Source organism: Fusicatenibacter faecihominis (assembly GCF_020686945.1).
GTDB lineage: Bacteria > Bacillota > Clostridia > Lachnospirales > Lachnospiraceae > Limivivens > Limivivens faecihominis.
Window position 1 is genome coordinate 1 of record NZ_JAJEPR010000019.1, and the last position, 57,671, is coordinate 57,671.

Sequence of the window (57,671 nt, forward strand, 5' to 3'; positions counted from 1 at the left end):
TGTTTGGCGGGTCCCAAGTTCAAAAGCCTTATCGTGCAAGCACGAACGGCTTTTTGAGCTTTTGACCCTGGCATCATTATATTTAAAAATAAAAAAATCTTGACAGAATTCATTCACTGCTGTATAGTTTAAGCGTATGTGATATGAGTTTCTGACAGAGTATCCATGCAAATATTTTCTCTGACCACCCAGTTGGGTTAAGGCCATACGGACAGCCGGGTCAACTGCCGAAGGGCGATTTTATCGCCATTATTGATTTTTGATAATGGAAAGCATAGCTTTCTGTTGTTGGGTGAAAAACTCAATTTTATGAGTTGTTTTATTTTCTGTGCGTGATGCGCATCAACTTGTAAATCAGTCAATAAGAGTAGTAAAAGTAAGTATTTGCTATATAGACTCTGACGAAGAACTCATTTTTTATTGGGGATTTTCTGCATGCGCGGGAAAATCCGGGAAAAACAGATAAAGTGAGTATATTTACAGGCAGTATGTCATCAAAGGCATGCTGCCTGTATTTTTGTAACTATTCAGAGTCAAGCAGATTTTCAGGAAAACACAACGAAATGAAGCGCAGCGAAATCGAGGTGTGGCTCTGAATAGTTACATATCTTATACAACCGGAGGAAATCATGGGGGAGAAATTGAAACTATACGGGTTTAATAACCTGACCAAAGCCCTGAGCTTTAACATTTATGATGTCTGTTATGCCAAGACGGCACGAGAGCAGAAAGACTATATTGATTATATAGACGAACAGTATAATGCGGAACGTCTTACAGGGATTCTTACGACCCTGACGGATATGATCGGAGCAACGGTTCTGAATATTGCCCGCCAGGATTATGAGCCTCAGGGGGCTTCTGTTACGCTTCTGATCGCGGAGGATTCCATGCTGCCGAGAAGCCAGACACAGCTGGCCCATCTGGATAAAAGTCATGTGACGGTACATACCTATCCGGAATACCATCCGGAGACCTGCATTGCTACCTTCCGGGTGGATATCGACGTGGCGACCTGCGGGGAGATCACGCCGCTTTCCACACTGGATTATCTCATCGGTTCCTTTGACTCGGATATCATTACGATGGATTACCGGGTGAGAGGCTTTACCAGGGATGTCAATGGAAAAAAACTCTTCCTGGATCATCCGGTCACATCCATTCAGGATTATATCAATCCGGAGATTCTAAGGCGCTATGACGCAGTGGATATCAATGTCTATGCGGCCAGCCTTTTCCACACCCGGATGATGATCAAAGAGCCGGATCTTCAGAACTATCTTTTCAAGACGGATATTTATGAGCTTCCGCCGCTGACCCGGCTGGAGATCATGAACAACCTCCGCCGGGAAATGATCGAGATTTTCAACGGCAGAAACATTTATTAGGAGGCAAAAGAGTGAAAGAGTTATCTCAGGAAAGAGCTCCGATCTATGAAGCTCTGGAACGTTTTAATAAGATGCGGGTGGTTCCTTTTGACGTACCTGGCCATAAAAGAGGAAGGGGAAATCCAGAGCTGACCCGGCTTCTGGGGGAGAGCTGCATCCGGCTGGATGTGAATTCCATGAAACCACTGGACAATCTCTGTCATCCGGTTTCGGTGATCCGGGAAGCGGAAGATCTGGCGGCGGAGGCTTTTCATGCATCCCATGCCTTTCTGATGGTGGGAGGGACGACCTCCGCAGTGCAGAGCATGATCCTTTCCGCCACGCGAAGAGGGGAAAAAATCATCCTTCCGAGAAATGTACACCGAAGCGTTATGGGAGCCATGGTACTGAACGGAGCAATTCCCGTTTATGTAAATCCGGAAGGAAATGAGCGGCTGGGCATCCCTCTTGGTATGAGTGTGGAAGCGGTAAAAAAAGCCATTCAGGAAAATCCGGATGCAAAAGCTGTTTTTGTCAACAATCCGACCTATTATGGCATCTGTTCGGATCTCAGAGCCATTGTGGAGCTGGCCCATGCCAATCATATGCTCTGTCTGGTGGATGAGGCCCACGGAACTCATTTCTATTTCAGCGATAAACTGCCGCTGTCAGCTATGGATGCAGGAGCCGATATGGCTGCGGTTTCCATGCATAAATCCGGCGGAAGCCTGACCCAGAGCTCCCTTCTTCTGACCGGTCCTGCCATGCAGGAGGGCCATGTCCGCCAGATCATTAATCTGACCCAGACCACCAGCGGTTCCTACCTGCTGCTTTCCAGCCTGGATATTTCCCGAAGAAATCTGGCTCTTCGGGGAAAGGAAGCTTTTGAGCGGGTGATTGAACTGGCGGAATATGCCAGAAAAGAGATCAATCAGATCGGCGGTTATTATGCCTATTCCCGGGAACTGATCAACGGGGACAGCATTTATGATTTTGACGTGACCAAGCTTTCTGTGAATACCCTGGATGTGGGACTGGCGGGCATCGAAGTCTATGATCTTCTCCGGGATGAATACGATATCCAGATCGAATTTGGAGATCTGGGAAATATTCTGGCTTATCTTTCCATCGGAGACCGGTCACGGGAGATCGAGCGTCTGGTCAGTGCTCTTTCTGAGATCCGGCGGCGCTTCGGCAGGGAAAAGGGCGGCTTGATGAAGCAGGAATATATCGATCCCAGAGTTGCCGTTTCTCCCCAGGATGCTTTTTATGCGGAAAAGGAATCCCTTCCGCTGATGGAGACGGCCGGGCGGATCTGCAGCGAGTTCGTCATGTGCTATCCGCCGGGAATCCCGATTCTGGCGCCGGGAGAGGAGATTACAGAAGATATCCTGCATTATATCGTTTATGCCAAGGAAAAAGGCTGCTCCATGACCGGACCGGAGGATGCGGCCATCGAACGGCTGAACGTGCTGAAAGGAGTTTAAAAAATGGAATTATGGTTTACCGAGTCTCATACCCCCAATGTGAAATTCTCCATACGGGTGGATAGACAGCTTTATTCCTCGCAGAGTGAATTCCAGAGGATTGATGTCTTTGAATCGCCGGAATTTGGCCGGATTCTTGTCCTTGACGGATATCTTATGATGACGGAAAAAGACGAGTTCATCTATCATGAAATGATCACCCATGTTCCCATGGCAGTGCATCCAAACGTAAAAAGCGTGCTGGTCATCGGAGCCGGAGATGGCGGCGTGATCCGGGAACTGACCCGTTATCCGGAGATCGAGCATATCGATATGGTGGAAATTGATGAAGAGGTTGTTGAAGTTTCAAAGAAATATCTGCCTCAGACGGCCTGTGCCTTTGACGATCCGCGGCTTCATATTTTCTATGAGGACGGACTGAAATATATCCGCTCTGCTCATGACAAATATGACCTCATCATTGTGGATTCCACGGATCCCTTCGGGCCCGGTGAGGGATTGTTTACCAGAGAATTTTACGGGAACTGCTATAAAGCTCTTCATGAAGATGGAATCCTGATCAATCAGCATGAAAGTCCTTTTTATGAGGAGGATGCCATGGCCTGCCAGCGGGCACACAAACGGATCGTGGAATCTTTCCCCTTAAGCCGGGTTTATCAGGTGCATATTCCAACCTATCCGTCCGGTCACTGGCTTTTTGGCTTTTCATCCAAGAAATATCATCCTCTGAAAGATCTTGACGAGGCCCGCTGGAATGCCAGAGGACTGAAATGCCGTTACTATACAACTACGCTTCACCGGGGCTCCTTCTATGTCCCGGCTTATGTGGAGGAATTGCTGGAAGATGTTGAGTAAAAATGTAGAGACTTTTTTGGAATGTGATAAGACTTATGAGGAGGCGGATACTGTCCTTTTTGGAGCTCCTTTTGACTCCACCACGTCTTTTCGTCCGGGAACCCGCTTTGGAAGTGGTGCGATCCGTCATGAATCTTTCGGACTGGAGAGCTACAGCCCCTACCAGGACAGGGATCTTCGGGACGCCCGGATCATGGACAGCGGTGATCTGGAACTTCCTTTTGGAAATACGGAGGAAGTGCTTCGTGAGATCGAGGAGCGGGCAGCAGAAATCCTCAGCGATGGAAAACGCCCCTTTCTTCTGGGCGGGGAGCATCTGGTTACCCTGGGTGCTTTTCGGGCAGCACTGAAAAAATATCCAGAGCTCTGCATGATCCATTTTGATGCCCATACGGATCTTCGTGAGGACTATCTGGGCGTGAAGTTATCTCATGCCTGTGTGATCCGAAGATGCTGGGAGCTGGCCGGTGAGGGCCGGATTCATCAGTTTGGCATCCGTTCCGGGGAACGGGAAGAATTCCTTTTTGGAAAAGAACATACAGATCTTCATGCTTTTACTTTTGACGGGCTTGCAGAGGTCCTGGATTCACTAAAAGATGCTCCGGTCTATTTTACCGTGGATCTGGATGTCATGGATCCCTCTGTTTTTCCAGGGACAGGAACGCCGGAACCCGGCGGAGTCAGCTTCGATGAGCTAAGAAAGGCAGTGACTCTGGTCTGCCAGAGAGCGAATGTTGTCGCCCTGGATGCTAACGAACTGTCTCCGCATTATGATGCCAGCGGGGCGTCCACGGCTGTGGCAGCCAAGATCGTCCGGGAAATGCTTCTGGCGCTGATGCAGTAAAATTTTGAAAATTCGGGCCGGGTGTTTTCCGGTTCAAAGTGCTCATTCATGAGGCAGTGAGGGGCACTTTGAGCTGGAAATCCCCATGGCTCTGAAAGGATTATACGATATCAATAAAAACGGGAGGAATTGTTTTATGGGAAAAGTACTGATCATCGGTTGCGGCGGAGTTGCCTCTGTTGCCATCCACAAATGCTGCCAGAACAGCGAGGTATTCAGCGAGGTATGTATCGCCAGCCGGACAAAATCCAAATGTGATGCACTGAAAGAGAAACTGGAAGGAACCACAAAAACAAAGATCACCACAGCGCAGGTGAATGCAGATAACGTAGACGAGCTCATTGCACTGATCGAAAAGGAAAAGCCCCAGGTGGTTTTAAATCTGGCCCTTCCCTATCAGGATCTGACTATTATGGATGCCTGCCTGGCTACGAAGACTCATTATGTGGATACCGCTAACTATGAGCCGGAAGATACGGCAAAATTTGAGTACAGCTGGCAGTGGGCTTACCGGGAACGGTTTGAAAAAGCAGGAATCACTGCTCTTCTGGGAAGCGGTTTTGACCCGGGTGTCACCAGCGTATTTTCTGCCTATGCCCTGAAACATCAGTTTGACGAGATCAACTATATTGATATTCTCGACTGCAACGGCGGCGACCATGGATATCCTTTTGCCACAAACTTTAATCCGGAAATTAATATCCGTGAGGTTTCTGCCAAAGGTTCCTACTGGGAAGACGGCCATTGGGTGGAGACCGAGCCCATGGAGATCAAAAGGGTTTATAACTTTGATCAGGTAGGAGAGAAGGATATGTACCTTCTTCACCATGAAGAGATCGAAAGCCTGGCGTTAAATATGCCGGGAATCAAGAGAATCCGTTTCTTCATGACCTTCGGCCAGAGTTATCTGACACACCTTCGCTGTCTGGAAAATGTGGGTATGACCTCGATCGAACCGATCATGTATGAAGGAAAAGAGATCGTTCCTCTGCAGTTCTTAAAAGCAGTCCTTCCGGATCCGGCTTCCCTTGGCCCACGCACAAAGGGAAAAACCAACATCGGCTGTATTTTCCAGGGAAAGAAAGACGGCAAAGACAAGACCTATTATCTCTACAATGTATGTGATCATCAGGAATGTTATAAAGAGGTGGGATCTCAGGCAGTTTCCTATACCACCGGTGTTCCGGCCATGATCGGTGCCATGATGCTGATGACCGGAACCTGGAACAAGCCCGGCGTCCATAACATCGAAGAGTTTGATCCGGATCCCTTCATGGAAGCATTGAATAAATGGGGCCTTCCCTGGACGGAAGATTTCCATCCGGTACTGGTAGACTGATGAGCGGTCAGATCCGTACTCCGTATTTCCTGGTGGATGAAAAACGGTTGATTCAGAATCTGGAGCTGTTAAAAAAAGTAGAAGAGGAGGGTCCCTGCCGGATCCTCCTGGCGCAGAAAGCCTTTTCCATGTTTTCTGTTTATCCGCTGATCCGGAAGTATCTGGTCGGTTCCACAGCCAGCGGTCTCTACGAGGCAAGGCTTGGAAAAGAAGAATTTGGCGGGGAGACGCATGTGTTCTCTCCGGCTTACCGGGAAGACGAATTTGAGGAACTTCTGACCTATGCCGATCATCTGGTATTCAATTCTCCTTCCCAGCTTCGAAAATACAGCCCCCGGGCCCGGGCGCTGGGAAAAGAGACCGGCCTTCGGATCAATCCTGAATGCTCCACCCAGGAAGGCCATGCCATCTATGATCCCTGTGCTCCGGGTTCCCGCCTGGGGACTACACTGGAACAGTTTGAGGAAGAACTGCTGCCTCTTCTGGATGGCCTGCATTTTCATACGCTCTGCGAACAGGATTCTGATGATTTAGAGACCACGGCAGAGGTATTTGAGAAGAAATTTGGAAAATATCTTTATCAGATGAAATGGGTCAATTTTGGCGGAGGCCATCATATTACAAGAAAGGATTATGATGTGGAACGACTTCTTCGTATTGTCCGTCATTTTCATGAGACCTATGGTGTGACGGTCTATCTGGAGCCTGGGGAAGCCGTGGTTCTGAACGCAGGTTATCTCGTGACTTCTGTTCTGGAAACGCTTTATAATGGAATGGATCTTGCAATTCTGGATACCTCCGCAGCCTGCCACATGCCGGATGTTCTGGAAATGCCCTATCGTCCGCCTCTTAAAAACAGCGGAGAACCGGGGGAGAAATCATATACTTATCGCCTGGGTGGACCAACCTGCCTGGCCGGAGATGTGATTGGAGACTATTCCTTTGATATGCCTTTAAAAGAAGGTGACCGTCTGGTTTTCGAAGATATGGCACTTTATACTATGGTAAAAACAAATACATTCAACGGAATGCCGCTTCCATCCATTGCGCTCCGGCATGTGGACGGAAGCAAGGAAGTGATCCGAAGCTTTGGCTATGAAGACTTTAAAAAAAGGTTGTCCTGAGATTTTTCAGGACAGCCTTTTTAAAGCGAAACTTACATTTTTTTCATGCGGATCATATTCCAGCTGTGCTTGGTGAGATAACCGGAAAGCTCTCCATCTTTCAAACTTACGGTATTTCCCTTGGCGGGAGCCACGGTATCCGGCTGCGCCTCGGTATTGACAGCCTTGAGATCATCATTGGTCAGAACGAGATGCTCGGTGATGGTATAACCGGCGAACTGGCGGAGGTCACAGTGGATCTCCATATCTTCCTCGAGATCTTTGTTCACAGCGAAAAGGGTCAGCTCCTCGTTTTCTTCCTTCCATACGAGTACAGCATCCAGGTAGGGAGCGTCGCCGTAGGTCTTACTGTCGTAGACAGGACCTTTTACCAGAGTGTTGAGGACGGTTCCGCGGCCATAGGTGCTGGTGTAGGCGAAGGGATAGAAGATAGTCTGTCTCCAGGCTCCGGTATCGGAGGTCATGATCGGAGCGATGACGTTGACCAGCTGGGCCAGGCAGGCGATCTTGACACGGTCTGCGTGGCGAAGAAGGGTGATGAGAAGGCTTCCCACGAGAAGGGCATCCTCAAAGTTGTAGATATCCTCCAGCTGGTGCGGCGCTTTGCCCCATTTCTCCAGCTTTTCATCGGCTTCATGGGAGTGGTACCAGACGTTCCATTCGTCAAATGAGAGGTTGATCTTTTTCTTGCCGCGTTTCTTTGCCTTGACGCTGTCCAGAATGGAGACAACGGAGGAGATGAACTCATCCATGCCTACGCTGCCGGCCAGGAAATCCGGTGTGTCGTTGGCGGCGTTGGAGTAATACTGGTGAAGGGACATGTAGTCTACCTGATCATAACAGGTGCTAAGTACCTCATCTTCCCAGGCACCGAAGGTCGGCATCGTGGGGCCGGAGCTTCCGCAGACCACGGTCTCGATGGTCGGATCGAGCATCTTCATGAGGCGGCCGGTTTCTTCAGCGGTACGGCCGTACTCGTGAGCGGTCTTGTGGCCCATCTGCCAGGGACCGTCCATCTCATTTCCCAGGCACCAGAGCTTGATATCGTGGGGCTTCTCGTAGCCGTGTTTTTTTCTCAGGTCACTGTAGTAGGTGCCTCCGGGGAAGTTGCAGTATTCCAGAAGATTTCTGGCTTCTTCCGGTCCGCGGGTGCCTAAGTTGACAGCCATCATGACATTGGTGTCGGCTTTTTTTGCCCAGGAAGCAAACTCATTGAGACCGAAGGCGTTGGTTTCGATGACCTGCCAGGCCAGTTCTGCGCGGGCGGGGCGCTCTTCTCTGGGACCCACGCTGTCCTCCCAGCGGAAGCCGGATACGAAGTTGCCGCCGGGATAGCGGACTACGGGAACCTTCATTTCCCGGACAAGATCGATCACATCTTTACGGAATCCTTCTTCATCTGCAAAAGGACTTCCCGGCTGGTAAATGCCCTCGTAAACAGCCCGGCCCAGCTGCTCGATGAAGGAACCGTAGAGTCTCGGGTCTACCTCGTCGATGAGATAATGTTTGTCTGCGATGATTTCTGCTTTTTTCATTTGCGTACCTCCTGTTTCGCATATTCTTAAAATGATTCTACCGCCCAATATCCTTCCTGACCACATTTTTTCTTCCGGAAAACTTGACTTTTCTTCCGGTCTTATACTAGGATAGTCTGTAGGAGGAAAATGTCATGTTTCAGATCGATTACTGCGAATACAACCGTACCAACGTGGATTATGACCGGATTTACCGGCCGGGGGGAAGCGGAGATTACCTTCTGCTCCTCTTAAAGACGCCGATGAAGTGCCATTTGAAGGGAAAATTAGAGATTTCCGGGGAAAATGCCTGCCTTCTCTATGCCCCCCAGGAATGTCAGGACTACCAGGCGGTGCAGAAATTCCGGAACAGCTATGTTCATTTTTCTACGGATCTTCCGTTTGCAGACGAATATGGAATCCCGACCTCAATTCTTCTCTATCCGGAAAATTTCATGGAACTGGACGAATACATCCGCCTGATTCAGCAGGAATACCTTACCAGGCCGCCCTTCTTCCAAGAGCGCTGCAGGCTTTTGATGGAGGAGCTTTTTCTCCTTCTTTCCAGAAGTTTTGCCCGAAAGGGGGAAAGGGTGGACCAGGAGGCCTCGGAGCTTAAGGAAGAGTTTCAGCGCCTCCGCCTTACCATGCTCTCCAGCTGTGAGGAGGACTGGAGTGTGGAACGGCTCTGCCGGGAGAGCAGTCTTTCCAAGAGTCAGTTTTTTGCCTATTACAAACGTTTCTTTGAGAACAGCCCCAAGGCGGAGCTTTTGCAGGCCCGGATGGAGAAGGCCAGAACCCTTCTCAGTAATGAAGCGCTCCAGGTTCAGCAGGCGGCCAGACAGTGCGGTTTTACCAATATGCAGCATTTTTCCAGATATTTCAAAGCCTGGTATCACTGCTCCCCGAGGGAATATAAAGAGCGTCTTCGGAAAACGGGAATTGACGGAATTTCTTCCTTATTATAATAGGGTTAAAAGGAAACCGTTTTCCAGACTTTCAGACTTGTGTAAAATTTCAGAAAATAGAAGAATAATCCGTCGCCTGCATACATAATTAAAAGGTTTGTCTTTAACTGTCTTTTAGTGCAATAAAAAAGTGCAAATTGACAAGGCGTCTCGCATTGACGAAACTCCGTTTGAAAGGTATACTTAATTCAACAGAAAATTTGAAGGGGGATATTTAGAAATGGTTTCTATTACCTGCAAAGGCATCAAAGTAACGCTTGACGACGAAACCCTGTGCTATGAATTTTCAAAAGATTCAACTGTGTGGCGCTGGAGAGAGAAGTACCGTCCGAGAATCGAGTGTGAGGATGGTATCGTATATTTCTCTGATGCAAAGAATATCTGGCATAAGCAGATCCGCAGCGGAGTAGGAGAGGGCATCTTAAGTCATTATGAGAATTTTACTCTGGCAGACGGTAAGACAGCTTCCTACGCATTTGAAACTCTGGTATGGGTAGAGTCCACCACAGGTCACGTTTACTGTGAATGGATGCCGGTAAAAGAAGAGGGACTGAAGATTAAAGCAGTCCGCTGGCCGGGAGAGATGGCGTTCGACGAGCCGAAGAAGACCTGGTACACACTGATCAATGAGGGACAGGGTCTTCTGATCCCCAACACCTGGAAGAATGAGCTTGGCTCCATCGCTTTTGACGGAACCTTCGGCACAGAGGGAAGCTACATGCCCTGGTACGCACAGGTGAAAGACAGAAGCGGTTATCTTCTGATTGCCGTGACTCCCTGGAATGCAGGCTGGAAAGCAGAGCATCCGGCAGGAGGTCCTTACACCCACATCGGTGTACATATGGAGCCCAGCCTTGGAAAGATGGATTACCGCAGAGTTTTCCGTTATACGTTCCTTGAGGACTGCGACTACAACGATATCTGTAAAGAGTACCGTCATTATGCAAAAGAAAAAGGTCTCTTAAAGACTCTGGCTGAGAAAGCAGCCAAGAACCCGACGATCCACGATCTTATCGGATGTTCCGTTATGCATACCGGCATCAAGAAGAGCGTGCAGCCGGAATCCCGCTTCTATGATAAAGCGCATCCGGAAAACAACGAGTCTCTGAACACCTTCGCGGAGCGCGAGAAAGAAGCGAGGACCCTCCACGAGCTGGGAGTGAAGAAACTCTACATGCATCTGGACGGCTGGGGACAACCCGGATACGACAACCAGCATCCGGATTACACACCGGCCTGCAAGGAAGCCGGCGGCTGGGAAGGCATGAAATCTCTGGTGGATGCGATGCATGAGATGGGATATCTTTTCGGTATCCATGACCAGTACCGTGACTACTACTTCGCAGCGAAGACCTTTGACCGCGAGTATGCGCTTCAGCTTCCTGATGGAACGATGCCGCAGCATCATATGTGGGCAGGCGGAGAGCAGACTTACCTCTGTGCGACTCAGGCTCCCTACTATGTAAAGAGAAACTTCACGATCCTGAAGGATCACGGCATTGATCTGGACTGTGCTTACCTGGATGTATTTACCTGTAACGAAGGTGATGAGTGCGACAATCCGCATCACCGCATGACCAGAAAAGAATGTTATGCGTACAGAAATGAATGCTTTGAGTATCTTCTGACCAACAACATCCTTCCGAGTTCAGAAGAGGCAAACGACTGGAGTATGCCGAGCCTGGTATTTTGCCATTACGCTCCCTACAACTTCATGCTCAAAGCCCCGGGTACACCGAAATACGGTATTCCGGTACCGCTTTTCAACCTGGTATTCCATGACTGTCTGATCATCCCCTGGCTGATGGAGAAAGTCAGCGACAATGAAGATTATATGCTCTATGCTCTGATCAACGGCGGTATCCCCTATCTGCTCAGAGACGGCGCTTATCCGGGAATGGATGGAGCGTTCTCCGAGAACCAGAGAGAAAAACTGATCGAGGATATCAATCGTTCCAAAGTTGTAGCAGAGCTTCACGAGAGGATCGCTATGCAGGAACTGAGCCACCACGAGATCCTCGATGACGAGGGCCTGGTTCAGAAGAGCTCGTTTGCAGACGGCACCACGGTAACAGTCGACTTCACAAAGAATACTTACGAGATCATCGCCGACTGACGTACGGCTGTGTGTTGCACGGAAACATTGGCAGATGATGCTAATTGTGTAAATAAAACACACAATCGTGACACAAAAGCAAAATGTGGTGTTTTTAGACAAAATAGTAGTTGTAATTGTGAAAATATTGTGCTAAAATAACTACAATGCAAAGGAGCAGAGGGCTGTATATGGGCAGACTCGATTGCTCCTTTTCCATAAGCTGATAGAGGAGCAGAGTTATGGAGGATGAACGCCCGGTGCAGCCAAAGCGTTCAAATAAAACCAAGGAGATGATGTAATGCAGATGACAAAAGAAGCAAAAGCGTATCAAAAATCAGCCTGGATAATCCGTCTGGTATTCCTGCTGGCTGGCCTGATGATCGCAGGCGGAGGAATTTGGTACGTTGCGATCACTGGTATCATTGGAAGAAAGAGTTGGGATTTTGGTAAATATGGACTGCCGCCGGCAATCCTGGCAGCAGCAGGAGGAGTTGTTCTCCTGGCCGCAATCATTGCATATTTCAAAATGCCCTGCTTCAGTTACAAAGCAGCGCCCCTCATGAGAGACTTAAAGAGAACCAAAGGTAAATACCTGATGATTCTCCCGGGCCTGATCTTCGTTTTCGTTTTCAGTTACATGCCCATGTATGGTATCGTACTTGCTTTCAAAACCTACAAAGTAAAGAGCGGTATCCTCTTCTCCGCATGGTGCGGCATGGAAAACTTCACCCGTTTCTTCAGCCGTGACATCGCATGGGACGTAATCGGAAATACCTTATTCATTGGTGTAACCCAGCTGATCATCACTTTCCCGATTCCGATCATCCTGGCACTCCTTCTGAACGAGCTTCATCATAAGAAATTCAAAAAGACCGTTCAGTCCATTATTTACCTTCCGCACTTCGTGAGCTGGATCATCATGTACTCCCTGATGTTCTCCCTGTTCTCCATCACCGGCGGTGCGGTAAACAAACTCCTGATCTCCATGGGTCTGAATCCTGTCAACCTGATGTCCAATCCGGACAGCTTCTATGGAATGCTTTACGGAACCAGCATCTGGAAAGAGGCAGGTTGGGGAACCATCATCTACATAGCAGCTATCACCGGTGTAGACGCTGAGCTTTACGAGGCTGCAAGAATGGACGGAGCGAACCGTCTGCAGCAGTGCTTCTATATTACACTGCCCTGTATCGCCTTCTCCATCACCACCATGCTGATCCTGAATGTAGGTTCCGTCATGGGTGCGAACTTCGACCAGATCATGAACCTGCGTACTGACGCAACTGCAAGTACCGTTGCTCAGGTTATCGATACTTACGTTTATGACATGGGTGTATCGAAAGGACAGTATGACCTGTCCACAGCCATTGGTCTTTTCCAGCAGGCTGTAAACTGTGTTCTGCTGTTTGGCAGTAACTTTGTTGTAAAGAAGATGTCCGGCGAGGGATTCTTCTAAAAACAGGTTGAAAAAAACTGCTATTTTTCTGAAACAGCAGAATTGACTAGGAGGTAATTTACATGGCTGGAAAGCATAAAAATTCAAAAATCAGCGCCGCAGGATCCCACGGCGGAAATGCAATCAAGCAGTCAATGGGTTCCCGTATCTTTGATGTTTTCAACATCTGCCTGTTCATTTTACTGGCGATCGTTATCCTGTTCCCCTTCTGGAACATCATTGCGATCTCCCTGACAGGTAATGCGGAGTACATGGCAAGCTCCTTCATCCTTTTCCCGAAGAAGCCGACACTGGAGGCCTATAAGTACATCTTCTCCACAGCCCTGTTCATCCGTGCATTTGGTGTGACTTTCCTGATCACCATCACCGGAACCGCCCTTTCCGTTCTGGTAACTTCCATGCTGGCTTACGGTCTGAAAAAACCGAACCTTCACGGATACAAATTTTTCATGATTTATCTTCTGATTACGATGTTCTTCTCAGGCGGACTGATCCCCACCTACTATAACATCACCAAGACTCTGCACTTAAGCAACAACATCCTGGCTCTGATCCTGCCGGGTGCAGTAAACGTCTTCAACTTCGTAATCATGCGTTCCTTCTTCGTTCAGCTTCCGGACTCTCTGGAGGAGGCAGCAAGAATCGACGGAGCAAACGAGTACACGATCCTGTTCCGCATCATCTACCCGCTGTCCATTCCGATGCTGGCAACCATCGCTATGTTCGTAGCCGTTGGTCTGTGGAACAGCTGGTTCTCCGCACAGTTGTACATGCGTGATGAGAACTGGTATCCTCTGCAGCTGATCATTCGTAACTACATCGTACGAAATTCCAAACCGGCAGACATGCAGCTGATGGAAGGTCTTCGTGACGCAGCTGGTAACAGACTGTACCTGAACGAGACCGGTATCAAGATGGCCTGCGCCGTTGTATCCACCATTCCGATGCTTCTGATCTATCCGTTCATCCAGAAATACTTCGAGAGCGGTGTTACCATCGGTGCCGTAAAAGGCTGATGTGTGTTCTCTGTTGATTGTAAAGCTACGGCTTTTCAATAAAAAATTCATATCATAAGGAGGTTTTTTATGAAAAGAAGAAAGTTAGTTTTAGCAGCCATGATCGCGGCCATGGCAGTACCGTCCCTCAGCGCAATGGCTTATGATGGTGACATCCTTACCATCACAGCCGACAGTGATGGCGATCCCTTTAGCTGGGATACTTCCACTGACAAGCTGGCAGCTATGATCGAGGACAAGTTCGGAATCGACTTCCAGCAGAGCGAGACCAACTACTACAACAACGACTTCACCGTAACACAGCTGGCTGCTGTAGACGGAACTCTGCCGGATGTATTCTGTGCAGATATTCTGTACTACACCCAGGAGATCACTCAGTTCATCCCCGAGGAGCTGGTAGCAGAGATTCCGGAAGAGCTTCTGGACAAATATCCGCTGACCAAACAGCTTCTGGAGAATGACGCTGTATCTCAGGTTGTTAAGAGCATGTACGACGGTTACTACTTCCTGCCGAAGCCGGACTCTGCTGACCCGAACATCTACAAGGCAGAGAGAAAAGGTATCTTCATTCGTAAAGACTGGCTGGAGAATGTAGGCATGGAGATGCCGACCACCTGGGAAGATCTTTACAATGTAGCTCACGCTTTCACTTATGACGATCCGGATGGAAACGGTGTAAAAGATACCTACGGCCTGACTGGTGACGGTATGGGAACTCTCCGTTACTTCTTCTCCAGCACCGGCGTAAGCAACCGTTACTGGGGCAAAGATGAGGATGGAAACTGGTCCTACGGCGCTCTGGATGACAAGAACATCGAGCCGCTGGAGTGGCTGAGAAAAATGTACGAAGACGGCTCCATCGATCCGGACTTCGGTGCATCCACATGGGAGACTGGTCTTCAGAAATTCTCCTCCAACACCTTTGGTATGTGTGTAAGAAATGCTGACGCAGACTGGATCAATGGCGTAGCTGTTAAATACTACGGCGCTGCTAACCCGGACTGCAACCCGTTTGATCGTATCGACGTGATCCCGGCTCTGGCTGAGGCTGAGGGCGAGACCCCGCGTATGGATGGTTATGTATCCTGTATGGTAGCTACCATGTTCTCCGGCGAGATCGACGAGGAGAAGATGGATCGTTTCCTGGCATACTATGAGTACCTCCTGTCTGACGAAGGTAAAATGCTTCGTATGGGTCTGGAAGGCGAAGACTGGCAGAAGAACGATGACGGTACCATCTCTCTGATCCGTGACGAGAACGGTAACGCTTCTGTACTTGCAACCAAATATCCGTGTATCCCGGTTACCCATTGGCCCAGCTGGGGATTCGAAATGTCTGCAGATCCCGACATCGAGTTCTTTGATGAGTACGATGCTGAGACCAAAGCACTGAACAAAACTGCTTGCGATATCCGTAACCAGGATCCGGTATATCCGGAAGTTGGTCCTCTGCTGCTGGATGATACCACAGTAACCGACGCTCAGGCATTCAACATCAGCTCTGAGTACTGGACCATCATCACCGGAACTGAGCCGGTAGCTGATATGTTCGCTGATATGAAGGAAAGAGCTCTTTCCAGCGGATACGCTGATGCAACTGAGGTTGTACAGGAGAAAGCAGAGGAGCTTGGCTGGTAGTAGTTCGCCGAAAAGTTTTCTGTAAGTAAAATGTAAGCTTCAAAAGCCCTGCAGGAAAGCCTGCAGGGCTTTTTTTCTACACAAAACACTTTCTGTAAGTGGCAAATATTATAATTGGGAGGCATCTGTACTTATGAAACCGGAACTTCGTTTTGAGACAAAAAAAATGATGAGCTCTGATCTGGGACCTCAGGCCTGTGTTCCTGATCTGATCGGCGAGCACATCCTGCAGAATGACACGAAATTTGATCTGGGTGAGCATGATGAAATTTATGAAGGCTTTGGCCGCAAGAGAAGCGCTTATCCTTACCGGCAGTACAACAGCTATACGAGAGAGCTGAAAGAGAAGGATATTAAGATCGCAGTCCTGGAAAATGACTACCTGAAGGCAGTTTTCCTGCCGGAGTACGGCGGCCGTCTCTGGGAACTCTGGGACAAGACCACAGGAAAAAATCTCCTTTACACCAATGACGTTCTGCGTTTCAGTAACCTGGCTGTCCGCAATGCCTGGTTCAGCGGTGGCGTGGAGTGGAACATCGGTATCATCGGCCATCATGCCTTTACCACCCAGCCTATGTACACAGCGGAAACGGAGACAGAGGACGGTCTTCCGGTTCTCCGCTTCTATGAGTATGAGAGAATCCGCCAGGTGCCTTATCAGATCGATTTCTGGCTGGAGGAGGACGGCCGTTTCCTGAACTGCCGTATGCGGATCGTCAACGAGAGCAGTGAAGTGATTCCGATGTACTGGTGGAGCAATATGGCCGTTCCGGAGTATGAGAATGGAAGAGTGGTTGTTCCGGCAGAGCAGGCTTTTACCGGCAGAAAAGGCATGATCGTGAAGGTGGATATTCCCATGGTGGATGGCGTGGAAGTCACCGATTACAAGAAGATCCCGAATTCTGTGGACTATTTCTTCGCAATCCAGGAGGAAAAGCCGAAATTCATCGCAAACCTGGATCAGGACGGTTACGGTCTTCTTCAGATCTCCACGAAACGTCTCCAGGGCAGAAAGCTCTTCTCCTGGGGCAAACGTCCGGGCTCTGATCACTGGCAGGAGTTCCTGACAGATAAGGCCGGAAGATATGTGGAGATTCAGGCAGGCCTCGGAAAGACCCAGTACGGCTGCATACCGATGGCACCGCACACCTCCTGGGAGTGGCTGGAGCAGTACGGAGCCGTACAGGCAACCCCGGGCCATCTTGACAAGACCCATAAGGAGAGAGCCGACGAGCTGACTTCCTATGTTCTCGAGGCCGGTATTCCCGGCAAGCTGGAAGAAAAGCTGAAAGCGACGGCTTCCATGGCCAAAAAAGAGGCGAAGGTCGTCATCACAGGAAGCGGCTACGGTTCCATGAAAGATCACAGCCGTCTGGAGGGCCATCTGAAATACGAGACCACAGAGTCCCTGAAAAAATGGGAGAAATTCTTTGAGACGGGTCTTCTTCACGAGCCGGCTCCGGAAGAGATCCCGGATGAATTCCTGATCAATGAGGACAATCTCGATTTCCTTCTTGCTACGCTGGATAAGCAGAACAAGGACAACTGGTACGCGCATTATCAGGCAGGCGTCGGCTACTTCACGAGAGAAGACTATACCAGCGCTGAGAAAGAGCTGAAGACTTCCTGGTACTTAAGGAAGAGCGCCTGGGCTGCTCACGCTCTGGCTTCTGCAGCGGTGCTTTCCGGCCATGATACGGAGACCGTGCAGTGGATCGGCGAGGGCCTCAAACTGGAGCACAAGAACCTTTCCTATCTCAAGGACGCTCTGAAACTCCTTTCCTACTGCAAGGCCTGGGAGGAGATCATCCGCTGGTACGAGGCCTTCGACGAAGAAGAAAAGAAGGCAGGAAAACTGAGATATTATTATATTTCCGCCCTCTACCATACAGGCAAAGCGAAGGAGGCTCTGGAGCTTCTGGAGGAGAACGGAGGCCTTGAGATTCCGGATATCCGCGAAGGTGAGGATTCCATTGCCCAGCTGTATCTGGATATCCAGAAGACCCTCACCGGTAAGGACGTTCCGCTGCCCTTCAAGTACGATTTCCGGGCAGGCTTCTGATAAGTCAGAATATTTTCTTTTGTTGACAATACTTCCTCTGGGCATTACAATAAATGAGTGAGTAATTTACTCCAGAGGAGGTGTCTTCATGGCAAAATACAGCTTTATGCTGGGTGAATATACAGAAGATGACCAGGTATACCATTTCGGCTGCCGGGGAAAATGCTATTATATCACTTTAAAAGATAAGGAAGGCGTAGAACAGAGCGTCTACGAGTCCAGTAATATGTATGAAGCCTATGATAAATGGAAGAATCTGAAAGGGTCAAAGCAGCCCGCCAAGGCAAATACACGCCCGTCCCGGTCGCAGAACCGCCGGGAAGCGAAAAAAGACTGAAAAAAACGGAGGATCACGCGAGATCAAATCAGATCGCGGATCCTCCATTTTTTTATTCTTCCCAGCCTTCCATGAATTTGATGGTCACCTGGATATTTCTTACAATGTCGCCTTCTTTCAGCTCAAGATCGGATACTTCGGATACCGGGGGAAGATTTACCTCGTCCTCGGAAAGCTCCAGGTTGATCCAGTCAAGAGCTGCCTCGTTGGCATTTTCTACTGCCTCGTCCAGAGTCTCGCCCTTTGCCTCGCAGCAGGCCAGGTCCGGGAAATAACCCTCGTAGCCGCCCTTTTCACTTTTATGAAAAACCGCAGGGTATACAAATTTCATACTGTTCGCCTCCTGAATCATAATAATACAACAGTACTCAGTATACAATAGTCTTGCGGAATTTTCAACTGTTCAGCGCCTTCTCCATCCAGGGGATGCAGATTTCCGTCTTGTAATAATGATGCTCCGGCACCACGTTGGCATAGCGGAAATATTCCTCGTTCGTGATGCCTTCCGGGATGGGCTGGTAGTCCAGCTTCCGGTTGGCAGGATCCTGAAATTCCGGATAGTGGACGTACTGATAATTGTCGGGAGCTCCGGCAAGCGCGTAGGCCTTTCCGATGCGTTCCAGATCCTCCTGGACGCCGCCCTCGGAGAGAAGCATGGGTTTTGGAGCAAAGGCCGCGATGAGATCCGGGAAGGAGAACCATTTATGCATGGAGGGCACGATATGGATGTGGCCTCCGAACATGAACTCTTCCGGCGGGAAGCAGGAGATGATGCGCTGCTCGTTATCACTCATGAAATCGTTGTGGGAGACGGCCTTGACTCTGGGCTCCAGAAGGGCCAGAAACATCGAAGTTTCCGTTCCGAGAGAATGGGCGGCCAGTCCCATACGGTTCTCGTCTACATAATCCTGCTCGGCCAGCCAGTTGAACATGGCCCAGCGGCAGAAGACCGAGAGGCCTACATAGTTTCTGCCCTTGAAGATCATTTTCAGGGCGAACTGCTGACGGTCGTAGAGGCCTTCCTGTTCGCAGGTGCCCATGTTATCGCAGGCCAGAGCTACCATACCTTTACGGACGTAACGGAGGGCCATAGCGTTGGAAAAAGGATAGCTGATTCCGGAGACGGGCTCCCCGTAACCGAGATTCATGGATTCCTCCCCGCAGAGCATTTCTTTCGGCACATCCCAGCCGGGGAAACAGAGAACGCCGGGGGCTTTGTTTTTCGTGGAAACGGTGTCAGGCACCAGCAGAAGAAACGGTATCCAGAGCTCGGGTTCCGGGCTGATCTCGTATTTTTCCACGCGGTAGCCGTCCCTTTGTCTGGAAAAAAGAAAGCGGACCTCCGGTTTCTCATAAGCATCCTCGGGAAACTGCATGAGCTCGTAGGCTTTTTCCCGTACCTGCTCCTTCCAGGCGTCAAATTCTTCCTTTGTCCGGATTTTCTCGGGATCGAAGCGGAGCTTTCCCGGCTGATCCTTGTAGAGATGCTGGACAAAAAGGTCTGTGCGATATCTGTCGTTCATCATAAATCCCCCTGTTTTTCTGTCAGATTTTCAGCGGTCATCTGTTTTGCCGCATTGGATTTATCATATCATATATGGTAAAGTTCTACCACCATGAATAATTATTCGCCCACTGAGAAAGCTTCTCACTAAGGTTCTTGACAAAAACCAAGGAATCAAGTATTATGACGATAGTTAGTTAAACCTAATTTTAATTAGATTCTTCTAACTTACAGAGCAGAGAGACAGGAGGATTTTTCTCATGGCGTTTGAAAAATATCTGGTTGACTATTGTTCGCCCACACTGGCATCTGTAAAGACAGCCAACCTTTTCAACTGGTTTTATGAATCCAGTACCGAGTTATGGGAGCAGGTTTCCTACTGGAATCTTCTGATGAACCCCAAGGGCGTTTACCTTTATGTTTTAAAGGAGCATCCGAAAAAAGCGCTGATCTATGTCTGCCGCAAGAGCCGTCTGGCGGAGAATTTAAGCCGACCCGGCGTGGCTGCTTTTCTGGCAGGATACGGATACGGAGAGCTTGATGTAGATGCAGCCATTGAAAGACTGAAAAGCCGTTTTGACAAGGGAGAGGATTTTCCTCACGAGATCGGCGTCTTTCTCGACTATCCCCTGGGAGATGTGATTGGTTTTATTGAAAACAGCGGCCACAACTACAAGTGTTCCGGCTGCTGGAAGGTTTACTGTGACGAGTGTGAGTCACGCAGACTTTTCGCCATGTACCAGAAGTGCCGCGATATTTACACACGGCTCTACGAACAGGGCAGGAGTGTTTTTCAGCTCACTGTAGCTGCTTAACATATTAAAATTGAAGAAGAAAGAGGTATAGGATAATGAGCAAAGTAGCAGTAGTTTACTGGAGTGGAACGGGTAACACCGAGATGATGGCAAATGAGGTTGCAGAGGGAGCTAAAGCTGCTGGAGCTGAAGTTTCCGTATTCACACCGGATACCTTCTCCGCAGATAAAATGGATGAGTTTGACGCAGTAGCATTCGGCTGCCCGGCTATGGGAGCTGAGGAGCTTGAGGATACCGAGTTCGAGCCGATGTTCAATGACTGCCGTGCAAAACTTTCCGGCAAAAAGATCGCTCTTTTCGGTTCTTACGGCTGGGGAGACGGCGAGTGGATGCAGACCTGGGAAGGTTCCTGCAAAGACGACGGAGCAGAGCTGGCTTGTGACAGCGTAATCTGCACCGAGGAGCCGGACGACGACGCAAAGGCTGCCTGCCAGGCACTGGGCAAAGCCCTCGCATAAATATCAGAGCTTTTTAAGGGGACCGCTTTAAGCGGCCCTCTTTTTTATTTGCAATTTCTTCATTGACACTGACCTGGGATTCTTTTACAATAAAAGTAAGTATACGAAAGCAATTTCAGGAGGAAATGATTATGAGCTACCAGCTTTATACAGATGCAACCGCTGATTTTTGCCCGGAAATGGCGGCACCGTATGCGGAGATCAAAGTGATTCCCATGGAGCTGACAGTGGGAGAGGAGCCTCACACCTACGGCCCGGGAGGAGATCTCACGGTGAAAGATTTCTATGAAGCCCTCCGGGGAGGCAAGTTCGCCAGCACCTCCCAGATCAATCCTGTGGTCTATGAGGAAGCCTTCCGGAAAACTCTGGAGGAGGGAAAAGATATCCTTTATCTCTGCTTTTCATCGGGACTCTCCAGCACCTACCAGTCGGTACAGATCGCGGTAAAAGACCTGGAGGAGGAATTTCCGGAGAGGAAGATCGTCTGCATCGATACCCTCTGTGCTTCCGTAGGCGAGGGCTTTCTGGTGAGAGAGGCAGCCCGTCTTCAGAGCGAAGGTCTTTCCATGGAAGAACTGGCGGACTGGGTGATGGCCCACCGTCTGGATATCTGCCACTGGTTCACCGTGGATATGTTCGATCATCTGCGCCATGGAGGAAGAGTCTCCGCCGCGGCCGCAGCCATCGGAACCGTGCTTCAGATCAAACCCATGCTGCACGTTTCCAATGACGGAAAACTGGAGGTGGTGGAGAAGCCCCGCGGCCAGAAAAAAGCTATGGCCATGCAGCTGGATTACATGAAAAAAGGCTGGAATCCGGGAATCAGTCCGCTGGTTCTCATCGGCCATGGAGACTGTCCGGAGAAGGCAGAGCTTTTAAAATCCATGGTTCAGAAGGAATTTCCCAATGCGGAGATTTTTACCACCCCCATCGGGCCGATCATCGGTTCCCACACCGGTCCGGGCATGCTGGCATTGATTTACTGGGGAACCAATCGTTAAGGAGTTTAAAAAATGAATTGTGAACCTTTAAAAAAACACATCATCGATACGGTGAAAGAGTGGCAGATGAAAATCGGCTACCGCGCCGAGTCCATGAAGCTTTATTACCCTGCGGCTTCCTTGGCGGAGCTTCTGGAGCTTCCGGAGGATGCAGATAAGGATCAGCTGAATACGGCGCTTCTGATTTTTGCCAAAGAAGAGGAAAGTTCTCTGGGAGACCTTACTTTTTCAGAAAAGGACGGCCGCTGGAATCTGACGGTTCCACCGGAGGGCTGCACCTGGATCCATGAGAATTTCCAGGACCCACCTTTTCTTAAGGATTTCATCCAGACCATCACGACGCCGGGAAATACGCTTACCGAGGTGCGGGCCTGCTTCGACCGCCATGCCTTGCCGGAGCATCCGGTGCAGGAGGCGGATCATGTCCATGACGGTGTGGGCCGGGTATTTTTCTACGAGGGCGGAGCGCCGGACGAGTATGTTTACTGCGTGGAATCCGACGATTTCGGTCTGACCTATCACCGCTTTACCATGGAAGATTACAGAAAATTGCTGTAATGAATATATTTTATGATACCAGTGTCAAAAGGTCAAAAAGCTGTTCGTGCTTGCACGATAAGGCTTTTGAACTTGGGACACGCCAAATATGAGGTGCAGAACATCCAGTGGATGTTCGTTTTGCACCGACCGAAGCGGAGCGTAGACAGTAGCGATTTACGCAGTAAATCAGCGGATTTCGAATATTTTATGATTTTAGGAGGAAAACAAACCATGAGTGAAAGAACTCACGAGATGAACGTATTTTTGCAGGAGATCAAGGAGAAATTAAAGGACGAGCCGAAGCTCTACTCCCTGTTTGAGACCTGTTTTACCAATACCCTGGAGCGGACCATCCGCCGCTATGAGGATGGCACCAGCTTTGTTATCACCGGAGATATCCCGGCTATGTGGCTTCGGGATTCCGCGGCCCAGGTGCGCCCCTACCTCTATCTTGCAGCCAGAGATTCAGAGCTGGCAGATATGATCGAAGGCCTGGTAAAGAGACAGTTTTCCTGCATTCTGATCGATCCTTACGCCAACGCTTTCAATGAGAAGCCCGACGGTTCCTGCTGGGAAAAAGATTTCGAGGATCAGGATCCCGGCGTCTGGGAGAGAAAATACGAGATCGATTCTCTCTGCTACCCGATTCAACTGGCTTATTTCCTGTGGAAGCTCACAGGCCGTACGGCTCATTTTGACGAGACCTTCCGCAAGGGCGTGAATGCGATCCTGAAAGTTTTCCGCACCGAGCAGTACCATGAGGAGAAATCCTCTTATCACTTTACCCGTCATTCTCTCTACAGTGAGAGCTTGAGCCGTGGCGGAAAGGGCGCTCTGGTAAATGACGGCTGCGGCCTCATCTGGTCCGGCTTCCGTCCGAGCGATGATGCCTGCGATCTGGGTTATCTGATCCCCTCCAACATGTTTGCTTCCGTTGTTCTCGGTTATCTCTCTGAGATTGCCAGGGAAGTGCTTCATGATGAGGAGCTTGCCAAGGAGGCAGCTGCCTTCTCCAAAGAGGTTCATGACGCCATCGAGGCGAACGCTGTGGCTTCCCTTCAGGGCTTTGGCCGGGTTTACGCTTACGAGACCGATGGCTTTGGCCAGTGCCGTTTCATGGATGATGCCAATGTGCCGAGCCTTCTCGCCCAGACCTATCTTGGCTATGAGGGAGATCCGGAGGTGACAGCCAACACCCGTCGTTTCCTTTTAAGCGAGGCCAATCCTTATTATTATGAAGGAACCGCTGCATCCGGTATCGGAAGCCCGCATACGCCGACCTCCTACATCTGGCATATCGCTCTGGCCGTACAGGGAATGACAGAGACCTCCAAAGAGGAGAAATACCGAATCTTAAAGCTTATGGCAGCCACCGATGACAACAAGGGCATGATGCACGAGGGCTTCGACAAGAACGATCCTTCTCACTATACGAGAGAGTGGTTCTCCTGGGCAAACGCCATGTATGCGGAGATGGTTCTGAATTATCTCGGATACGGCCTTGACGTATAAAACCGGCGAAAACGAAAGGAGGAATCTGGATGGTACAGCCTGACGGAACCAGCCGGATTTCAAAAATTGATACTTATTTAAATGTAGCGGAAGCTTTTGCCTATCGGAGCACCTGCCTGAAACGTAAATACGGGGCAGTCATTGTAAAAGACGATGTGGTGGTCTCCACAGGCTACAATGGCTCCCCCAGAGGTTATACGAACTGCTGCGATATCGGCACCTGCCCCCGGATCGAACGGGATCTTCATCAGGGGCAGGGCTACGAGCTCTGCCGGGCCATCCATGCGGAGCAGAATGCGCTTTTGAACTGCTCCCGTGAACAGACTCTGGGGGCGGATCTTTATCTTGCGGGGGTGAATCCCGGCGATAATTCCATCCACCGGGCCAGGCCCTGCCCCTTATGCGCCCGGCTGATCATTCAGGCCGGCATCAAAAATGTCATCCTGCGTATCGGTCCCAACGCCGGCGATTACGAGATCGTTCCGGCCAAAGGATTAGTCTGGCACTTTTGACACCAGTTCAGAGCAGCAGCAAAATGAAGAGACAGACTATGCAAACTCGTTTGCAATAGGCTGGATTTTCATTTTGTGATGGGTGGAACGCCCAGTAAGCCTCAGACAGAAGCTGCGTTAGCAGCGATAGTGCGAAGCACGGGGTGATGAGTCCCAGTGGGACTCGGTTATCACCGACCGAAGCGGAGCGAAGAACTGTGGCCTGTTGTTTTGAACATATGCAAAGAATGGAGTATATATTCATGAGTCCTGCATTTGAAAAATTTAAAGCTTATCTTGATAAGCTGAATCACTACAGCCGGGTCATCAACCTGCTGAGCTGGGATATGTACACGACAACCCCAAAACTCGGTTTTGACGGGATGGCCGCTACGGACACTTATTTTTCCACGGAGTATTTCGCTCTCTATACTTCCGATGAATTTTATGAGCTGGTGAAGACTTTAAACGAGCCGGAAGAATACGAACAACTGACTCCCGGCTATCAGTTCACGGTTCGCAAATACAAAAAGAACCTGGAAAAAGACAGGAAGATTCCGAAAGACTTCTACGAGCGTTTTACTGCCGCCAGAAACGAGTCTCAGAGAGCCTGGACCGAGGCGAAAAACGCGGCTGATTTTTCCATTTTTGCTCCCCATCTGGAGAAGATGATCGAGTATACGAAGCAGCAGCTCGCTTACACCGATCCCGGAAAAGACGTCTACGATACTCTGCTGGGTCTTTACGAGGAGGGCATGGACAGCACCACCATCGACAAGGTCTTCGAGGAACTGAAGGAAGGTCTTCTTCCCCTGACCAGAAAAATCCTCAGTGCGCCCCAGCCGGACAGCAGTATTTTCAAAGGCTACTATGATCCGGATGCCCAGAAAAAAGTGGAGAAGCTCCTGCTTTCCTACATGGGCTTTTCCTTTGATGCCGGAGTAACTGCGGAGAGCGAGCATCCCTTCACCGACGGCTTTTCCCGGTATGATGTCCGTGTGACGAATCATTTTTACGAGGATAATCCCTTCTCCTCCATGTTTTCTGCGATCCACGAGGGTGGCCATGCCATTTTCGAGCAGAATGTGGACCCGGCCCTCACGGGTACGGCGGCGGACGACTGCTGCTACATGGGCGTTCATGAGAGTCAGTCCCGCTTCTACGAAAATATCCTGGGAAGAAACCGGAATTTCTGGATTCCCATTTACAACAAGGTCCAGGAGCTTCTTCCGGAGCTGAAACGCTTCTCCCTGGATGAATTTATTCGGGAGTGTAACCACATTCAGGCAAGCTTTATCCGTACCGAAGCGGATGAAGTGACTTACTGTATGCACATTCTGATCCGCTACGAGATCGAGCAGGCCATTTTCCGGGATCATGTGCCGGCCTCTGAGCTGCCAGCTCTCTGGAATCAGAAATACCAGGAATATCTTGGCATCACTCCGGCCAACGACGCCGAGGGCATTCTTCAGGATATGCACTGGTCTGACGGCTCCTTTGGCTATTTCCCGACTTACCTTCTGGGAAGCATTTACGACGGCATGTTCCTCGAGGCCCTGGAAAAAGATCTGGGAAGCGTGGATGACATCCTGGCTGCCGGGGAGATCAGGAAAATCACCAGATGGCTCAATGAGAACATCCACTGGTATGGTTCCTTACGCCTCCCGAAGGAGGTTATTGAGAAGGTGTGTCAGAAAGAACTCTCAGCCAAGCCCCTTCTCAACTATTTTGAGGATAAATACAGTAAGATTTATCAGTTATGACTTTTCGGGTTGAAAAAAAGTCTGAAATAGCATAGAATAAGGGCATGAAAAAAAGGAGGAGCCATAGAGATGGACAAAAAAGAATTTGCTCTGAAGCAGCACGAAGAGTGGCAGGGTAAACTGGAAATTGCCTGCCGCGCAAAAGTAAAAACTCCCGAGGATCTGGCTGTTGCCTATACTCCGGGCGTTGCAGAACCCTGCCTGAAGATTTCCGAGGATACGGATCTCTCCTATAAATATACCCGCCGTGGAAACATGGTAGCTGTTGTTACTGACGGAACCGCTGTTCTTGGTCTTGGTGATATCGGACCGGAAGCGGGTATGCCGGTTATGGAAGGAAAATGTGTTCTCTTCAAAGAGTTCGGCGGTGTTGATGCATTTCCTTTATGCATACGCAGCAAAAACGTGGATGATATCGTAAACACCGTAGCCCTTCTGGCCGGAAGCTTTGGCGGAGTAAACCTGGAAGATATTTCCGCTCCCCGCTGCTTTGAGATCGAGCGCAAACTGAAAGAGCGCTGCGATATCCCCATTTTCCACGATGATCAGCACGGAACCGCTGTCGTTACCGCAGCAGCTATGCTGAACGCTCTGAAATTCACCGGAAGAAAGCTTTCCGATGTGAAGGTTGTCACCAGCGGAGCAGGTGCAGCAGGTATCGCAATCATCAAACTTCTGGTAAAACTTGGTCTTAAGACTGTTATCATGTGTGACCGCCACGGCGCAATCTACGAAGGCCGCGACAATCTGAACCCGGAGAAGGAGGAGATGGCTAAGATCTCCAACCGTGGTTTCGAGAAAGGCAGCCTGGCAGATGTAATCAAGGGCGCTGACGTATTCATCGGCGTTTCAGCTCCGGGCACTGTCACCGAGGAGATGGTGAAAACCATGGCTCCGAACCCGATTCTCTTCCCCATGGCAAACCCCGTTCCGGAGATCATGCCGGATCTGGCAAAAGAGGCTGGCGCAGCTGTTGTTGGTACCGGCCGCAGCGATTTCCCGAACCAGATCAACAATGTTCTGGCTTTCCCGGGTATTTTCCGCGGAGCTCTGGATGTACGCGCATCTGATATCAATGACGAGATGAAAGTGGCTGCTGCCTACGCCATCGCAGATCTGATCCCGGATAACGAGATCACCGCTGACTACATCATCCCGAATCCCTTCGATGAGAGAGTCGCAAAAGCTGTGGCAAAAGCAGTAGCTGAGGCTGCAAGAAAGACCGGAGTCGCAAGAATCTAAGTCTTTCCACAATAAGAAGAACAGGACCGGCAGTTTGGTGAAAACAGACTGCCGGTTTTTTGAGAAAAAGAGGATAGACACCATATGGCGGAACAAGCTACAAGAACGAATAAAACTTCCAAAATTAAGGCATTATTGTTTTTTCTGGCCCTTGCAGGAATTGATGCAGGGATGCTTTTGTTTGCCGGGAGTTCAAAAGTTGGATTTTTTACGGAAATAGGTCTGAAGAAAGGGCTCTTTTTACTGGGAGCAAATGTTGTAATTGTTGTATTAATTGTTTTTCAGAATAAAATACGGGAAAAAGTCTGTAATACACGGTGGATAAAAGTCTGTAATATGGCAGTGCTTTTTGTAACTCCGGTAATCATTTTGCTGTTGGTTCAGATGATCATCAACGCCGGAGTATATGAGATGCAGACCGAGTATTTTTCCAAAAATATAATTTTCTATTATATCCTTTATGTAATATTTTTGATGATTTTTCGGAAAGTTTCTGTTTCTGCTTCTCTTTATACTATATTCCTGACGGTATTAGCGCTGGTAGATTATTTTGTTACGGTATTTCGCGGCAATGCCTTATATTCACAGTTTACAGAAAAATACGAAAAAAGGCTATTTGTATGTTCCGGTATTCGGAGGCGGGACGTCAGATACGGAATATGAGGTTCTGACTGGAAACTCGAAGCAGTTTCTTCCGAATGGCGGAATTGCTTACCAGCTGTATTGCGGTGAAAATGAATACGGCCTTGCCAATACGATGGAGCAGGAAGGGTACGCTTCCACAGCGATGCATCCCGGCAAGGCGACGGCCTGGAATCGGTCAGGCGTTTATTCATGGATGAACTTTGAACAATTTATCAATTTGAAAAACTGGGGAAGAAGACCGAAATATTACAGATATTATGCAAGCGATTCTTCTGCATATAGGAAAATACGAGATCTGTACAGAAGTAAAGAAACGGAAAACCAGTTTATCTTTTGCGTGACGATCCAGAATCATGGCGGTTATAGTAATTCTTCCGGAACTGAAAATTTTACCCCGGACGTAACCTTATCCTATGAGAATGACTATCCGGATGCGGAGACTTATTTATCACTCGCAAAAGAATCAGATGCCGCATTTATACAATTACTGAGTTTCTTTAAATATGTTGATGAGCCAACTATGATTGTTATGTTCGGAGACCATTGGCCAAGTTTAGACTGGGGATTTTTCAGCGAATTAGTGGGACAGGATTTTGGAACGCTGGATTTATTTCAGGTACAGGAAACCTATAAAACACCGTACATTATCTGGACCAATTATCCTTCAGAATCCACACAGGAAAACATGAGTACCAACTATCTGGGCAGTTATATTCTTGAGCAGGCGGGCCTTGAAATGACGGTTTATAATAAGTTCCTTTTGCAGCTTAAGGAAAAATTACCGATTATCGGAATCGGCGCAGTGTGTGATTCCGAGGGCAACTGGTATTCTATGGATTCACTGCCAGAAGAATATGCAGAACTGATTGAAGAATATAAAGTATTGCAGTATAACAATGTGGTTGACCGAAAACATCGGGTGGATAGTATCTTTGAACTGGAAAGCTGATTGATATGAACGGGAGTGAAATAAAAGTGGATATACAACAGGAACTTTTTGCCCTGCAGGACCTTTCCTACCGGGATTTTCATGCGAAGCTGATGCCTACGGTGGACAAGGCAAGGGTCATTGGTGTACGGACACCGAAACTTCGGGCCTTTGCAAAAGAGTTTGGAAAAACCGAAGAAGCGAAGGAATTTTTAAAAGTACTTCCCCATCAGTATTATGAGGAAAATAACCTCCACGGACTTCTGATTGAGCAGATTAAAGATTATCCGACGCTGATCAGAGAGCTGAACCGTTTTCTGCCCTGTATCGACAACTGGGCTACCTGCGATCTTCTGACGGTTCGGGTGGTAAAGAAGCATCTTGATACTTTTACAGAAGAGGTCGAGCGCTGGCTGGCCTCGGATCACACCTATACGATCCGTTTTGGCATCGGGATGCTGATGCGCTACTACCTGGAGGAACATTTTTCACTGGAATATCCGGAAAAAGTGGCAAAAATCCGTTCGGAGGAATACTATGTGAACATGATGCGGGCCTGGTATTTTGCCACGGCTCTGGCGAAGCAGTATGAAGCGATTTTTCCTTTTCTGGAGGAGAAGAGGCTGGATGCCTGGACGCATAACAAAACGATCCAGAAGGCCATTGAGAGCTACCGGATCACTCAGGAGCAGAAAGTATATTTAAGGACACTGAGAATAAAGTAAAACTTACCTTATAAACGAAAGAGAGGTAAAATGATGCAGAATTATTCAGGAGAAAAGGATCTTCAGTATCATCTCCAGATCCGACCGGGGGATGTGGGCCGCTATGTGATCCTGCCAGGGGATCCCAAGAGATGTGCGAAGATCGCAAAGCATTTTGACGATGCGAAACTCATTGCGGACAGCAGAGAATTTGTCACCTACACGGGTTATCTGGACGGAGAAAAGGTCAGCGTGACTTCAACGGGCATTGGCGGTCCTTCCGCCTCAATTGCGATGGAAGAGCTGGTGCTCTGTGGAGCGGATACCTTTATTCGTGTGGGCACCTGCGGCGGCATCGAGCTGGATGTAAAGGGCGGCGACATTGTGGTAGCCACCGGCGCTGTCCGGATGGAGGGCACCAGCCGGGAATATGCCCCCATCGAATATCCGGCTGTCGCAGATTTTGATGTGGCAAACGCCCTGGTAGCTGCCTGTAAGGAGCTGGGACATACCTACCACACTGGTGTGGTTCAGTGCAAGGATGCTTTTTATGGCCAGCATGAGCCTCAGAGAATGCCGGTGAGCTATGAGTTGTTGAATAAATGGGAAGCCTGGAAACGGATGGGCTGTAAGGCTTCCGAGATGGAATCCGCGGCGCTGTTTATTGTGGCCCAGCATTTAAGAGTCCGCTGTGGTTCCACCTTCCTGGTTATGGGAAATCAGGAACGGAACGCTCTCGGCATGGATAATCCCATTGTCCACGACACGGAAGCGGCCATCACCGTGGGCGTGGAGGCCATCCGGAAACTTATTAAGGAAGATCGCGAAAGGAAGGCAAAATGAAAAAATATCAGCGTATTTTTACAATCGTTCTGGATTCTCTTGGCGTGGGTGCCATGCCGGATGCCGCAGAGTACGGAGACGCAGGCTGTGACACCTTAGGGCATATCGCAGCGCGGACAGAGAATTTCAAGATTCCGAACCTTCAGAAGCTGGGTATGGCAAATCTTCATCAGCTTCAGGGTGTAGCGCCAGTGGAAGCGCCCCTGGCCCGCTATGGAAAACTGAGAGAAGCCAGCCGCGGAAAAGATACCATGACCGGCCACTGGGAGATGATGGGACTGCATATCACGACCCCGTTTAAGACCTTTACGGAGCACGGTTTCCCACCCGAACTCATTGAGGAGCTGGAGAAGCGTACAGGCCATAAAGTGATCGGCAACAAGAGCGCCAGCGGAACCGAGATTCTGGATGAGCTGGGAGAAGAAGAGATCGCGACGGGGCATATGATCGTTTACACCTCTGCCGATTCCGTACTCCAGATCTGCGGAAACGAGGAGACCTTCGGCCTGGATGAGCTCTATCGCTGTTGTGAGATTGCCAGAGAGCTGACGATGAAGGACGAGTGGAAGGTCGGCCGTGTCATCGCAAGACCCTATGTGGGCAGGAAAAAAGGAGAGTTCAAGCGCACCAGCAACCGTCACGACTATGCGCTGAAGCCCTTCGGAAGAACAGCTCTCAACGTGTTGAAGGATGCGGGGCTGGATGTGATCTCTGTAGGAAAAATCTATGATATTTTCGACGGGGAAGGACTGACCGAGTCCAACAAGTCCAAGAGTTCCGTTCACGGCATGGAGCAGACCATCGAGATCGCGAAGAGAGATTTCCAGGGCCTCTGCTTTGTGAATCTGGTGGATTTTGACGCCCTCTGGGGACACCGGAGAAACGTGGCGGGCTATGCGGCAGAGCTGGAGCGGTTTGATGTGAAATTAGGCGAGCTTCTGAAAGAACTGAAAGGAGATGATCTTCTGATTCTGACTGCGGATCATGGAAACGACCCCACCCATACGGGAACCGACCACACCAGAGAAAAAGTGCCCTTCCTGGCTTATTCCCCCTCCATGAAAAACGGGGCGCAGCTGGAAGAGACCGACACCTTTGCCATTATCGGAGCGACGATCACGGATAACTTCGGCCTGAAAATGCCCGAAGGAACGATCGGCACTTCCATCTTAGAAAAACTTACCGACTGAAAAAGGAGAAAAGAATGAATACAAGTGATGTTTTAAAAATCGTAGACCACACCCTGCTGACTCAGACTGCCACCTGGGCAGAGATCAAAGAGATTCTGGATGACGCCATGAAATTTGGCACCGCTTCCGCCTGTATTCCGGCAGCCTATGTAAAACAGGCCGCGGAGTATGTAGACGGAAAACTTCCGATCTGCACCGTTATCGGTTTCCCCAACGGCTACAGCACCACGGCAACAAAAGTTTTTGAGACAAAGGACGCCATTGCAAACGGAGCCAGAGAGATTGATATGGTCATCAACATCGGTTTCTTAAAGGACGGCAGATATGATGAGGTGGAAAATGAAATCTGCCAGATCCATGAAGCCTGCAATGGAAAGATCCTGAAAGTCATTATCGAGACCTGTCTTCTTACCGAGGAAGAGAAAATTAAAATGTGCGAGATCGTCACCAAGTCCGGAGCCGAATTTATCAAGACTTCCACCGGTTTCTCCAAAGCCGGAGCAACCTTCGAGGATGTGAAGCTCATGAAAGAGCATGTGGGAGAAGGCGTGAAGGTAAAAGCAGCCGGCGGCATCTCTTCTTTTGCTGACGCAGAAGAGTTCATGCGCCTTGGCGCAGACCGCCTGGGAACCAGCCGTCTCGTGAAGATTATGAAGCAGACAGATAACGGGGCTGGATATTGATAACAGCAGAAAGGCAGATCAAAGATTTCGTATAGAACTTTGATCTAAAAATCGGGAAGAAGTCTGGCAGAACCAGATTTTCTTCCCGATTTTTTTAAACCAGCTGTTCCGCGCCTGTGGTGCTCCCACAGCTGTCGACTGCATTTGTAATCCTACTTACTCATACGGTCTAGTGTACTGTCTCATTGACTTTCAGTTAAATAACGCAGAATGTTTTTTCATCGACAAGGCGACTGAACGAGGCGATGCGGTGGCATCGTTGAGTGAAGTCAACGCAGTTCGATGGGAAAACAGGCAAGTTATTTAGCGAAATGTCAATGATACAGCACACTAGTCTGTCCGATATCCATGAATTCGCTCATGCAGGCATGGCTCATTCATGGCTACCGTCCGGGACTTTCATAGTAAATTACTCCGCCCAAGTTCCGTTAACGAAGATATCCGTCTCGCTTCCATCCTCGCGGATTCCCACAATATGGAGGTCGTCAGAACCGATCATGAAATCCATATGAATGATGGAATCGTTAATTCCTTTCGCGTAGATTTCCTCATCGGTCATATCCATGAAACCTTCGATCACTTCAGAGAAACCTCGGCCGGCAGCAACGTGGCAGCAGGCATTCTCATCAAAAAGGGTGTTGAAGAACATGAGACCGGACTGGTTGATGGGGGATTCCTTGGGAACCAGTGCAACCTCGCCCAGCATGGAAGCACCCTCGTCCATGGAGAACATTTTCTTCAGGACTTCTTCTCCTTCTTCTGCGTGACAGTCCACGACTCTTCCGTCTTTGAAATCAACGGTAAAGTTGTTGATAACCTGACCGGAACGGCTTAACGGCTTGGTGGAAACCAGACGGCCCTCACATTTGCCTCTCATAGGGCTGGTGAAAACCTCCTCAGTGGGCATATTCGGAACGAAGAAAGCGCTGTTTACATGGTTGATGTCACCTGCGCTGCCCCATTTGGCGCCCGGAATCAGCTCTACGGTAAAGTCTGTACCGTTGCTGCTGGTGTAATGAAGAGATTTGAAGTTCTGCTCGGTGAGCCAGTTGGCCTTCTGGGTCATGCGGTCGTTGTGTGCCTGCCAGATCTTCTCGGCATCCTCGCCGTCTTTTAAGTAAACGCAGTCAAAAATCGCATCCCACAGCTTCTCAACAGCTATTTCCTCAGTCTCGTTCGGGAAGATTTTTTTCGCCCACTTCGGGGAAGCTGCAGCGACGATGAGCCACTGGTGTTTGCCGTCAATCTGATCGCGGTATTTTTTGAGAACTTTCTGACGCATCTGGCTGACGGTGGAGATGAGATCCGGGGAAATACCAGCCAGCTCATCCGGATCAGAGGAATCAATAAAGATACGAACCGGAAGCTGCTCTACCATCTGTTTTGTGCGTTCTTCCTCCCAGACGGGAACCTCGCCGAGAACTTCAGCGGAAGCGTACTGGTAATCCAGTTTGTTGATCTCTCCACAGGACCAGAAAAGCTCTACGCGGCTTGCGCCTGCTTTATAGCACTCCTCAGTTACCATTTTTGCAAGGGGAACCTGATCTACGCCAACCTGCAGACGGACAACCTGTCCTTTCTGCACATTCGCACCGATTTTTACGATCAGTTTCGCGTATTCTCTTAATTTAATTTCATTCATAATACCAATCTCCAGTCATTTGTAATTTGTCCGTTGACAGCAGACAGTATGAGTATACTCGTTTTTTTTCGGGGGTGCAAGGTTTTCAGACCAGTTTATACAGCACTTTTTTCATCTGTCCGCAACATCACCTTCGCCTCAAATTTCCCATCCTCATAAGTAAAGCTGCTTCCTCCGCCATTCTTCTCCGCGATATGCCGTACAGACTGGATGCCGATGCCGTTCCCGGGGCGTTTGGAGGACTGGAAAACGGCGTTTTTCTGCTCGATGTTTCCGTCGAAGGCGTTCGTAACCTGAATGAGAAGAAGCCGGGTATGGTGAAGGCAGATCATTACGTCGATTTTCCGCCGGGCAACATTCGTCTTCTGGCTGGCTTCCAGAGCATTTTCCAGAAGGTTGGAGAGGACGAGGCAAAGATCGATCTCGTCGATGGCAAGCCGGGGCGGCAGATCGATTTTGGCCTGGAAGGGAATATTTTCCCGCTTTGTCAGGGCGGAATAGTAGCCGAGTACACTGTCCACTGCCTGATTTTCACAGAAATGAAGATCCGAGTTGGGAATTTTGCTGGCTGCGTGGGAAAGGTATTCCTTGATCTTTTCCAGATCGCCGTTTTCTGCCAGGACAGACAGCTGAAGAAAATGGTGGCGGATATCGTGCCGTGCCTGACGGGCTTCCTCAATGGCGGCGCGGAGGTTATCGTAACGGGCCTGCTGGAGAGAAAGAAAGTGATTTTCCTGCTGAAGCCTTGCGTTTCGGTTTAGGCTGTCTGCCATGAGAAGAAACATGGCATAAAAAAGTACCAGAATTGCCAGAAGTACAAGACTGATGACGATATATCCATGTAGGATCCGGCCGGTATACAGTGTGTTGCGGTATCTGGGAACCATGAAAAGATTGAGTCCGATAAAGGTCAGCGGCAGAATCCAGAAGATATACCAAGTCCGGGCAAAATTTTCATCGTCGATCATATTTTTTGCCGCATGGGAGGCAGGATACCAGGTAGCCAGAGCGAAGCTTAAACAGATTGCGTTGTAAAAGAGGCCGGATTTGGTCTGAAACCACAGTTCGTTTTCTGTCAGATTGAGGTTGGCAGTTGTAATGGCATTTACCGCCCGGGAAAGGCTGTTGAGGCAGGCAAAAACCGCGCAGACAGCCAGAAAAATACTGCCGGACTTCCAGATGGAGATCCGAAGCGTCTTGTGATAGAGAAACAGGAGCAGTGGCAGTAGAAGAAAAAGAACGGGTAGCGTTGAAATTTGAAAGAAACAGGACAGAAAACCGCCCGAAATACAGAGCCCCAGAAGCAGGGGAAAAAGCCAGGCTGTCAGTTTCAGAGGTTTCTGCCGCAGATAACTGCTTACCGGAAGATAAGCGAGGAACATTCCCGGAAGGATCACGGTGAGTTCCAGAAATGGGCGCAGAAACTGGTTCATGGCTGTGTCCCCCTTTGGAAAAGATAATCCATAAAAGTCTGCCGGGCATCTTTGATGAGCTTCCGGCTGACAGGAATCCGGGTTTCATCGTTCAGAAGGAATTCCTTTCCGTCAAAATCAACGGCGTGTTCCAGATTGATGACAATGCCGCGGTTGCAGAGATAGAAACGGGGATCCACTTTTAAAAGCGAAGTAAAGGCTTCAAAGGACTGACGCGTGAGCACTTCCTTTTTCCGGGTGGTGTGAATATGGATCATATGGGAAAAATGCTCTGCAAATACGATTTTCTGGAAAGGAATCTGGACGTTACTCCCGTTCACTTTGACATCGAGATATTTTCCCGAAGATGGAATCCGGGAGAGGATCTCGTCAGTCAGCCCGGAAAGCTCTTTCTCCTCATAGGGCTTCACGAGGTAATGCATGGCTCGGACCCGGAAACCTTCCAGCGCATGATCAGTAGAGGTGGTGGTAAAGACAAGGAGGCAGTCGGAATCGAAGCTTCGAAGCTCTTTTGCCGTTTCGATTCCGTTTGCTCCCGTCATGTAAATATCCAAAAATACGACCGTAAAAGGCCGTTCTTTTGCTCCTGCAAGAAAGCTTTCTCCATTTTCATATTCAAATAAATCTGCGTGAACGCCGCGCCGGGCAAACTGTTCCGTCAGCCTGCTGCACAAAAGCTTCCGTTCACTGGCGATATCATCGACAACTGCAATTCTCATAGTTATTCTTCCTTTATTTAAATCTGGAAACAGTATAGCACAGAATCATAAAAACGGCTATCTCTCGTTACAATTCGTGCTGTTTTTTGACAGTTCGTGACAGATGGATTGAAAAAAATTCCAGCTTTTTTATAATAAAAGCAATAAAACAGGAAGGAGAACGACCATGAAAAAAAGAACGATGATTCTTGCGATGATCGCATTGATGTTTACAACTGGAACTGGAAAAGTACAGGCAGCAGAGGAGACTTCCGGCCTGACAATAAAACCGCTTACAGAAAAATCGGTGGATGCAAATCCTTATATGGTAAAAAATGACGCCAATATCCATCACGACTGCTACAACACAGATACAACGGATGAAGTGCTGCCGCTGGCTATTTACCCGGAGATTCATGTTTCCTATGAAAAAGTGAATGCCAACGCTTCTCCGGCGATCTTTTTTGACTCCTACGGCCATGCGGTGGTGCCGTTCTTAGGAGGCCTCGCGATCCGTGACATCAATGCGGATGAGACGACAACTATCGGCTATTTTTCGCCCAAGCAGCAGGACGGAGGCGGCTATATGATTCAGAGCTCGTATTCCTTTGTGGATGAGAGCAACCGGCTGGTATGCCCGACGAGCAACAACCATGTGCTTATGCTGAAAACGATGGATGAAGAGGAAAATGTGCTTCCGGAGTTTGAAAAAGTGCTGGACATTGATATCAAAGCCGTAGCGGAGGCAGCTCTCGGAAAGACTTTGGATCAGAATTTACTCTCGGTTGTCTTTGATTATGACGGAAATCTCTGGTTTGCCACCGGCGGCTTCCGCATTTATCCGGACCGGCAGCAGCAGGGAACCTTGGGATATATTTCCCGGACAGCCATCAATGCCATTTTAAATGGAGAAGAGACCGATCTATCAGAGGCAGTATTCGTATATGAGCTGACTCCCGGGGAAGGCGCAGAAAATGGAATTGCGGCCTCCAAAGACGGAGCTGTGATCCTGACCAACCAGAACTGTTATCTGATGCAGGCGGATAACGGGGTAAAAAAGGTCTGGGAGACGCCTTATGAGAGCGTCGGAGCAAAAGACAGTGCAGAAGGTGATGCGACTACCGGCGGCGGACTGGCCTGGGGCAGCGGCTGTTCTCCTTCTCTGACCAAAGATCTGGTGATGTTTACCGATAATCAGAATCCGGTAAATCTTCTTGCGCTGGATATGAAGACGGGGGAAGTGGTAGCCAGCCTTCCCGTGATCGATGAACTTCCGGAGGGAACACAGGTTTCTGTGGAAAATTCTGCCATCGTATACGATGACGGAGCGGGAACCGTGAGCACCATCGTCTGCAACTGGTTTGGAGCGGGCAGTGCCAAACTTGCGGAGGCAGACAACGATTCTTCCGTACAGAGCTATGAAAATATTTACGATGTGAACTGGCTGAGACAGGGAAACAAAATGATTATGCCGGGTGTGGAGCGCGTCGATACGGTAAAAACAGAGGATGGCTATGAGATGAAGAGCATCTGGTGCAGAAGTGATCTGGCGGACACTTCCATCTTGAAGCTTTCTACGGCAACAGGTTATGTTTACGGCTATGTTCAGGATCTGGAAACCGGTATGTGGCAGTATATCATCCTGGATTTTGAGACCGGCGAGACGGTATTTACCATGGATGTCGCCAATAAGCCCGGCTATAACAATATGGCGATCGGTATGTATGCGGGAAACAGCGGAAACGCCCTTTATTGTCCGACGGGGTATCTGGAGCTCTTAAGACTTCAGGATCGTTTCGTTTATCTGCCGGAAATGCCATACCGTGAAGTGGATCTCGATCAGGCCATGCGGAATGTGCTGAGCCAGGAAACGTTTGAAGCGGACGGCGGAGAAGGAACGGTTGCCAGCTGGCTGAATACGGTGACGGTGGAAAATGTCCATCCGAATACGACAGTGGCTCTTCGGATGAAGGGACTTTCCGGAAGCGAGGATGCAATGAAACTCTATGCATATAATACAGAGGGTACATTAGCGGAAGTTCCGGCTGATCTGTGGCACATTCAGACAGAGAGCGGAGAGACTCCGGAGACCCTTTCCGAGGATGTGCTCTATGAAGTACATGTTACCGTAGAGGATGGCGGCGCCTTCGATCTCAGCGAAACGGAAAAAGAGATCAAGGTATCAGCTGTTCTCGGAAATTAAAGTAAAAACCACACGAAACCCCAGCCCTGCCGCTACATATATTATTATGGAAGGATTTATTAAAGAAAGCGGGGGTATGACGGTGAAGGCGATGGACACATACAATGCTCTTATGGGCGGTGTCGTGGCTGTTCTGACCTACGTTTTTGGGAAACATTGGATGCTTTTCGCGTTGTTTCTGGCCTTTAATGTGGCGGACTGGGTGACCGGGTGGATGAAGAGCCGTATCGCCCACAAGGAAAATTCGGAAGCCGGCTGGAAAGGTGTTCTGAAAAAACTGGGGTACTGGCTGATGATTGCGGTAGCTTTCGGCGCAGGAGCCGTATTTATCGAGATCGGAAAAACGATTCATGTGGACCTGGGGATGACCACGCTGCTGGGCTGGTTTGTGCTGGCATCCCTTCTGGTAAATGAAATCCGCTCGATCTGCGAGAACTTCGTGGAAGCGGGCTTTCAGGTGCCGGAGATTCTGGTAAAAGGATTGGAAGTAGCAAGAAAAAAGGTAAATAAGACCAGCGATACAGAGGACGAGTGATCGTCCTCTTTCAATTTATATAAGAAAGGATTGTTCAGAATGGGAAATTTGACTGTCAAAAAGAATTATCTCACAAATAATCGCTGCTACCAGCGGGGAGAAACCTGCGAGAAAATCGGTATCCAGATCCACACGATCGGCACCGGACAGGGGACGGCCGCAAGTGTGGCGGCTTACTGGAATCAGCCTGCGGTATCGGCCTGCGTTCACTATGTCTGCGACGCGGATGTTCCCGGATATGTGCTGCAGCTTCTGCCGGAAACGTACCGCTCCTGGGCGGACGCCGCCTGGGGAAACAATAACCTGATTTCCATTGAGATCTGCGAGTCGGACCATATTTCGTATACCGGAGGCGCCAACTATATCATTAAAAATGAAGCCGGATTCAAAGCAGATATTCTGCGCGGCTATCACACAACGGTTCAGCTCTGTGCAAAAATCTGCAAAGAACGAGGCTGGAATCCACTGACGAAACTTGGTAACGGAATGCCTCTGATTTCCTCTCACAATGAAGGCCGCCTGGCAGGCCTCTCCTCCGGCCATGTGGACCCGGACCATGTCTGGTCCCGTCTCGGTCTGACGATGGATGGTTTCCGAAAAGATGTAAAAGCAGCGATGCTTCCGGAAAGCCGCCCGACCTTTAAACAGGGAAAAAGGTACCGCATGACCACAACGATGGCCCTTCGAACGGAACCCAAAGCCTCCGCTCCGCTGGTCCAATACGACACGATTCCGGAAGAGAAGCGGCGTTACTTCTGACGTGGCTCTTCCGGCGAAGCCCTGATCCAAAAAGGCACGGTCGATAAATGCCTTGGCGAACAGGCAATCAGCAGCAGAGGTGTTTATATGAAAATCACCCGCGGCTGGATTCTGGCCCGGTATCGCGGGAAAAACAGAGTGAAAAAAGTTTAGGAAAAGTTTAACCCTCCCCTATAGATTTCTTCCCTCCCATATACTACAATAAAAATACCCCGGCAATCGGCCGGCGGACAGTGAGGAGGGAGCTTATGAAAAAGCACACGGTTCGGAAACGGATTTTTATTTCACATGCCATGATGATCCTGGTGACGATATTTTTTATGTTTTTGGTAAATCTTGGGATTGTGAAGATATATTGGGAGAGAATGGAACAGGAGTGGCAGTTTTCCATGGAAACTATGGCAGATACCGCCAGTGTGGAGGAGCTTTTGAAGGAATGGACTCTTCATCAGAGGTCTTTCTATATGCTTCTGGCGGCGGATGTTCTGATCTGCATCGGCGTGCTGATTCTGGTCAGTCTGTTTTTCTCCAGAGAGCTGGTCAGCTATATTATGAAACCGATGGAAGCGCTGGAAAAAGGCGTGCGGCGGATTCAGGATAACGTGCTGACGGAGGAGATTGTCTATGAGGGGGATGCGGAATTTGAGGAGATCTGTGATACCTTCAATGAGATGCAGGCTCATATTCTGGCGGAGCAGGAGAAGAACCGGAAATATGAAAAAGCCCGGACGGAGATGGTGGCCGGGCTTTCCCACGATCTTAGAACGCCCCTTACGGCGGTGCGCGGAACCGTGAAAGCTCTGATGGACGGCATCGTAAAGGTGCCGGAGCAGCAGGAAAAATTTCTTCGGACCGCTTACCGGCGGACCGGGGATATGGACGTATTGCTGAACCAGCTTTTTTACCTGTCGAAGCTGGAGACCGGAAATATGCCCCTGCATCTAAAAAACATCGATTTGGCCCATTTTATCCGAAGTTATGGGGAAGGCAAGAGAGAAAGTCTCGATCCGGAAAAAATAAAGCTTTCTGTTTCCGTGGAAAATGCAGAAGGCCAGGTGGAAGCCGACCCGGAACAGCTCCACAGTTATGGTCCACATCAACCGCATCCGCGAGAAAATCGAGGATGACAGCAGAAATCCGAAGATTCTGGAGACCGTCTGGGGCGCCGGGTATCGGCTTAACAAATAAAGTATTTAAAATCTGTTTAGAAAATCACCTCCTGTTTGTTTAATGCGGACTGCTATGCTTTCTGTAGAAAATGAACAGGAGGTTTTTCATATGTTAAGAGAAGGATTCAATGGATTTTGTATGGCGCTGGCGGACAGTGTTCCGGGGGTATCCGGAGGAACGGTAGCCTTTATCCTGGGCTTTTATGACCGCTTCATCGGTTCCATCCACAATGTGGTGTTTGGTAAACGAAAGGATAAAATGACGGTTCTTCGTTATCTCGTGAAGCTGGGAGTCGGCTGGGCAGTCGGAATGGTTCTGGCGGTGTTGATTTTATCTTCCCTGTTTGACAGCCACATCTATACCGTCAGTTCCCTGTTTATCGGCTTTATCGCCGGTTCCATTCCGCTGATTATTTTAGAAGAAAAGGAAAGCTTTCGTCCCTTTGTAAAAGGCCTTCCTTTCTGTCTGGCAGGAATCCTTGTGGTAGCAGGAATCACCTGGCTGAACGGCAGAATCGGAAACGCAGCCATGGATCTGGGGCAGTTTTCTTTTGGTCTTGGAATCCGGCTGTTTTTCATCGGAATGTTTGCGATCTCAGCGATGTTTCTTCCGGGAATTTCCGGTTCCACCCTGCTTTTGATCTTCGGAGCTTATATTCCGGTAATCACTGCGGTAAAAGGTTTTCTGGGACTACATTTTGTTTATTTTCCGAGTCTGATGTTTTTCGGCCTGGGTGTTCTCACAGGAGCAGCCACGGTGGTAAAAGGAATCAAGGTCTGCCTGGAAAAGTTCCGCACCCAGTCGGTGTATGCGATTCTTGGAATGATGATCGGTTCTTTTTATTCCATCGTTCAGGGGCCGACCACTCTGGATGTTCCTCAGAAGGCGATGAATCATAATCTTTTTAATCCCATCGCCCTTGTCATCGGCCTGGCTCTGGTTCTGGGACTCCAGAAAATGAAAATGAGAAAATAGCTGTCCTTTTCCCCGGAAATAAGGTATGATAGAAAAAAAGCAGACGAAGGGGATCGGATATGGATTTGAGAGTATTGCGCTATTTTTTGACCGTGGCCAGGGAGCAGAGTTTTACAAAAGCGGCAGAACAGCTGAATATCACCCAGCCTACGCTCTCGAGGCAGCTGGCGGCTCTGGAGGACGAGCTGGGAGCGAAGCTTTTTGACAGGGGCGGGCGCTCCATCACCCTCACCAACGAGGGGGTGCTGCTGAAAAGACGGGCCCTGGAGATCGTCGATCTGGAAGATAAGATCGTCAGCGAGTTCAAGGGAAACAGCGAATCCATAGAGGGCAAAATTGCGATCGGCTGCGGGGAATTTATGGCAGTGGAGACTCTGGCGAAGATCTGCAAAAGATACAGGGAAAAATATCCGCTGGTCCAGTTTGCCCTCCATACGGGAACGGCGGATGCGATCCTGGACCGGATGAACAAAGGTTTGATTGACATCGGGCTTTTTCTGGAGCCCGTGAGCACGGAGGGAATGGACTATATCCGGATACAGGGGAGCGACCATTGGGTAGTGACCATGCGGGCGGACGATCCTCTGGCAGCAAAGGAATTTATCACGAAGAAAGACCTTTTAGGGCTGCCCCTCATCCTGCCGGAGCGCACCAACGTGCAGAGTGAGCTGGCCAACTGGTTCGGAAAAGATTTCAGCAGGCTGAATATTGTTTTTACCAGTAATCTTGGCACCAACGCTGGAATTATGGCGGTGAATGGCCTGGGCTATCCGGTCTCCATCGAAGGAGCGGAGAGATACTGGCGGGAAGATCTGGTAGTCCAGCGGCGGCTTTCACCCAAGATCGAGACCAGCACGGTCATTGCCTGGAAACGAAATCTCCCCTATTCGCCGGCTGTTAATCGCTTTATTGAGGAGATAAATGCCTGGGAAGCATAGAACGCTTTGCAATATAAGTATTAGACATAAGCAGCAGGGCGTTTTATAATACTTATAAGAAAAATTTTTGGAGGTGTTATCTGTGAAAAAAAGACTGGTAGCATATTTCAGCGCGAGCGGCGTGACACGAAAAGCAGCTGAGAACATTGCCGAAGCAGGCGGTTATGACCTTTATGAGATCACACCGAAGGCAGCTTACACAAAGGCAGATCTGAACTGGATGGATAAGAAATCCAGAAGCAGCGTGGAGATGAATGATAAGAGCATTCGTCCGGAAATCGCCGGAGCAGAGCTTGACGTGGCTTCTTATGATGAGATCCTTCTCGGTTTCCCCATCTGGTGGTATGTGGCTCCGACTATCGTCAACACATTCCTGGAAAAATATAATCTTTCCGGCAAAAAGATCATCCTCTTCGCCACTTCCGGCGGCAGCGGCTTTGGCAACACTGTGAAAGAGCTTGAGCCTTCCGCTCCCGGAGCTGTGATTGAGGAAGGAAAAATCCTCAACCGGATGACGAAACAGGAGATCAGCGACTGGGTAAAAGAGTTATAAGGAGTGTAAAAACATGGCAAAAATCGTACAGACAGCAGGAAGAAATGCTCTCGGAGAGTTTGCTCCGGAGTTCGCACATTTTAATGACGATGTGCTTTTTGGAGAAAACTGGAACAACGAAGACATCGACCTGAAAACGAGAAGCATCATCACGGTGGTTGCCCTGATGGCCTCCGGTATTACCGATTCTTCTCTGAAATTTCACTTACAGAACGCAAAGGCTCATGGCGTGACTCAGAAAGAGATCGCCGCTATCATCACCCACGTTGCCTTCTATGCAGGCTGGCCCAAGGGCTGGGCGGTATTTAACCTTGCAAAAGAGGTCTGGGATGTAAACGAGTAAAGAATTTCCTGTGGCGCAGGTCGTCACAGGATTTTTTATGTCACAGGAACGGTGGCAGGATTTTCAGATGAGTGTTATAATCAGAGAAAAAGCGACAGGAGAAAAGGGACAAAATGACAGAAGACCTCATTATTCACAGAAAAACCATCCCCGCCCGGGAGCCGGAGTATGCCGATTTTCCAGAGAAACTGCATCCGGATATTGTGAAATTTTTAAAGAATCATGGAATCGAAAAGCTCTATATTCACCAGACGGAAGCTTATGAGCAGGCGGCGGAGGGCAAAAACCTCGTGATCACGACTCCCACAGCCAGCGGAAAATCCCTTTGTTTTTATCTTCCCGTCATCGATGCGATTCTGAAGGAGCCGCTGACCAGGGCGCTTTTTGTCTATCCCACGAAGGCTCTGGCGGCGGATCAGTATCGAGCTCTGCTTCCCTGGATTGAATTTTTCAGAAGGGAGCGGCTGGACGCGGGAGTCTACGACGGCGATACTTCACCGAAGGAGAGAAGCCGCATCCGCAAACAGGCCAACATCATTCTAACCAATCCGGAGATGCTGAACGGCGCGATGATGCCGAATCACAGCAAATATGGGTTTGATTTCATTTTTTCTAATGTAAAATATGTGATCCTGGATGAGCTTCATGTGTACCGGGGCGCTTTCGGCTCCCATCTTGCCAATGCGTTCCGGCGCTTTTCAAGAATCTGTCGCTATTATCACTCAGCGCCGCAGTTTCTCTGCAGTTCCGCTACGATTGCCAATCCCGTGGAGCTGGCGGAAAAGATCTGTGGAGCGCATTTTTCTTGTATCGATCGAAATGGGGCCGGGGCGGAGGAGCGGGAATACTGCTTGGTGCAGCCTCCGAAGATCACGGGAAAGGATAAAAGCTACTATGGTCAGAAATCCGTGGTCGATACGACAGTGGAGCTTCTGCCTGAGATCCTGAATGAGGGAAAAAGTTTCATTGCCTTTGCAAAATCCAGAAAAAATGTGGAGATTATTTTAAAAGAAACCCGGGACAGGCTGGAGGGTGCGGGCTTTCTCGGAACCGGAAACAAGGACCAGATCTCCGGCTACCGGGGCGGCTATACGCCGGAGGAGAGAAAAGCCATCGAAGGAAAAATGATCTCCGGTGAACTCAAAGGCCTGATTTCCACAAATGCCCTGGAGCTCGGAATCGATATCGGTTCTGTCGCCGTCACGGTGCTGGCGGGCTATCCCGGAACAAGAGCCGCTTTCTGGCAGCAGACCGGCCGGGCGGGAAGGAGGGGAAAGGCGGTAAACTATCTGATCCTGGACCAGCAGTCTATGGATCAGTATATCGCGCTGGAACCGGAGTGGCTTTTCTCAGGCAGCAGCGAGAATGCGGTGGTGGACCCGGATAACCTTCTCATCGAGCTGGCTCATATCCGGGCGGCCGCGGCGGAGCTTCCTTTGTCGCTGGATGACGGAGCGCTTTTTCCGGATCTTGGCGAGGCTATCCCGGTACTTCTCAAAATGCAGGAGGTACGGAGCCAGAGCGGGTGTTTTGCCTGGTGCGGCGGCCAGTACCCTGCCGGGGAATTTTCCATGCGGAACATCGATCAGAACAAATATCAGCTGATCAACAAGGAGACTGGAGCGAATATCACCGAGATGGACGAGGAACAGGCTTTCCATGAGATCCATCCCGGGGCTGTTTACATGCATGATGGGGATTTCTACCAGGTTGTAGAGATGAATCTGGAAACCAAGATGGTTTATGCCCTGCCTTTTAACGGCAATTATTATACAGTTCCCGGAAGCGAGAGCAATATCCGGGTGATCCATTGTCATAAGGAAAAGACCTGGGGCAGGACCGAGCTTCACTTTGGAGATGTCAATGTCGCGGATTTTGTCTATATGTACAAAAAACTGCAGTTTCATAACCACCAGAATCTGGGCTTTGAGCAGCTGAAACGGCCGCTGACGAAGAATTACGATACGGAAGCTGCCTGGATTAAGATTCCATCAGAGGTCGTGCGGGTGTACAGGAATCTTCTCCAGCCCGACCGGGAAGGACGCTATGTCCGGAACAATCATTTCGACGGTCTCGTCTATGCCCTGAAAAATGCGGCGCTTATGGTCACGATGACAGAGAAGGAAGATATCGGCGTGGCCGTTTCCACGAATGCCCTGGAGCTTTCAGGCTTTGACGCGGGGGAGGTTTCCATCTATTTTTATGACCATTATGTAGGAGGCCTTGGGATTGCAGAAAAGATTTATGATCTCATTCCGCAGGTGGTGGAGCATGCGATCCGCCTGGTGGAGGGCTGCCGGTGCGAGGATGGCTGCGCGGTATGCGTGGGTGATTTAAGACTTGACCGAAAGATCGTTCTCTGGGGATTGAAGAGTTTTCTGGAAGAGCGCACTGTTCCGGAGAATACGAAGGTTGTCAGATGGGCAGAGACGAAATGGGTTCAGAAAGAGTTTCGTTTAAAGGAGCTGCCGGAGCGCTGGGAGGCTTTTTGCCGGAAAGCTGCTTCCAACGGAGAGAGTCTGACGGGCTTTTTCCGTACTGTGCAGAAAGTGGAAGTACATGACGGCGGGTTGCTCTTGTTTCTGAAGGATGAGCTCTATGCGAAATGGGCCAGTGAATGGGAAAATCGCCTGGCTCTCCAGAATGTGATCCTTTCCTATGTGGAGGTGCCCGTGGATTTCCGTCTGGAAATACAGGGCATCTCCGGAACCAACCCGGAAAGACAGCTGAAACAGGAGAAAATGCTGCGAAGATATCGAGGAGACGAGAATGGAACTAAATGAATATCAAAAAGCGGCGGTGCTGGATGAAAGTCCGGTCTGCCTGGTCCGGGCGAACGTCGGGAGCGGAAAGACAACGGTTCTGATTGAAAAAATCCGCTATTTTCATGAGAAAAAAGGCGTGCCGCTGGAACGGATGACGATCCTGACCTTTACGAATAAGGCGGCGGATGAGATCGGTCAGCGGCTTCAGGAAAGCGGAAACAACATCGGAACCTTCCACAGCGTCGCTTTTCACCTGCTTCAGGAAGAGCTTCCGCTGGAGGAGCTGGGCTATGCGAAAGAATTTGAAGTCTGCCTTCCGGAGGAGGAACTTCAGCTGGCAGAACAGCTGATTGCAGAGCAGAAATTAAAGATCAAATACAAGAACCGCCTGCAAAAACGGCTGGAAGAATTTTATGCAAAAGGAAAAACAAAGGATTATAAGGATGATTTTCTGAAACTGGCGGAGCTTCTCACGAAAGAGAAGAAAAGGCAGAATAAAATGTCCTACGAGGATCTTCTGAAAAATACCGTACTGCTTTTGAAACGTCATCCGGAGTTTAAAAGGCCGGCATGGATTATTATTGACGAGATTCAGGACTGTGATGAGCGGCAGCTGGAGATGATTCAGGAGTTAAAAGGCCCGGAAACGAGGATTTTTGCCGTCGGTGATCCCAATCAGGTGATCTATAGCTGGCGGGGAAGCGTTTTTAACATTTTCTATCGTCTGAAAGCGCTCTATCAGGCGAAAGAACTCTCTTTACCCGTCAATTATCGTTCTTCCGGAACGATTCTGAAAGCGGCGGCCCGTTTTCAGGAGACCGGAATGGCTCTTGAGGGAACGAGAGAGCAGGGAGAGAAAATCACGATCCGGAATCACTACGATCCCTTTCAGGAAGCCCTCTATCTGGCGGATAAAATCAAAGGGATGCATGCAAAGGGTGTTCCCTATGAGGAAATCGCGATATTTTACCGTCTCCAGAGCCAGTCTGAGACCCTGAAAAAGGTTTTTGAGGAGGAAAAGGTTTCCTGCTGGGTTTCCCAGAAGGAGGATGGGCAGGAAAATACGGAAAAATTGGAAAACGCCGTGAATCTGATGACGCTTCACGCATCCAAAGGCCTGGAATTTTCTCATGTGTTTATCATCGGCGTCAACAACGGTCTCATTCCGCTGAATCCGAAGAAGGAAGCGGAGGAGGAAGAGGAGCGCCGGCTTTTCTATGTGGGCCTTACCCGGGCAAAAGAGTCGCTGGAGCTGTCCTATTATACTTCGCCGGGCCCCCGGGTCTTACCTGGACCGGGAAGATATCTTTCTTATTTTCCTGAGAGCCTGGTAAATCGTACCTCTGCTTTGGAGATGCGTGACCGAAAAGAGGCAGCGGAGCATCTCCAGAATCTGAAACGGATGATTTTGGAGGAGAGGGAGAATACGTTTTCTTCCGAGCCGGAACTGGCAGAGGCTCAGAAGGCAGAAGGAGAGGAAATCTATAAGGAGGCCGATCTGACAGGAGAAAACCTTCGCACGGAAACTTCATTTGCCAGCAGACGTGTCTCCCACCTCAAATACGGGCAGGGAAGCGTCGTTTCGGAAGATGAGAACACGATTACGGTAAACTTTGATGATTATGGAGAAAAAGAGCTGTTGAAGGCGTTTTCCATGTTAGAAGAATTGTGAGGAAATCAAAATGAAAATAGAACATAACGAAATCTGTCTCAGAGATGTGACAGCCGCTGACTGTAAACAGCTGGGAAAATGGTGAAAAACGCGGCATAGAAAAAGGTGAACTCAAGGCAAAAAAAGAGACAGCTCTTTCTATGGCAGAAGAAGGAATGGATGTTAAAATGATCGCCCGTTTAGTTAAAGTAAGTGAAAGCGACGTTAAAAAATGGATTGATGAAAATTTGTGTGCAGTAAAATAAAAAGATATTTTAATTGCTATAAGTCCTGCTGTTATACATATTGTAAAACTCAGCGAAACAGCAGCCGGTTATCTGCGGATCATGTTTTTTATGTGTTCCTTCAATCTCATTGGATATGCAATAAACTGTGTAACGATATCGGGAATTTTCTGTGCGGGCGGAGATTCAAAATTTGGTCTATGCTGCGATTCTGTTGTAATGTGGTGCATCGCAGTTCCTGCGGGTTTGATTGCTGCTTTTTGGCTCAAATTACCCGTTGTCTGGGTCTTCTTTATTGTAAATCTTGATGAATTGCTGAAAGTGCCTGCCGTATATGTCCCTTTTGCAACCGCCAGTTGACAGATTTTCAGCCCGAAATGGTGGTGCGCAACCGGAAAAACTGTTATACTTTCCCCATCAAAACACTTGAAGGGGAGATGAAAAAATGATCTTAGCGAATAAGATTACAGAGGAAAGAAAAAAGAACGGCTGGTCGCAGGAAGAGCTGGCGAATCAGTTGGGAGTGTCCAGGCAGGCCGTCTCAAAATGGGAAAGTGCGAGCTCGGTTCCGGATCTGCAGAGAGTGCTGGAGCTTTCAAAGCTCTTTGGAGTTACGACAGATTATCTTCTGAAAGATGAGATAGGACCGGAACCTGTGGCGGAACGCATGGTCTATAGCGGGGAGGAGCTTCGGAAGGTTTCCATGGAAGAAGCCAATGCTTTTCTGGCTCTGAAAGAAAAAGGCGCTGAGATTGTGGCCAATGCCACAACGCTGTGTATCATCAGCCCGATTTTTCTGATCGTTCTTGGAGCAATCAGTGAGGATCAGATACTTCCTGTTTCTGAAGGAGTAGCAGCAGGCGTTGGGCTGGTCTGTTTGCTTGGCCTGATTGCTGTTGCCGTCTATCTTTTCATTACCTATGGAATCCGGGAAGACCGTATGGCTCATCTGGAAAAGGAAAGCTTTGAGACGGAATACGGCGTCACCGGAATGGCAGAGGAAAAAAGAGCTTTCTATGAACCTGTATTTGCCAGAGAAATGGCTATCGGAGTAGTTCTTTGCATCCTTTCCGTCATCCCGATCGTTATTGCAGGCACCATGAATGCAGCAGATTATATCTGCGCTTTCTGTGTGGGCTTTCTGCTTCTTATCATTGCTGTCGGAGTGAATCGGATCATCCGGGTAAGCATGATAAAGGGCAGTTATGATATCCTGCTCCAGGAAGGGGAATTCAGCAGAAAAGAAAAACGGCTGAAGAGGAAAACCGATGTCTTTACCAATGCATACTGGTGTCTGGCGACTGCCATTTATCTGGGCTGGAGCTTCTGGAGCGAAAGATGGGATTTTACCTGGATTCTGTGGGTGGTTGCAGGTGTCTTATATGCGGCCCTGCTTGGAATTGTGAAAGTATTTGTGAAAAAAGAAGAATAAGGAAAATAACAGGCGGAGCGTAAACAAAAAGCGCTCCGTTTTTTCTATTTGAGAACTTTTCCCGGAATTCTTGCAAGTTTGCATGTTTCGTGCTAAAATTGCATCTGTATTTTTGGGTCCTGAGGTAAGTGGGACTGGCAAAAGAAGCGAAACGATAGAAGAGAAGACTTTAGGAGCATATAAATTAAATGAAGAGTAAAGAAATGACACCCATGATGAAGGAGTATGTGAGGACTAAGGAACAGTACAAGGACTGTATCCTTTTTTATCGTCTGGGTGACTTTTATGAGATGTTTTTTGAGGATGCCAAGCTGGTGTCCAAGGAACTGGAGCTGACGCTGACAGGAAAAGACTGCGGTCTGGACGAGCGGGCTCCCATGTGCGGGATTCCCTACCATGCCGTGGACGGGTATCTGAACCGGCTGGTGAGCAACGGCCACAAGGTCGCCATCTGCGAACAGGTGGAAGATCCGAAGCTGGCCAAAGGCCTGGTGAAAAGGGAAGTCATCAAGATTGTGACCCCGGGTACCAACATGAGCGTCCAGGCTCTGGATGAATCCAAAAATAACTATATTATGTGTATTGTCTGCACAGCGGACAAGTACGGCATTTCCATCGCGGACATCAGTACCGGCGACTATCTGGTGACGGAGGTGGAAAACCAGCGGAAGCTTCTGGACGAGATCACGAAGTTTACGCCGACAGAGATTATCTGCAACCAGTCCTTCCTGGTGAGCGGTGTAGATATCGAGGACCTGAAACAGCGGTTCGGGACCAGCATCTACGGCCTGGAGGACTGGTATTTTGATGATGATCTCTGCAAACGGACGCTGAAAGAACAGTTTGAGACCGATTCGCTGGAAGGCCTTGGCCTGAAGGATTATAACTGCGGCGTCATCGCGGCGGGAGCCATTCTTCAGTATTTTAAGGAGACTCAGAAAACCTCCCTTTCCAACTTTACCCGGTTGGTTCCCTATGTGACCGGAAAATATATGGTTCTCGACAGCTCCACGAGACGAAATCTGGAACTGACGGAGACCATGCGGGAAAAGAATAAGCGCGGCAGCCTTCTCTGGGTGCTGGACAAGACCAAAACGGCTATGGGCGCGCGGCTTCTCCGGAATTACCTGGAACAGCCGCTGATCGAGCTGGAAGAGATCGAGAAGCGCCAGGAAGCCATCGAGGAACTGAACGCAAACGTGATTTCGAGAGAAGAGATCCGGGAGTACCTGAACCCGGTTTACGATATGGAGCGTCTCAGCAGCCGTATCAGTTATCAGTCCGCCAATCCCCGGGATCTGATTTCCTTTAAATCCTCCCTTTCGATGATTCCCCCCATTAAATATCTGCTGAACAGCTTTCAGTCTCCGCTGATGCGGGAGCTTCACGACAGTCTGGACGAGCTGGAGGACGTCTGCAGCCTCATCGACCGGGCGATTATGGATGATCCGCCTCTGGTGATCAAGGACGGCGGCATCATCAAGGAAGGCTATAATGAGGAGATCGATCGTCTTAGAAAAGCAAAAACCGAGGGAAAACAGTGGCTTTCCGAGCTGGAGGCCAGAGAGCGGGAAAAGACAGGCATCAAAAACCTGCGGATTAAATACAATAAGGTCTTCGGTTATTATCTGGAGGTCACCAATTCCTACAAAGATATGGTACCGGACTATTATATGAGAAAACAGACCCTCACGAATGCCGAGCGCTACATCACGCCAGAACTCAAGGAGTTGGAGGATGTGATTCTCGGTGCGGAGGATAAGCTATTTTCCATGGAATACAACCTGTTCACCGATGTGCGTGAGACGATTTCCAAAGAAGTCCTGAGAATTCAGACGACAGCCCGGGCCCTGGCAGCGATCGACGTTTTCACCTCCCTGGCCTTTGTGGCGGAGAAAAATGATTATGTTCGGCCGAAAATGAACAGCAGGGGCATCATCGATATCAAGAACGGCCGCCATCCGGTGGTGGAAAAAATGATGCAGAACGACCTGTTCATTGCCAACGACACCTACCTGGACAATGGAAATCACCGCGTTTCCATCATCACCGGCCCGAACATGGCCGGAAAGTCCACCTACATGCGTCAGACGGCCCTGATTGTGCTCATGGCCCAGGTGGGAAGCTTTGTGCCGGCAGATTCTGCGAAGATCGGCATCTGCGACCGGATTTTCACCCGAGTGGGAGCCTCCGACGATCTGGCCAGCGGTCAGAGTACCTTTATGGTGGAAATGACCGAAGTCGCTAATATATTAAGAAATGCCACCTCCAACAGCCTGCTGATCCTGGACGAGATCGGCCGTGGAACCAGCACCTTCGACGGTCTTTCTATTGCCTGGGCGGTGGTGGAGCACATCAGCAACTCGAGACTTCTGGGAGCCAAGACGCTGTTTGCCACCCATTATCACGAGCTTACAGAGCTGGAAGGGAAGCTGGCCGGCGTGAACAACTACTGTATTGCAGTCAAGGAAAAAGGCGACGATATCGTATTCTTAAGAAAGATTGTCAAAGGCGGAGCGGACAAGAGCTACGGCATTCAGGTGGCGAAGCTGGCCGGTGTTCCGGACTCCGTCATTGAGAGGGCCAAGGAGCTGGTGGATGAGCTGAGCAATGCGGACATCACGGCCACCGTCCGGGAGATTCAGGCTGTGGGCAGCAAAAATAAGCCCAAGGCGAAAAAATATGACCAGGTAGATCTGGAGCAGATTTCCCTTTTCGATACGGTGAGCGACGAGGATATTTTAAAGGAACTGGATGAGATCGATGTGAGCACCCTCACACCCATTGATGCCTTAAACACCATTTACCGGTTGCAGAACCGGCTCAGGAACAGGTGGGGTAATTCATGAAAACAATTTCTGTACTGGATAAAAATACCATTGACAAGATCGCGGCTGGCGAGGTCATCGAGCGGCCTTCTTCCATTGTAAAAGAGCTGGTGGAAAATGCCATCGACGCGGGTTCCAACGCTGTGACTGTGGAGATCAAGGACGGCGGCACCACGCTGGTGCGGATCACCGACAACGGGGAAGGCATCGCGCCAAGCGAGGTGAAAAAAGCCTTTATGCGCCACGCCACCAGCAAGATCACGAAGGCGGAGGATCTTTTCGGCATCACTTCCCTGGGATTCCGTGGAGAGGCTCTTTCCAGTATTGCGGCGGTTTGCCAGGTGGAGCTTATTACCAAGACGGCAGGAGAGCTGACCGGCGTTCGCTATGTTATTGAAGGCGGAGAGGAAAAGACCCCGGAACCCGAGGAGATCGGAGCGCCGGAAGGTACGACCTTTAAGGTACGCAATGTGTTCTATAATACGCCGGTTCGCCGGAAATTTCTCAAAAGCCCTCAGACTGAGGCAGGTTATATCAACGATCTGATGGAACGGCTGGCCCTGTCTCATCCGGAGGTTTCCTTTAAATTTATCAACAATAACCAGAACCGGCTGCATACCTCGGGAAATTCCAACCTGAAGGATATCATTTACGGAATCTATGGCAGGGAGATCACGGCGAATCTCGTGGAGGTCCACGGGGAGGCTCCCTTTGGAACGCTGACGGGCTATATCGGAAAGCCCATCATTTCCAGGGGAAACCGGAATTATGAGAACTATTTCATTAACGGCAGATACATCCGGAGTTCCATCATCTCCAAAGCCATCGAGGACGCTTACAAAAACTTCATGATGCAGCACAAATATCCCTTTACGGTCCTGCATTTTCAGCTGGACGGGGATCTTCTGGATGTAAACGTACATCCCACGAAGATGGAGCTTCGTTTCTCTGACCAGGAGGGTATGTACCGACTGGTATACGAGACGGTTCGAAATGCTCTGGTGGGCCGGGAGATGATTCCGGATGTCCATGTGGGAAAAGAAGCGCCCGCACCGAAAGAGCCCCCGAAAAAAGAGAGCTTTCCCGAGCCCTTCGAGGTGAAGAGGCGGGAAGCAATGATGCAGGAGAAACGCGCGGAGGCAAAAAAAACGGCGGCCACGATTTATGCAACTCCCGGGACAAACGCGACCAGGACCGAAGCAGCCGCTTCCATCGTTCGTGAGCGCCCCAACTACTCTTCTTCCCGTGAGGAGGGCGGCTTCGCCAAATCCCTCTATGAGGTTCCGGAGAATCTGATCAAACCCACGGAGCGAAAAGTGGATGAACAGGCCGAGATGGAGAAATGGACCTCGGAGGGCAAAAATCCCGCCCTGAAGCTCCAGGCGAGACCGGCCACAAACGACACTACAGCAGCTCCTTCCGCTGCAATGGAAACTCCGACTTCTGCCAAACCAGCAGAGGCAGAGTTGCCTCCGGAATCGCCAATCCCGCCGGCAGTCCCCTCAGAATCGGAACCTGCGACATCGGTTCAGTCCCCGAAACAGATGGACCTTTTCGAGGAGAAACTTCTCTCCAAGGAACACATCAAAGAGCACCGCATCATCGGCCAGCTCTTTGAGACCTACTGGCTGGTGGAATTTCACGAGAAACTCTATATCATTGATCAGCACGCAGCTCACGAGAAAGTCCTTTTTGAGCGGACGATGAAGAGCCTGAAGGATAAGGAATATACGGCCCAACAGATCTCACCGCCGCTGATCGTGAGCCTTTCCATCAAGGAACAGGAGCTTTTAAATAAGTATATGAAAAATTTTGAGACCATCGGCTTTGAGATCGAGCCCTTCGGCGGGGATGAGTTTTCCATCCGGGCCGTTCCGGGCAATCTTTTCGGCCTGGCAGAGCGGGACGTTTTTCTGGAGATGCTGGACAGCCTCGACAAGGATACGGGCCGCGTCAGCGAGGATCTGATCAATGAGAAGATCGCCTCCATGTCCTGTAAGGCTGCGGTGAAAGGAAACCACCGGCTGTCGGAAAAAGAGGCAGAGGCCCTGATCGACGAGCTTCTGACGCTGGATAATCCATATAACTGCCCCCATGGCCGCCCGACGATCATTGCCATGAGCAAATATGAGCTGGAAAAGAAATTCAAACGGATCGTCTGAGACTTAAGGAGGAACGAAAATGGAAAAACCACTGGTGATACTTACCGGTCCCACGGCTGTGGGAAAAACAGCTCTTTCCATCGGTCTAGCCAAAGCCATCGGCGGCGAGATTATCTCCGCGGATTCTATGCAGGTATACAGAGGGATGGATATCGGTTCCGCCAAGATCCGACCGGATGAGATGGAGGGCGTTCCCCATCATCTCATCGATGTGCTGGACCCGGAAGATGAATTTCATGTGGTCCTTTTTCAGAAGCTGGTGAAAGAGGCCATGGAGACCATTTACCGGAACGGTCATATTCCGATTCTTACCGGCGGAACAGGCTTTTATATTCAGGCGGTCCTTTACGATATCGATTTTACGGAAAACGGCGAGGACATGTCCTACCGGGAAAGCCTGGAGAATCTGGCGGAGGAAAAGGGAGCGGAAACGCTTCATGAGATGCTGAGAAAAGTGGACCCCGTCTCTGCGGAGGAGATCCATGCCAACAATATCAAACGGGTGATCCGGGCGCTGGAGTATTTCCAGCAGACCGGGGAACCCATCTCCCTTCACAATCAGCGGGAACGGGAGAAAAAAGCCGCCTACAACAGAGCCTATTTTGTGCTCAATGCCCCCCGGCCTCTTCTCTATGAGCGGATTGACAGGCGGGTGGATGAGATGCTGGAAAATGGCCTGGTGGAGGAAGTGGAGCGCCTCCGGGACCGGGGCTGCACGAGGGAGCTGGTTTCCATGCAGGGACTCGGCTACAAGGAGATCCTGGCCTGGCTGGATGGAGAGATCAGTTACGAGGAAGCCGTGGAGATCTTAAAGAGAGACACCCGCCATTTTGCCAAACGACAGATCACCTGGTTTAAACGGGAGCGGGATGTGATCTGGATCGACAAGGACGCTTTTGATTACGATGAAAAGAAAATCCTGGACTTCATGATCCGGGAGCTGAAAGAGAGAAAAATCCTTCCGGAATTATAATAAAGACGAAAGAGAGTGACCATTATGACAACAGAATCCATGTATCAGGAGATTGGCATCCGGCCGGAAGTCCTGAAGTTTGGAACAAAAATAGAAAAATCCCTGAAAGAGCGTTTCGACCGCATTGATGAGACTGCTGAGTACAATCAGCTGAAAGTCATCCATGCTATGCAGAAAAACCGTGTCTGTGCGGAGTGCTTCAACCAGTCCAGCGGCTATGGCTACAACGATCTGGGAAGAGAGACCCTGGAAGCCGTTTATGCTTCTGTTTTCCATACGGAGAGCGCTCTGGTCCGCCCCCAGATCACCTGTGGAACCCATGCCCTGGCTCTGGCCCTTTCCAGCAATTTACGGCCGGGAGATGAGCTTCTGTCCATTTCCGGCAAGCCCTACGACACGTTGGAGGAGGTCATCGGCATCCGGCCTTCCATGGGCTCCCTGAAAGAATACGGCGTGAGCTACAGCCAGGTGGACTTAAAACCGGACGGCTCCTTTGATTTCGAGAAGATCCGCGAAGCCATCAAGCCCCACACCCGCCTCATCGCGATTCAGCGTTCCAAGGGCTATCAGACCCGCCCGACCCTTTCCGTGGAGAAAATCGGGGAGGCGATCGCTTTTGTAAAAGGCATCCGGAAGGATCTCATCGTCATGGTGGACAACTGCTACGGAGAATTTGTGGAGCGCATCGAGCCCTCCGACGTGGGAGCGGATATGACCGTCGGTTCCCTCATCAAGAATCCCGGCGGCGGTCTGGCTCCTGTGGGCGGCTACATCGCCGGAACCGAGCATTGCATTGAAAATGCAGCTTACCGCCTGACTTCTCCGGGCCTTGGAAAAGAGGTCGGGGCAACGCTTGGCGTCAATCAGTCCTTCTTCCAGGGACTTTTCCTGGCTCCGACTGTGACAGCCAGCGCGTTGAAGGGTGCGATTCTGGCAGCCAACGTCTATGAATCCTTAGGTTTCCCAGTGGTTCCCAACGGCACCGAGAGCCGTCACGATATCATTCAGGCCGTTACCTTCGGAAAGGCCGAGGGCGTCATCGAGTTCTGCAAGGGCATTCAGGCGGCTGCTCCCGTGGACAGCTATGTGACGCCGGAACCCTGGGCAATGCCGGGTTATGACAGCGATGTCATCATGGCTGCAGGCGCTTTTGTGCAGGGTTCTTCTATCGAGCTTTCTGCCGATGGCCCGATCAAACCGCCCTATGCCGTTTATTTCCAGGGAGGACTTACCTATCCCCATGCGAAACTGGGTATTCTTATGTCTCTGGAGAAACTGGTGGAAGCCGGTATTGTAACGCTTCCGTAAGTAAAAATCAGGAGGAAAAACCATGGAGGTATATGTCATCGGAGCCGGAGCGGCAGGTCTTATGGCTGCTGTCTCAGCGGCGGATGCCGGAGCGGCGGTAACGCTTCTGGAAACCATGGAAAAACCTGGGAAAAAGATCAGCATCACCGGAAACGGCCGCTGCAATCTCACAAACCGGGACATCCAGGACGCAAATTTCTATTTTTCTGACGCCCCGAAGACTGCCGACGGCATTCTGAAAGCATTCCAGGCGAAAGATACGCTTCATTTTTTTGAAAACGCAGGCCTTCTTATGAAGGAGCGGGAGGGAGGGCTCATCTATCCCTATTCCGATCAGGCCCAGTCCGTTGTGAATGCCCTGCTTCAGGAAGTCCGGCGGCGGAAGATCAAGCTCAAATGCCAGGAGCGGGTGCTCTCTATTGAGAAAAAGAAGGCGCGTTTCTATATTAAGACCGAGGGCTGGCATTACGAGGCGGACCGGGTGATCCTCACCTGCGGAGGAAAAGCCGCCCCGGCAACGGGTTCCGACGGGAACGGCTATGCCCTGGCGAAAACCTTCGGCCATACGGTCATTGAACCCCTTCCGGCTCTGGTGCCCCTGACGGCAAAGCTTCCTTTCGGAAGCCTTTTGGAC

48 protein-coding genes and 2 pseudogenes (1 of these 50 running past the window's edge) are annotated in these 57,671 nt (G+C 49.7%); 44 read left to right on the forward strand and 6 right to left on the reverse strand.

From position 1 onward, the window contains the following. Positions 1–629: 629 nt before the first annotated feature. The 6 genes from speD to nspC all read left to right on the forward strand — a co-directional run bounded on the left by speD (position 630) and on the right by nspC (position 7,016). Positions 630–1,388 carry an adenosylmethionine decarboxylase gene (gene speD, locus LKD71_RS11285; protein WP_227615487.1) on the forward strand — a complete coding sequence of 253 codons (759 nt, stop codon included), beginning with the start codon at positions 630–632 and terminating at the stop codon, positions 1,386–1,388. Positions 1,389–1,399: 11 nt separating this feature from the next. Continuing rightward, entirely contained in the window at positions 1,400–2,854 is a 1,455-nt protein-coding gene (locus LKD71_RS11290) for an aminotransferase class I/II-fold pyridoxal phosphate-dependent enzyme (RefSeq protein WP_227615488.1), read from the forward strand. A 3-nt stretch (positions 2,855–2,857) separates the two neighbouring features. After that, on the forward strand, positions 2,858–3,709 hold the full coding sequence (gene speE / locus LKD71_RS11295) for a polyamine aminopropyltransferase (protein ID WP_227615489.1): 852 nt from the start codon (positions 2,858–2,860) through the stop codon (positions 3,707–3,709). Further along, entirely contained in the window at positions 3,699–4,553 is an 855-nt protein-coding gene (gene speB / locus LKD71_RS11300; RefSeq protein ID WP_178046683.1) for an agmatinase, read from the forward strand. Before speE ends, speB begins: the two co-directional genes overlap by 11 nt. Before the next feature lie 136 nt (positions 4,554–4,689). Further along, entirely contained in the window at positions 4,690–5,892 is a 1,203-nt protein-coding gene (locus LKD71_RS11305) for a saccharopine dehydrogenase family protein (RefSeq protein ID WP_178046682.1), read from the forward strand. Next, on the forward strand, positions 5,892–7,016 hold the full coding sequence (gene nspC / locus LKD71_RS11310) for a carboxynorspermidine decarboxylase (RefSeq protein ID WP_227615490.1): 1,125 nt from the start codon (positions 5,892–5,894) through the stop codon (positions 7,014–7,016). Before LKD71_RS11305 ends, nspC begins: the two co-directional genes overlap by 1 nt. A 32-nt stretch (positions 7,017–7,048) precedes the next feature. On the opposite strand, the gene arfA is transcribed toward nspC, so the two are convergent. After that, positions 7,049–8,551, reverse strand: coding sequence for an arabinosylfuranosidase ArfA (arfA, locus tag LKD71_RS11315; RefSeq protein ID WP_227615491.1), 1,503 nt, complete (start codon positions 8,549–8,551; stop codon positions 7,049–7,051). Between the two features lie 134 nt (positions 8,552–8,685). On the opposite strand from arfA, the gene LKD71_RS11320 reads away from it, so the two are divergent. The 7 genes from LKD71_RS11320 (at position 8,686) to LKD71_RS11350 (ending at position 18,105) form a co-directional block, all read left to right on the forward strand. Further along, positions 8,686–9,498, forward strand: a complete 813-nt coding sequence (locus tag LKD71_RS11320) for a helix-turn-helix transcriptional regulator (RefSeq protein ID WP_227615492.1) — start codon at positions 8,686–8,688, stop codon at positions 9,496–9,498. 220 nt (positions 9,499–9,718) lie between these two features. Continuing rightward, positions 9,719–11,614 (forward strand): DUF5696 domain-containing protein, encoded by a 1,896-nt coding sequence (locus LKD71_RS11325; RefSeq protein ID WP_227615493.1) that lies wholly within the window; start codon positions 9,719–9,721, stop codon positions 11,612–11,614. A gap of 280 nt (positions 11,615–11,894) precedes the next feature. Further along, complete coding sequence (locus tag LKD71_RS11330) at positions 11,895–13,052, forward strand: ABC transporter permease (RefSeq protein ID WP_227615494.1); 1,158 nt, start codon at positions 11,895–11,897, stop codon at positions 13,050–13,052. A gap of 62 nt (positions 13,053–13,114) precedes the next feature. After that, positions 13,115–14,068 (forward strand): carbohydrate ABC transporter permease, encoded by a 954-nt coding sequence (locus LKD71_RS11335; protein ID WP_227615495.1) that lies wholly within the window; start codon positions 13,115–13,117, stop codon positions 14,066–14,068. 69 nt (positions 14,069–14,137) lie between these two features. Continuing rightward, positions 14,138–15,706: an extracellular solute-binding protein gene (locus LKD71_RS11340; RefSeq protein ID WP_227615496.1), complete on the forward strand. Its 1,569-nt coding sequence runs from the start codon at positions 14,138–14,140 to the stop codon at positions 15,704–15,706. A gap of 133 nt (positions 15,707–15,839) precedes the next feature. Continuing rightward, complete coding sequence (locus tag LKD71_RS11345) at positions 15,840–17,768, forward strand: DUF5107 domain-containing protein (protein ID WP_227615497.1); 1,929 nt, start codon at positions 15,840–15,842, stop codon at positions 17,766–17,768. A gap of 88 nt (positions 17,769–17,856) precedes the next feature. Then, entirely contained in the window at positions 17,857–18,105 is a 249-nt protein-coding gene (locus LKD71_RS11350; protein ID WP_178045650.1) for a hypothetical protein, read from the forward strand. 52 nt (positions 18,106–18,157) lie between these two features. Here LKD71_RS11350 and LKD71_RS11355 read toward each other — a convergent pair whose 3' ends face one another. Together LKD71_RS11355 and LKD71_RS11360 are read right to left on the reverse strand one after the other, a co-directional pair. Beyond that, positions 18,158–18,436 carry a type II toxin-antitoxin system HicB family antitoxin gene (locus tag LKD71_RS11355; protein ID WP_178045649.1) on the reverse strand — a complete coding sequence of 93 codons (279 nt, stop codon included), beginning with the start codon at positions 18,434–18,436 and terminating at the stop codon, positions 18,158–18,160. A gap of 64 nt (positions 18,437–18,500) precedes the next feature. Continuing rightward, positions 18,501–19,631 (reverse strand): alpha/beta hydrolase family protein, encoded by a 1,131-nt coding sequence (locus LKD71_RS11360; RefSeq protein WP_178045648.1) that lies wholly within the window; start codon positions 19,629–19,631, stop codon positions 18,501–18,503. Between the two features lie 238 nt (positions 19,632–19,869). Here LKD71_RS11360 and LKD71_RS11365 point away from each other — a divergent pair, with 238 nt between their 5' ends. The 14 genes from LKD71_RS11365 (at position 19,870) to deoC (ending at position 32,424) form a co-directional block, all read left to right on the forward strand. Beyond that, positions 19,870–20,424 (forward strand): DUF3793 family protein, encoded by a 555-nt coding sequence (locus LKD71_RS11365; protein WP_178045647.1) that lies wholly within the window; start codon positions 19,870–19,872, stop codon positions 20,422–20,424. A 35-nt stretch (positions 20,425–20,459) separates the two neighbouring features. After that, on the forward strand, positions 20,460–20,882 hold the full coding sequence (locus tag LKD71_RS11370; RefSeq protein ID WP_227615498.1) for a flavodoxin: 423 nt from the start codon (positions 20,460–20,462) through the stop codon (positions 20,880–20,882). Positions 20,883–21,013: 131 nt separating this feature from the next. Then, positions 21,014–21,883, forward strand: coding sequence for a DegV family protein (locus LKD71_RS11375; protein ID WP_227615499.1), 870 nt, complete (start codon positions 21,014–21,016; stop codon positions 21,881–21,883). 12 nt (positions 21,884–21,895) lie between these two features. Next, on the forward strand, positions 21,896–22,441 hold the full coding sequence (locus tag LKD71_RS11380) for a DUF3877 family protein (RefSeq protein WP_178045645.1): 546 nt from the start codon (positions 21,896–21,898) through the stop codon (positions 22,439–22,441). 213 nt (positions 22,442–22,654) lie between these two features. Then, positions 22,655–23,935: a glycoside hydrolase family 125 protein gene (locus LKD71_RS11385; protein WP_227615500.1), complete on the forward strand. Its 1,281-nt coding sequence runs from the start codon at positions 22,655–22,657 to the stop codon at positions 23,933–23,935. Between the two features lie 29 nt (positions 23,936–23,964). Next, the gene (locus LKD71_RS11390) at positions 23,965–24,447 is read left to right on the forward strand and encodes a deoxycytidylate deaminase (RefSeq protein ID WP_178046837.1); all 483 of its coding nucleotides are present in this window, start codon (positions 23,965–23,967) and stop codon (positions 24,445–24,447) included. Between the two features lie 242 nt (positions 24,448–24,689). Continuing rightward, positions 24,690–26,189: a carboxypeptidase M32 gene (locus LKD71_RS11395; protein ID WP_227615501.1), complete on the forward strand. Its 1,500-nt coding sequence runs from the start codon at positions 24,690–24,692 to the stop codon at positions 26,187–26,189. A 69-nt stretch (positions 26,190–26,258) separates the two neighbouring features. Beyond that, on the forward strand, positions 26,259–27,431 hold the full coding sequence (locus LKD71_RS11400; protein WP_178046835.1) for an NAD(P)-dependent malic enzyme: 1,173 nt from the start codon (positions 26,259–26,261) through the stop codon (positions 27,429–27,431). An 84-nt stretch (positions 27,432–27,515) separates the two neighbouring features. Then, complete coding sequence (locus LKD71_RS11405; protein ID WP_227615502.1) at positions 27,516–28,094, forward strand: hypothetical protein; 579 nt, start codon at positions 27,516–27,518, stop codon at positions 28,092–28,094. Next, the gene (locus LKD71_RS11410) at positions 28,048–29,025 is read left to right on the forward strand and encodes an LTA synthase family protein (RefSeq protein ID WP_255632994.1); all 978 of its coding nucleotides are present in this window, start codon (positions 28,048–28,050) and stop codon (positions 29,023–29,025) included. Before LKD71_RS11405 ends, LKD71_RS11410 begins: the two co-directional genes overlap by 47 nt. A 5-nt stretch (positions 29,026–29,030) precedes the next feature. Then, positions 29,031–29,729 carry a DNA alkylation repair protein gene (locus LKD71_RS11415; protein ID WP_227615504.1) on the forward strand — a complete coding sequence of 233 codons (699 nt, stop codon included), beginning with the start codon at positions 29,031–29,033 and terminating at the stop codon, positions 29,727–29,729. Between the two features lie 33 nt (positions 29,730–29,762). Continuing rightward, positions 29,763–30,551: a uridine phosphorylase gene (gene udp, locus LKD71_RS11420; protein ID WP_227615528.1), complete on the forward strand. Its 789-nt coding sequence runs from the start codon at positions 29,763–29,765 to the stop codon at positions 30,549–30,551. Continuing rightward, on the forward strand, positions 30,548–31,741 hold the full coding sequence (locus tag LKD71_RS11425) for a phosphopentomutase (protein WP_227615505.1): 1,194 nt from the start codon (positions 30,548–30,550) through the stop codon (positions 31,739–31,741). Before udp ends, LKD71_RS11425 begins: the two co-directional genes overlap by 4 nt. Positions 31,742–31,755: 14 nt before the next feature. Beyond that, positions 31,756–32,424 carry a deoxyribose-phosphate aldolase gene (gene deoC, locus LKD71_RS11430; protein ID WP_227615506.1) on the forward strand — a complete coding sequence of 223 codons (669 nt, stop codon included), beginning with the start codon at positions 31,756–31,758 and terminating at the stop codon, positions 32,422–32,424. 409 nt (positions 32,425–32,833) lie between these two features. Here the strand turns inward: deoC and LKD71_RS11435 are convergent, their stop codons facing one another. The 3 genes from LKD71_RS11435 to LKD71_RS11445 all read right to left on the reverse strand — a co-directional run bounded on the left by LKD71_RS11435 (position 32,834) and on the right by LKD71_RS11445 (position 36,218). Beyond that, complete coding sequence (locus tag LKD71_RS11435; RefSeq protein WP_227615507.1) at positions 32,834–34,066, reverse strand: aminopeptidase; 1,233 nt, start codon at positions 34,064–34,066, stop codon at positions 32,834–32,836. Between the two features lie 95 nt (positions 34,067–34,161). Beyond that, positions 34,162–35,499, reverse strand: coding sequence for a sensor histidine kinase (locus LKD71_RS11440; RefSeq protein ID WP_227615509.1), 1,338 nt, complete (start codon positions 35,497–35,499; stop codon positions 34,162–34,164). Next, positions 35,496–36,218: a LytR/AlgR family response regulator transcription factor gene (locus LKD71_RS11445; protein WP_227615510.1), complete on the reverse strand. Its 723-nt coding sequence runs from the start codon at positions 36,216–36,218 to the stop codon at positions 35,496–35,498. Before LKD71_RS11445 ends, LKD71_RS11440 begins: the two co-directional genes overlap by 4 nt. Positions 36,219–36,384: 166 nt before the next feature. Here LKD71_RS11445 and LKD71_RS11450 point away from each other — a divergent pair, with 166 nt between their 5' ends. From LKD71_RS11450 to LKD71_RS11530, 17 genes and pseudogenes are all read left to right on the forward strand, one after another. After that, on the forward strand, positions 36,385–38,400 hold the full coding sequence (locus tag LKD71_RS11450) for a PQQ-binding-like beta-propeller repeat protein (protein ID WP_227615511.1): 2,016 nt from the start codon (positions 36,385–36,387) through the stop codon (positions 38,398–38,400). Positions 38,401–38,476: 76 nt separating this feature from the next. Then, positions 38,477–38,935, forward strand: coding sequence for a phage holin family protein (locus LKD71_RS11455; protein WP_227615512.1), 459 nt, complete (start codon positions 38,477–38,479; stop codon positions 38,933–38,935). 39 nt (positions 38,936–38,974) lie between these two features. Then, complete coding sequence (locus LKD71_RS11460; RefSeq protein ID WP_227615513.1) at positions 38,975–39,694, forward strand: N-acetylmuramoyl-L-alanine amidase; 720 nt, start codon at positions 38,975–38,977, stop codon at positions 39,692–39,694. A 551-nt stretch (positions 39,695–40,245) separates the two neighbouring features. Further along, positions 40,246–40,821: a sensor histidine kinase gene (locus LKD71_RS18375; protein WP_334302593.1), complete on the forward strand. Its 576-nt coding sequence runs from the start codon at positions 40,246–40,248 to the stop codon at positions 40,819–40,821. After that, positions 40,766–40,882 (forward strand): annotated as a pseudogene (locus tag LKD71_RS18560) (winged helix-turn-helix domain-containing protein); the annotation flags it as partial. The gene LKD71_RS18375 and the pseudogene LKD71_RS18560, both read left to right, overlap by 56 nt. Positions 40,883–40,972: 90 nt before the next feature. Beyond that, positions 40,973–41,839 carry a DUF368 domain-containing protein gene (locus LKD71_RS11475; protein ID WP_227615514.1) on the forward strand — a complete coding sequence of 289 codons (867 nt, stop codon included), beginning with the start codon at positions 40,973–40,975 and terminating at the stop codon, positions 41,837–41,839. 59 nt (positions 41,840–41,898) lie between these two features. Further along, positions 41,899–42,777, forward strand: a complete 879-nt coding sequence (locus tag LKD71_RS11480; protein ID WP_227615515.1) for a LysR family transcriptional regulator — start codon at positions 41,899–41,901, stop codon at positions 42,775–42,777. Between the two features lie 82 nt (positions 42,778–42,859). Further along, on the forward strand, positions 42,860–43,330 hold the full coding sequence (locus LKD71_RS11485; protein WP_227615516.1) for a flavodoxin: 471 nt from the start codon (positions 42,860–42,862) through the stop codon (positions 43,328–43,330). A gap of 13 nt (positions 43,331–43,343) precedes the next feature. Beyond that, a pseudogene (locus LKD71_RS11490) lies at positions 43,344–43,670 on the forward strand (carboxymuconolactone decarboxylase family protein); the annotation flags it as partial. A gap of 116 nt (positions 43,671–43,786) precedes the next feature. Beyond that, positions 43,787–46,456 (forward strand): DEAD/DEAH box helicase, encoded by a 2,670-nt coding sequence (locus LKD71_RS11495; RefSeq protein ID WP_227615518.1) that lies wholly within the window; start codon positions 43,787–43,789, stop codon positions 46,454–46,456. After that, positions 46,443–48,110, forward strand: a complete 1,668-nt coding sequence (locus LKD71_RS11500; protein ID WP_178046630.1) for an ATP-dependent helicase — start codon at positions 46,443–46,445, stop codon at positions 48,108–48,110. Before LKD71_RS11495 ends, LKD71_RS11500 begins: the two co-directional genes overlap by 14 nt. A 669-nt stretch (positions 48,111–48,779) precedes the next feature. Further along, positions 48,780–49,766, forward strand: a complete 987-nt coding sequence (locus tag LKD71_RS11505; RefSeq protein ID WP_227615519.1) for a helix-turn-helix domain-containing protein — start codon at positions 48,780–48,782, stop codon at positions 49,764–49,766. A 188-nt stretch (positions 49,767–49,954) separates the two neighbouring features. Further along, on the forward strand, positions 49,955–52,615 hold the full coding sequence (gene mutS / locus LKD71_RS11510) for a DNA mismatch repair protein MutS (RefSeq protein WP_227615520.1): 2,661 nt from the start codon (positions 49,955–49,957) through the stop codon (positions 52,613–52,615). Continuing rightward, on the forward strand, positions 52,612–54,756 hold the full coding sequence (gene mutL / locus LKD71_RS11515) for a DNA mismatch repair endonuclease MutL (RefSeq protein WP_227615521.1): 2,145 nt from the start codon (positions 52,612–52,614) through the stop codon (positions 54,754–54,756). Before mutS ends, mutL begins: the two co-directional genes overlap by 4 nt. A 19-nt stretch (positions 54,757–54,775) precedes the next feature. Continuing rightward, positions 54,776–55,729, forward strand: a complete 954-nt coding sequence (gene miaA, locus LKD71_RS11520; protein ID WP_227615522.1) for a tRNA (adenosine(37)-N6)-dimethylallyltransferase MiaA — start codon at positions 54,776–54,778, stop codon at positions 55,727–55,729. A 24-nt stretch (positions 55,730–55,753) separates the two neighbouring features. Beyond that, positions 55,754–57,037, forward strand: a complete 1,284-nt coding sequence (locus tag LKD71_RS11525; protein ID WP_227615523.1) for a methionine gamma-lyase family protein — start codon at positions 55,754–55,756, stop codon at positions 57,035–57,037. 22 nt (positions 57,038–57,059) lie between these two features. Beyond that, positions 57,060–57,671: the 5' portion of a BaiN/RdsA family NAD(P)/FAD-dependent oxidoreductase gene (locus LKD71_RS11530; protein ID WP_305038940.1), read on the forward strand. It continues 594 nt past the right edge of the window; only the first 612 of its 1,206 coding nucleotides appear in the window; the start codon lies at positions 57,060–57,062; its stop codon lies off the right edge, out of view.

Excerpts from the sequence above, each read along its gene's own strand:
- speD (WP_227615487.1), top strand. The coding sequence starts at position 630 with ATGGGGGAGAAATTGAAACTATACGGGTTTAATAACCTGACCAAAGCC.
- speE (WP_227615489.1), top strand. The coding sequence starts at position 2,858 with ATGGAATTATGGTTTACCGAGTCTCATACCCCCAATGTGAAATTCTCC.
- speB (WP_178046683.1), top strand. The coding sequence starts at position 3,699 with ATGTTGAGTAAAAATGTAGAGACTTTTTTGGAATGTGATAAGACTTAT.
- LKD71_RS11305 (WP_178046682.1), top strand. The coding sequence starts at position 4,690 with ATGGGAAAAGTACTGATCATCGGTTGCGGCGGAGTTGCCTCTGTTGCC.
- nspC (WP_227615490.1), top strand. The coding sequence starts at position 5,892 with ATGAGCGGTCAGATCCGTACTCCGTATTTCCTGGTGGATGAAAAACGG.
- arfA (WP_227615491.1), bottom strand. The coding sequence starts at position 8,551 with ATGAAAAAAGCAGAAATCATCGCAGACAAACATTATCTCATCGACGAG.
- LKD71_RS11320 (WP_227615492.1), top strand. The coding sequence starts at position 8,686 with ATGTTTCAGATCGATTACTGCGAATACAACCGTACCAACGTGGATTAT.
- LKD71_RS11325 (WP_227615493.1), top strand. The coding sequence starts at position 9,719 with ATGGTTTCTATTACCTGCAAAGGCATCAAAGTAACGCTTGACGACGAA.
- LKD71_RS11330 (WP_227615494.1), top strand. The coding sequence starts at position 11,895 with ATGCAGATGACAAAAGAAGCAAAAGCGTATCAAAAATCAGCCTGGATA.
- LKD71_RS11335 (WP_227615495.1), top strand. The coding sequence starts at position 13,115 with ATGGCTGGAAAGCATAAAAATTCAAAAATCAGCGCCGCAGGATCCCAC.
- LKD71_RS11340 (WP_227615496.1), top strand. The coding sequence starts at position 14,138 with ATGAAAAGAAGAAAGTTAGTTTTAGCAGCCATGATCGCGGCCATGGCA.
- LKD71_RS11345 (WP_227615497.1), top strand. The coding sequence starts at position 15,840 with ATGAAACCGGAACTTCGTTTTGAGACAAAAAAAATGATGAGCTCTGAT.
- LKD71_RS11350 (WP_178045650.1), top strand. The coding sequence starts at position 17,857 with ATGGCAAAATACAGCTTTATGCTGGGTGAATATACAGAAGATGACCAG.
- LKD71_RS11355 (WP_178045649.1), bottom strand. The coding sequence starts at position 18,436 with ATGAAATTTGTATACCCTGCGGTTTTTCATAAAAGTGAAAAGGGCGGC.
- LKD71_RS11360 (WP_178045648.1), bottom strand. The coding sequence starts at position 19,631 with ATGATGAACGACAGATATCGCACAGACCTTTTTGTCCAGCATCTCTAC.
- LKD71_RS11365 (WP_178045647.1), top strand. The coding sequence starts at position 19,870 with ATGGCGTTTGAAAAATATCTGGTTGACTATTGTTCGCCCACACTGGCA.
- LKD71_RS11370 (WP_227615498.1), top strand. The coding sequence starts at position 20,460 with ATGAGCAAAGTAGCAGTAGTTTACTGGAGTGGAACGGGTAACACCGAG.
- LKD71_RS11375 (WP_227615499.1), top strand. The coding sequence starts at position 21,014 with ATGAGCTACCAGCTTTATACAGATGCAACCGCTGATTTTTGCCCGGAA.
- LKD71_RS11380 (WP_178045645.1), top strand. The coding sequence starts at position 21,896 with ATGAATTGTGAACCTTTAAAAAAACACATCATCGATACGGTGAAAGAG.
- LKD71_RS11385 (WP_227615500.1), top strand. The coding sequence starts at position 22,655 with ATGAGTGAAAGAACTCACGAGATGAACGTATTTTTGCAGGAGATCAAG.
- LKD71_RS11390 (WP_178046837.1), top strand. The coding sequence starts at position 23,965 with ATGGTACAGCCTGACGGAACCAGCCGGATTTCAAAAATTGATACTTAT.
- LKD71_RS11395 (WP_227615501.1), top strand. The coding sequence starts at position 24,690 with ATGAGTCCTGCATTTGAAAAATTTAAAGCTTATCTTGATAAGCTGAAT.
- LKD71_RS11400 (WP_178046835.1), top strand. The coding sequence starts at position 26,259 with ATGGACAAAAAAGAATTTGCTCTGAAGCAGCACGAAGAGTGGCAGGGT.
- LKD71_RS11405 (WP_227615502.1), top strand. The coding sequence starts at position 27,516 with ATGGCGGAACAAGCTACAAGAACGAATAAAACTTCCAAAATTAAGGCA.
- LKD71_RS11415 (WP_227615504.1), top strand. The coding sequence starts at position 29,031 with ATGAACGGGAGTGAAATAAAAGTGGATATACAACAGGAACTTTTTGCC.
- udp (WP_227615528.1), top strand. The coding sequence starts at position 29,763 with ATGCAGAATTATTCAGGAGAAAAGGATCTTCAGTATCATCTCCAGATC.
- LKD71_RS11425 (WP_227615505.1), top strand. The coding sequence starts at position 30,548 with ATGAAAAAATATCAGCGTATTTTTACAATCGTTCTGGATTCTCTTGGC.
- deoC (WP_227615506.1), top strand. The coding sequence starts at position 31,756 with ATGAATACAAGTGATGTTTTAAAAATCGTAGACCACACCCTGCTGACT.
- LKD71_RS11435 (WP_227615507.1), bottom strand. The coding sequence starts at position 34,066 with ATGAATGAAATTAAATTAAGAGAATACGCGAAACTGATCGTAAAAATC.
- LKD71_RS11440 (WP_227615509.1), bottom strand. The coding sequence starts at position 35,499 with ATGAACCAGTTTCTGCGCCCATTTCTGGAACTCACCGTGATCCTTCCG.
- LKD71_RS11445 (WP_227615510.1), bottom strand. The coding sequence starts at position 36,218 with ATGAGAATTGCAGTTGTCGATGATATCGCCAGTGAACGGAAGCTTTTG.
- LKD71_RS11450 (WP_227615511.1), top strand. The coding sequence starts at position 36,385 with ATGAAAAAAAGAACGATGATTCTTGCGATGATCGCATTGATGTTTACA.
- LKD71_RS11455 (WP_227615512.1), top strand. The coding sequence starts at position 38,477 with ATGACGGTGAAGGCGATGGACACATACAATGCTCTTATGGGCGGTGTC.
- LKD71_RS11460 (WP_227615513.1), top strand. The coding sequence starts at position 38,975 with ATGGGAAATTTGACTGTCAAAAAGAATTATCTCACAAATAATCGCTGC.
- LKD71_RS18375 (WP_334302593.1), top strand. The coding sequence starts at position 40,246 with ATGAAACCGATGGAAGCGCTGGAAAAAGGCGTGCGGCGGATTCAGGAT.
- LKD71_RS11475 (WP_227615514.1), top strand. The coding sequence starts at position 40,973 with ATGTTAAGAGAAGGATTCAATGGATTTTGTATGGCGCTGGCGGACAGT.
- LKD71_RS11480 (WP_227615515.1), top strand. The coding sequence starts at position 41,899 with ATGGATTTGAGAGTATTGCGCTATTTTTTGACCGTGGCCAGGGAGCAG.
- LKD71_RS11495 (WP_227615518.1), top strand. The coding sequence starts at position 43,787 with ATGACAGAAGACCTCATTATTCACAGAAAAACCATCCCCGCCCGGGAG.
- LKD71_RS11500 (WP_178046630.1), top strand. The coding sequence starts at position 46,443 with ATGGAACTAAATGAATATCAAAAAGCGGCGGTGCTGGATGAAAGTCCG.
- LKD71_RS11505 (WP_227615519.1), top strand. The coding sequence starts at position 48,780 with ATGATCTTAGCGAATAAGATTACAGAGGAAAGAAAAAAGAACGGCTGG.
- mutS (WP_227615520.1), top strand. The coding sequence starts at position 49,955 with ATGAAGAGTAAAGAAATGACACCCATGATGAAGGAGTATGTGAGGACT.
- mutL (WP_227615521.1), top strand. The coding sequence starts at position 52,612 with ATGAAAACAATTTCTGTACTGGATAAAAATACCATTGACAAGATCGCG.
- miaA (WP_227615522.1), top strand. The coding sequence starts at position 54,776 with ATGGAAAAACCACTGGTGATACTTACCGGTCCCACGGCTGTGGGAAAA.
- LKD71_RS11525 (WP_227615523.1), top strand. The coding sequence starts at position 55,754 with ATGACAACAGAATCCATGTATCAGGAGATTGGCATCCGGCCGGAAGTC.